The sequence below is a fragment of the Hydrogenophaga sp. genome (assembly GCF_050182545.1).
In the GTDB taxonomy this organism is placed as follows: Bacteria; Pseudomonadota; Gammaproteobacteria; order Burkholderiales; family Burkholderiaceae_C; genus Hydrogenophaga.
In genome coordinates this window covers 1-56,091 of the sequence record NZ_JBFXCD010000006.1, presented here as the reverse complement: position 1 = coordinate 56,091, position 56,091 = coordinate 1, and the positions used below count along the sequence as shown (strand labels likewise).

At 70.0% G+C, this 56,091-nt stretch carries 51 protein-coding genes and 1 pseudogene; 26 read left to right on the top strand and 26 right to left on the bottom strand.

Annotated elements, in window-relative coordinates; translation table 11 throughout:
• Positions 1-5: 5 nt before the first annotated feature.
• The 3 genes from AB7P10_RS08385 to AB7P10_RS08375 are packed head-to-tail and all read right to left on the bottom strand — an operon-like array spanning position 6 to position 4,598.
• A complete protein-coding gene (locus AB7P10_RS08385; RefSeq protein ID WP_428293391.1) occupies positions 6-2,525 on the bottom strand; it encodes an ATP-binding cassette domain-containing protein in 2,520 nt (839 codons plus the stop codon).
• Positions 2,522-3,400: a branched-chain amino acid ABC transporter permease gene (locus AB7P10_RS08380; protein ID WP_428293390.1), complete on the bottom strand. Its 879-nt coding sequence runs from the start codon at positions 3,398-3,400 to the stop codon at positions 2,522-2,524. The genes AB7P10_RS08385 and AB7P10_RS08380 overlap by 4 nt, the downstream gene beginning before the upstream one ends.
• A gap of 10 nt (positions 3,401-3,410) precedes the next feature.
• Positions 3,411-4,598 (bottom strand): ABC transporter substrate-binding protein, encoded by a 1,188-nt coding sequence (locus tag AB7P10_RS08375; RefSeq protein WP_428293389.1) that lies wholly within the window; start codon positions 4,596-4,598, stop codon positions 3,411-3,413.
• Between the two features lie 300 nt (positions 4,599-4,898).
• Here AB7P10_RS08375 and AB7P10_RS08370 point away from each other — a divergent pair, with 300 nt between their 5' ends.
• The 13 genes and pseudogenes from AB7P10_RS08370 (at position 4,899) to AB7P10_RS08310 (ending at position 15,328) form a co-directional block, all read left to right on the top strand.
• Positions 4,899-5,252, top strand: a complete 354-nt coding sequence (locus AB7P10_RS08370; protein WP_428293559.1) for a nuclear transport factor 2 family protein — start codon at positions 4,899-4,901, stop codon at positions 5,250-5,252.
• Between the two features lie 7 nt (positions 5,253-5,259).
• Positions 5,260-6,183: a polysaccharide deacetylase family protein gene (locus tag AB7P10_RS08365; protein ID WP_428293388.1), complete on the top strand. Its 924-nt coding sequence runs from the start codon at positions 5,260-5,262 to the stop codon at positions 6,181-6,183.
• Positions 6,180-7,394, top strand: a complete 1,215-nt coding sequence (locus AB7P10_RS08360) for an amidase (protein WP_428293387.1) — start codon at positions 6,180-6,182, stop codon at positions 7,392-7,394. The genes AB7P10_RS08365 and AB7P10_RS08360 overlap by 4 nt, the downstream gene beginning before the upstream one ends.
• Before the next feature lie 20 nt (positions 7,395-7,414).
• Entirely contained in the window at positions 7,415-8,209 is a 795-nt protein-coding gene (locus tag AB7P10_RS08355; protein ID WP_428293386.1) for a GntR family transcriptional regulator, read from the top strand.
• Positions 8,210-8,338: 129 nt separating this feature from the next.
• A complete protein-coding gene (locus AB7P10_RS08350; RefSeq protein ID WP_428293385.1) occupies positions 8,339-9,676 on the top strand; it encodes an NAD(P)/FAD-dependent oxidoreductase in 1,338 nt (445 codons plus the stop codon).
• Positions 9,673-10,689 carry a hypothetical protein gene (locus AB7P10_RS08345; RefSeq protein WP_428293384.1) on the top strand — a complete coding sequence of 339 codons (1,017 nt, stop codon included), beginning with the start codon at positions 9,673-9,675 and terminating at the stop codon, positions 10,687-10,689. The genes AB7P10_RS08350 and AB7P10_RS08345 overlap by 4 nt, the downstream gene beginning before the upstream one ends.
• Positions 10,686-11,483: a lysophospholipid acyltransferase family protein gene (locus tag AB7P10_RS08340; protein ID WP_428293383.1), complete on the top strand. Its 798-nt coding sequence runs from the start codon at positions 10,686-10,688 to the stop codon at positions 11,481-11,483. The genes AB7P10_RS08345 and AB7P10_RS08340 overlap by 4 nt, the downstream gene beginning before the upstream one ends.
• Before the next feature lie 14 nt (positions 11,484-11,497).
• Positions 11,498-12,274: a glycosyltransferase family 2 protein gene (locus AB7P10_RS08335; RefSeq protein WP_428293382.1), complete on the top strand. Its 777-nt coding sequence runs from the start codon at positions 11,498-11,500 to the stop codon at positions 12,272-12,274.
• 183 nt (positions 12,275-12,457) lie between these two features.
• Complete coding sequence (locus AB7P10_RS08330) at positions 12,458-13,264, top strand: helix-turn-helix domain-containing protein (RefSeq protein ID WP_428293381.1); 807 nt, start codon at positions 12,458-12,460, stop codon at positions 13,262-13,264.
• Positions 13,265-13,300: 36 nt separating this feature from the next.
• Positions 13,301-14,185, top strand: a complete 885-nt coding sequence (locus AB7P10_RS08325) for an SDR family oxidoreductase (protein WP_428293380.1) — start codon at positions 13,301-13,303, stop codon at positions 14,183-14,185.
• A gap of 32 nt (positions 14,186-14,217) precedes the next feature.
• Positions 14,218-14,496, top strand: a pseudogene (locus AB7P10_RS08320) (hypothetical protein); the annotation flags it as partial.
• 20 nt (positions 14,497-14,516) lie between these two features.
• On the top strand, positions 14,517-14,888 hold the full coding sequence (locus tag AB7P10_RS08315) for an ArsR/SmtB family transcription factor (RefSeq protein WP_428293379.1): 372 nt from the start codon (positions 14,517-14,519) through the stop codon (positions 14,886-14,888).
• Positions 14,885-15,328: an SRPBCC family protein gene (locus AB7P10_RS08310; protein WP_428293378.1), complete on the top strand. Its 444-nt coding sequence runs from the start codon at positions 14,885-14,887 to the stop codon at positions 15,326-15,328. The genes AB7P10_RS08315 and AB7P10_RS08310 overlap by 4 nt, the downstream gene beginning before the upstream one ends.
• A 99-nt stretch (positions 15,329-15,427) precedes the next feature.
• Here AB7P10_RS08310 and AB7P10_RS08305 read toward each other — a convergent pair whose 3' ends face one another.
• The 17 genes from AB7P10_RS08305 to AB7P10_RS08225 form a co-directional block, all read right to left on the bottom strand.
• Positions 15,428-16,534: a phospholipase A gene (locus AB7P10_RS08305; protein ID WP_428293377.1), complete on the bottom strand. Its 1,107-nt coding sequence runs from the start codon at positions 16,532-16,534 to the stop codon at positions 15,428-15,430.
• A gap of 11 nt (positions 16,535-16,545) precedes the next feature.
• Positions 16,546-17,277: a 3-oxoacyl-ACP reductase FabG gene (fabG, locus tag AB7P10_RS08300; protein ID WP_428293376.1), complete on the bottom strand. Its 732-nt coding sequence runs from the start codon at positions 17,275-17,277 to the stop codon at positions 16,546-16,548.
• 42 nt (positions 17,278-17,319) lie between these two features.
• On the bottom strand, positions 17,320-17,772 hold the full coding sequence (locus tag AB7P10_RS08295; RefSeq protein ID WP_428293375.1) for a 3-hydroxylacyl-ACP dehydratase: 453 nt from the start codon (positions 17,770-17,772) through the stop codon (positions 17,320-17,322).
• A gap of 5 nt (positions 17,773-17,777) precedes the next feature.
• Positions 17,778-18,575, bottom strand: coding sequence for a beta-ketoacyl synthase chain length factor (locus AB7P10_RS08290; RefSeq protein ID WP_428293374.1), 798 nt, complete (start codon positions 18,573-18,575; stop codon positions 17,778-17,780).
• Positions 18,572-19,765 (bottom strand): beta-ketoacyl-[acyl-carrier-protein] synthase family protein, encoded by a 1,194-nt coding sequence (locus AB7P10_RS08285; protein WP_428293373.1) that lies wholly within the window; start codon positions 19,763-19,765, stop codon positions 18,572-18,574. The genes AB7P10_RS08290 and AB7P10_RS08285 overlap by 4 nt, the downstream gene beginning before the upstream one ends.
• A gap of 70 nt (positions 19,766-19,835) precedes the next feature.
• Positions 19,836-20,558 (bottom strand): SAM-dependent methyltransferase, encoded by a 723-nt coding sequence (locus AB7P10_RS08280; protein ID WP_428293372.1) that lies wholly within the window; start codon positions 20,556-20,558, stop codon positions 19,836-19,838.
• Position 20,559: 1 nt separating this feature from the next.
• Positions 20,560-21,360 (bottom strand): polysaccharide deacetylase family protein, encoded by an 801-nt coding sequence (locus tag AB7P10_RS08275; RefSeq protein WP_428293371.1) that lies wholly within the window; start codon positions 21,358-21,360, stop codon positions 20,560-20,562.
• Positions 21,357-22,001 (bottom strand): alpha/beta hydrolase-fold protein, encoded by a 645-nt coding sequence (locus tag AB7P10_RS08270; protein ID WP_428293370.1) that lies wholly within the window; start codon positions 21,999-22,001, stop codon positions 21,357-21,359. Before AB7P10_RS08270 ends, AB7P10_RS08275 begins: the two co-directional genes overlap by 4 nt.
• Positions 21,998-24,340, bottom strand: a complete 2,343-nt coding sequence (locus tag AB7P10_RS08265; protein ID WP_428293369.1) for an MMPL family transporter — start codon at positions 24,338-24,340, stop codon at positions 21,998-22,000. The genes AB7P10_RS08270 and AB7P10_RS08265 overlap by 4 nt, the downstream gene beginning before the upstream one ends.
• The gene (locus AB7P10_RS08260) at positions 24,337-24,909 is read right to left on the bottom strand and encodes a LolA family protein (RefSeq protein ID WP_428293368.1); all 573 of its coding nucleotides are present in this window, start codon (positions 24,907-24,909) and stop codon (positions 24,337-24,339) included. The genes AB7P10_RS08265 and AB7P10_RS08260 overlap by 4 nt, the downstream gene beginning before the upstream one ends.
• Positions 24,906-25,811: an acyl-CoA synthetase gene (locus AB7P10_RS08255; RefSeq protein WP_428293367.1), complete on the bottom strand. Its 906-nt coding sequence runs from the start codon at positions 25,809-25,811 to the stop codon at positions 24,906-24,908. Before AB7P10_RS08255 ends, AB7P10_RS08260 begins: the two co-directional genes overlap by 4 nt.
• Positions 25,808-26,119, bottom strand: a complete 312-nt coding sequence (locus AB7P10_RS08250; RefSeq protein WP_428293366.1) for a hypothetical protein — start codon at positions 26,117-26,119, stop codon at positions 25,808-25,810. Before AB7P10_RS08250 ends, AB7P10_RS08255 begins: the two co-directional genes overlap by 4 nt.
• On the bottom strand, positions 26,106-27,455 hold the full coding sequence (locus AB7P10_RS08245; protein WP_428293365.1) for an AMP-binding protein: 1,350 nt from the start codon (positions 27,453-27,455) through the stop codon (positions 26,106-26,108). Before AB7P10_RS08245 ends, AB7P10_RS08250 begins: the two co-directional genes overlap by 14 nt.
• Positions 27,452-28,120 carry a hypothetical protein gene (locus AB7P10_RS08240; RefSeq protein WP_428293364.1) on the bottom strand — a complete coding sequence of 223 codons (669 nt, stop codon included), beginning with the start codon at positions 28,118-28,120 and terminating at the stop codon, positions 27,452-27,454. Before AB7P10_RS08240 ends, AB7P10_RS08245 begins: the two co-directional genes overlap by 4 nt.
• Positions 28,121-28,124: 4 nt before the next feature.
• A complete protein-coding gene (locus tag AB7P10_RS08235) occupies positions 28,125-28,409 on the bottom strand; it encodes a phosphopantetheine-binding protein (protein WP_297657221.1) in 285 nt (94 codons plus the stop codon).
• A gap of 38 nt (positions 28,410-28,447) precedes the next feature.
• On the bottom strand, positions 28,448-29,710 hold the full coding sequence (locus tag AB7P10_RS08230) for a beta-ketoacyl-[acyl-carrier-protein] synthase family protein (protein ID WP_428293363.1): 1,263 nt from the start codon (positions 29,708-29,710) through the stop codon (positions 28,448-28,450).
• Between the two features lie 3 nt (positions 29,711-29,713).
• Positions 29,714-29,953 (bottom strand): acyl carrier protein, encoded by a 240-nt coding sequence (locus AB7P10_RS08225; RefSeq protein WP_428293362.1) that lies wholly within the window; start codon positions 29,951-29,953, stop codon positions 29,714-29,716.
• Positions 29,954-30,220: 267 nt separating this feature from the next.
• Between AB7P10_RS08225 and AB7P10_RS08220 the strand changes: the two genes are divergently transcribed.
• Together AB7P10_RS08220 and AB7P10_RS08215 are read left to right on the top strand one after the other, a co-directional pair.
• Positions 30,221-30,895, top strand: coding sequence for a phosphatase PAP2 family protein (locus AB7P10_RS08220; RefSeq protein WP_428293361.1), 675 nt, complete (start codon positions 30,221-30,223; stop codon positions 30,893-30,895).
• Positions 30,896-31,201: 306 nt separating this feature from the next.
• Complete coding sequence (locus AB7P10_RS08215; RefSeq protein WP_428293360.1) at positions 31,202-31,609, top strand: GreA/GreB family elongation factor; 408 nt, start codon at positions 31,202-31,204, stop codon at positions 31,607-31,609.
• A gap of 27 nt (positions 31,610-31,636) precedes the next feature.
• Here the strand turns inward: AB7P10_RS08215 and AB7P10_RS08210 are convergent, their stop codons facing one another.
• The 4 genes from AB7P10_RS08210 to AB7P10_RS08195 form a co-directional block, all read right to left on the bottom strand.
• Positions 31,637-33,181, bottom strand: coding sequence for a methyl-accepting chemotaxis protein (locus AB7P10_RS08210; RefSeq protein WP_428293359.1), 1,545 nt, complete (start codon positions 33,179-33,181; stop codon positions 31,637-31,639).
• 161 nt (positions 33,182-33,342) lie between these two features.
• The gene (locus tag AB7P10_RS08205; protein ID WP_428293358.1) at positions 33,343-34,266 is read right to left on the bottom strand and encodes a LysR family transcriptional regulator; all 924 of its coding nucleotides are present in this window, start codon (positions 34,264-34,266) and stop codon (positions 33,343-33,345) included.
• A gap of 63 nt (positions 34,267-34,329) precedes the next feature.
• Positions 34,330-35,520, bottom strand: a complete 1,191-nt coding sequence (locus AB7P10_RS08200) for a CaiB/BaiF CoA transferase family protein (RefSeq protein ID WP_428293357.1) — start codon at positions 35,518-35,520, stop codon at positions 34,330-34,332.
• A 53-nt stretch (positions 35,521-35,573) separates the two neighbouring features.
• The gene (locus AB7P10_RS08195) at positions 35,574-36,518 is read right to left on the bottom strand and encodes a hydroxymethylglutaryl-CoA lyase (protein ID WP_428293356.1); all 945 of its coding nucleotides are present in this window, start codon (positions 36,516-36,518) and stop codon (positions 35,574-35,576) included.
• 112 nt (positions 36,519-36,630) lie between these two features.
• Here AB7P10_RS08195 and AB7P10_RS08190 point away from each other — a divergent pair, with 112 nt between their 5' ends.
• The 10 genes from AB7P10_RS08190 (at position 36,631) to AB7P10_RS08145 (ending at position 54,125) form a co-directional block, all read left to right on the top strand.
• Complete coding sequence (locus AB7P10_RS08190) at positions 36,631-37,377, top strand: IclR family transcriptional regulator (RefSeq protein WP_428293355.1); 747 nt, start codon at positions 36,631-36,633, stop codon at positions 37,375-37,377.
• Between the two features lie 151 nt (positions 37,378-37,528).
• Positions 37,529-39,271 (top strand): ShlB/FhaC/HecB family hemolysin secretion/activation protein, encoded by a 1,743-nt coding sequence (locus AB7P10_RS08185; RefSeq protein ID WP_428293354.1) that lies wholly within the window; start codon positions 37,529-37,531, stop codon positions 39,269-39,271.
• A gap of 41 nt (positions 39,272-39,312) precedes the next feature.
• A complete protein-coding gene (locus AB7P10_RS08180; RefSeq protein WP_428293353.1) occupies positions 39,313-40,014 on the top strand; it encodes a hypothetical protein in 702 nt (233 codons plus the stop codon).
• Positions 40,011-47,711, top strand: coding sequence for a hemagglutinin repeat-containing protein (locus AB7P10_RS08175; RefSeq protein ID WP_428293352.1), 7,701 nt, complete (start codon positions 40,011-40,013; stop codon positions 47,709-47,711). The genes AB7P10_RS08180 and AB7P10_RS08175 overlap by 4 nt, the downstream gene beginning before the upstream one ends.
• A gap of 581 nt (positions 47,712-48,292) precedes the next feature.
• Positions 48,293-48,892, top strand: coding sequence for a hypothetical protein (locus AB7P10_RS08170; RefSeq protein WP_428293351.1), 600 nt, complete (start codon positions 48,293-48,295; stop codon positions 48,890-48,892).
• A 35-nt stretch (positions 48,893-48,927) separates the two neighbouring features.
• Positions 48,928-49,491, top strand: a complete 564-nt coding sequence (locus AB7P10_RS08165) for a hypothetical protein (protein ID WP_428293350.1) — start codon at positions 48,928-48,930, stop codon at positions 49,489-49,491.
• A gap of 155 nt (positions 49,492-49,646) precedes the next feature.
• Positions 49,647-50,351 (top strand): haloacid dehalogenase type II, encoded by a 705-nt coding sequence (locus tag AB7P10_RS08160; protein ID WP_428293349.1) that lies wholly within the window; start codon positions 49,647-49,649, stop codon positions 50,349-50,351.
• 52 nt (positions 50,352-50,403) lie between these two features.
• On the top strand, positions 50,404-52,614 hold the full coding sequence (locus AB7P10_RS08155) for a malate synthase G (protein ID WP_428293348.1): 2,211 nt from the start codon (positions 50,404-50,406) through the stop codon (positions 52,612-52,614).
• A complete protein-coding gene (locus AB7P10_RS08150; RefSeq protein WP_428293347.1) occupies positions 52,587-52,916 on the top strand; it encodes a hypothetical protein in 330 nt (109 codons plus the stop codon). The genes AB7P10_RS08155 and AB7P10_RS08150 overlap by 28 nt, the downstream gene beginning before the upstream one ends.
• 48 nt (positions 52,917-52,964) lie before the next feature.
• Positions 52,965-54,125 (top strand): ATP-binding protein, encoded by a 1,161-nt coding sequence (locus AB7P10_RS08145; protein WP_428293346.1) that lies wholly within the window; start codon positions 52,965-52,967, stop codon positions 54,123-54,125.
• A gap of 68 nt (positions 54,126-54,193) precedes the next feature.
• On the opposite strand, the gene AB7P10_RS08140 is transcribed toward AB7P10_RS08145, so the two are convergent.
• Entirely contained in the window at positions 54,194-54,940 is a 747-nt protein-coding gene (locus AB7P10_RS08140; protein WP_428293345.1) for an SGNH/GDSL hydrolase family protein, read from the bottom strand.
• A gap of 50 nt (positions 54,941-54,990) precedes the next feature.
• Positions 54,991-55,761 carry a M48 family metalloprotease gene (locus tag AB7P10_RS08135; protein WP_428293344.1) on the bottom strand — a complete coding sequence of 257 codons (771 nt, stop codon included), beginning with the start codon at positions 55,759-55,761 and terminating at the stop codon, positions 54,991-54,993.
• 36 nt (positions 55,762-55,797) lie between these two features.
• Here AB7P10_RS08135 and AB7P10_RS08130 point away from each other — a divergent pair.
• Positions 55,798-56,091 (top strand): Lrp/AsnC family transcriptional regulator (locus tag AB7P10_RS08130; protein WP_428293343.1); only part of this gene is annotated, 294 nt, incomplete at its 3' end.

The window sequence follows — 56,091 nt, the reverse complement described above, 5'->3', positions numbered from 1 at the left end:
CGCGCTCAGTGTGCGCCGAGGTATGCGCGGGCCAGGGCCGGGTCGGCGGCGATCTGCGACGAGCTGCCCTGGGCCACGATGCGCCCGCTCTCCATCACGTAGGCGCGGTCGGCCAGCGCCAGGGCCAGGCCCGCCATCTGGTCCACCAGCAGCAGCGTCATGCCCTCCTGGCGCAGGCGGTCGAGTGAGGCGAAGAGCTCGGCAATCACCTGCGGGGCAAGGCCCAGCGAGGGTTCGTCGAGCAGCAGGATGCGCGGGCGCGACATGAGCGCGCGCGCGATCGCCAGCATCTGCTGCTCGCCGCCCGAGAGCAGGCCCGCGCGCTGGTGCAGTCGCTCACGCAGGCGCGGGAATCGCTGCAGCATCTCCTCCACGCGCGCCTCGCGGCCCTCGGGCTGCAGGAAGGCCCCCAGGCGGATGTTGTCGAGCACGCTGAGTTCGGGGAACACCTGGCGCCCCTCGGGCACCAGTACCATGCCGCGCGCCACGATGGCCTCCGTTCCGGCCTGCGTGAGTTCCACGCCGTCCAGGTGGATGCCGCCCCCGTGCACGGGGCGGTGCAGGCCGCTGAGCGCGCGCATCAGCGTGGACTTGCCCGCGCCGTTCGCCCCCAGCAACGCCACCGCCTCACCCCGCCGCACCTGCAGCGCGATGCCGTGCAGCACCGGCTCGGCGCCGTAGCCCGCCACCAGCGCGCCCACGCCCAGCATTTCGGGGCCGGGCGCGGCGCGCGGCGCGGGCGCGGCACTGGTTTCCACCGCCGCGCCCAGGTAGGCCTGCTGCACGGCGGCGTTCGCCTGCACCTCGGCCGGTGTTCCCGCGGCCAGCCACTGGCCGGCATCGAGCACCACCACGTGATCGGAGATGCCCATCACCAGCGCCATGTCGTGCTCGACCAGCAGCACGCCGATGCCGGCGTCGGCGATGCGGCGCAAAAGCGCCGCGAGCGCGGCCTTGTCCTCGCGCGAGAGGCCGGCGGCCGGCTCGTCCAGCAGCAGCACCTCGGGGTCGAGCGCGAGCGCGCGCGCGATCTCCACCAGGCGGCGGTCCACGTGCGGCAGGTCGGCCGCGCGCGCCTCGGGCAATCCCGCGTAGCCGCACCAGGCCAGCAGCGCGCGCGCCCGGCCCCGGGCCGACGGAGCGCACAGCCGCGCCGCGCCGAACAGCGGGCCCAGCCGGCCGCGGTAGAGCGCCAGCGCCACGTTGTCCTGAACGCTCAGGCCACCGAACAACTGCGAGGTCTGGTAGCTGCGCGCAATGCCCCGGCGCGCCAGCCGCATCGCGGCGCGGCCGGTGAGCGCTTCGCCGCCCAGCGTGAAGCCGCCCGCCGTGGGCTGGTAGTAGCCGCTGAGCACGTTGAGCGCGGTCGACTTGCCCGCCCCGTTGGGTCCAATCAGGCTGGTGACGGCGCCGCTGCACGCCTGCAGGCTCAGGTCGCTCACGGCGCGCACACCGCCGAACTGCATGGTCAGGCCGTCGGCGCCAAGGGCCTGGCGCGTGCGCGCCGGCAGGGCAAAGCCATCGGGCACGGTCGCGGCCGGCAGCGCCGCCGCGGTGTGCCCGCGCAGGCGCTGCAGCACGCGCTGCGCGAGCCCGGCCACGCCATCGGGCGCGGCCCACAGCACCAGCAGCAGCAGGCCACCGAAGAACAGCAGGCGGTATTCCTCCAGGCTGGAGAGCAGCTCGGGCAGCAGGCCCACGATGAGCGCGCCCACCAGCGGGCCGGCCACCGAGCCCGCGCCGCCGAGCATCACCACCAGCACGAACAGGATGGACTGCACGAAGCCGAAGGTGTGCGGCGTGACAAAGCCCGAGAGCGGCGCGAACAGGCCGCCGGCCAGGCCCGCGCAGGCTGCGGAGAGCGCGAACGCCACCACCTTGATGGCCAGCGGGTTCAGGCCGATGGATTCGGCCGCGGTCTCGCTGTCGCGCACCGCGCGCAAGGCCGCGCCCCAGGTGCCGCGCGAGAGCCAGGCATAGCCCGCCAGCAGCACCAGCGCGCCGAGCAGCGCCAGCAGGGCCACCGCGCGTTCGCCCTGTGCCAGCGCACCGAGCCCGGGCGAGGCAATGCCCATGATGCCGTTCTGTCCGCCGGTGAGGTCGCGCATCTCCACGATCGCGTGTTCCACGATGAAGCCGAAGGCGATGGTGATCATCGCCAGGTACGGCCCCTTCACGCGCAGCGCCGGCAAGGCCAGCAGCGCGCCCATGGCGCCGGCGAGCGCCACGGCGATCGGCCAGGCGAGCCAGAAACTCAAGCCCGCCTGGCTGGTGAGGATGGCCACGGTGTACGCACCGATGGCGTAGAAGCCGACATGGCCGAACGAGACCTGCCCGCTCAAACCCATGAGCAGGTTCAGCCCGATGCCGACGATGGCCAGCAGCGCCACGTTGGCGAGCACGAAGGCGTAGTAGGGGTTGACGGTGAGCGCGAGCACGGCGCCAGCGCCAAACAGCAGGGCCAGCGTGGCGAGCTGCGCCGGCGTGCCCAGGCCCAGCCAGGGCTTCGAAGCGGGCGGGTTCATACCTTCTTCACCTGCGCGCGGCCGAACAGGCCGTTGGGCCGCGCCGCGAGCGCGACGATCACCAGGCCGAAGGTGATGATTTGCGTGTAGCCCGATCCCAGCGTGCTGGTCACCAGCGCTTCAATCACACCGAACAGCAGGCCGGCGATCATCACGCCCCAGGCGCTGGTGATGCCGCCCAGGATGGCGACCGCGAAGGCCTTGAGACCGAACAGCGTGCCCATGTCGGACTGCACGTTGAACAGCGGCGCGATCAGCACGCCCGCAATGCCGGCGAACAGCGCCGAAAGCGCGAACGCCAGCGCGATCGCGCGCTGGATCGGAATGCCCATGAGCCGCGCGGCCGACGGGTTCTGCACCACGGCGAGCATGCCCGTGCCCCAGCGCGTGCGGCGCGAGAGCGTGTGCAGCAGTGCCGCCAGCGCCAGCCCCACCACCGGAATGAGCAGCTGCAACGGGTACAGGCCCAGGCCCACATCGCCCAGGCTGATCGGCGTCTGCGCCAGCGGCGAGGGCAGGCTGCGCGGCTCCTTGCCAAAGGTGAACAGCACCAGGTTGTCCAGCACGATGCCCAGCGCCACGGTGGCCATGAGCCAGGCGTCCGAGCCGCGGCGCGCGAACGGGCGCACCGCCACGAACTCGACCACCAGGCCGTACAGCGCGCACAGCACCAGCGCGAGCCCGATGGCCGGCCACAGGGGCCAGCCCAGGGTCTGCGCGAAGGTGTAGGTGAGCACGGCCCCCAGCATCATCGAGCTGCCCTGGGCAAAGTTGACCGTGCCCGAGACGGCATAGGTCACGTAGAAGCCCAGGGCCATGAGCCCGTACATGCTTCCCAGACCCAGCCCGCTGATCAATGCGGAGAGCAACAACATGCGGCGCCGATCAGTGCTTCACCGGCAGGATTCGGTTGTCGATGAACTGCGCCCACACGTAGTCGCTGCTCTGCACCGCGTCGTGCACGCCGGGCTTGAACGGCATTTCGTAGGTCTTGATCAGGCCTTCGTAGCGCGGGATCTTGTAGAAGCCCTGGCGGATCGCGTCGCCGTCGGTGGAGCCGGCGGCGGTGATCGCCAGCGCGGTCAGCATCATGCCGTCGTAGGCATTGGCCACGCCCACGGCGGGCGTGATGTCGTCCGGGCCCTTGATGCCGGGGTACTTCGCCTTGAGCGCGGCAATCACCTTCTCGCCCACCGGCCCCTGCTTGCCGAAGAAGCTGTAGGTCTGCACGAAATGCACGTTCTTGCCGTTGGGGCCGGCCAGCTCGGTGAAGCGGCCACCCGCGGGGCCCCAGTGCGAGACGATGGGCACCTGCCAGCCCATGCGGTCCAGCGACTTGACCACCTGCGCCGAGGGGCCGACGTTGCCGACCATGAACAGCGTGTCGGCGCCGGCGGCCTTCAGGCGCGTGAGCTGGGGCACCACGTCGACGTCGTTGCCCTCGAACTTCTCCACCCCGGCGGCCTTCATGCCCTTGGCCGCCAGCGCGGCCTGCAGGCCCTTTTCGTTGGACTCGCCCCAGGGGTTGTTGATCAGGATCATGCCGGGCTTGGCGGCCTTGAAGTGCTTGATCGCGTAGTCGAGCATGCCCGCGTCGACGATCTCATCCACCGCCGAGACGCGGAACGCGAAGTTGGGGTTGGCGCCGTTCTTGGTGATCGGCGTGCCGGCGGCCCACGGGCCCATGAACGGCACCTTCTCCTGGTTCATCAGCGGCACGATGGCCATGGACACAGGCGTGTCCAGGCCGCCAAAGACCACGGCCACCTTCTCCTTGTAGATCAGCTCGCGCGCGGCCAGCACGCCCTTGGCGGGGTTGGCCTCGTCGTCGCGGCGCACCAGCTCGACCTTGCGGCCACCCAGCAGGCCGCCCTTGGCGTTGATTTCGTCGATGGCCACGCTCATGCCGCGCGTGATGGCTTCACCGGCCAGCGCCGACTGGCCCGAGAGCGCGGTGATCAGGCCGATCTTGATCGGCTCGGCCGCGGTGGCGGGCAGGGTCCAGAACGCACAGGCGACGGCGGCGGTGGCAGCGAGCAGGCGGCGGCGGGACGGGCGGGCGGTGTGTGTCATCGCGGATCTCCAGAAAGGGGTTGAACGCATGGCCGGCCAGGGCGCCGCCATGGCGGACCACGGATGCAAGCACCGTGCCAGCGTTGACAAACCGGTTTTCAGATTGTCAACATACTATTAGCCAGTTTGTTGATCATGTGGCACACGGTTTGCTCACAAACTCGACATGCACCGCACAGGGCCACCCCGCGCCCCGAAGCGGTGCCCCACAGGAGAGAACCCTTGAGCGAATCGCCAGAACAGTGCGCCGACCACGGCCTGGAGCCGGCCGCCGTCGTTGACGAATACCTGCGCATCCTGATGATCCCGGACCCGGCGGGCGCGATACGTTTCGTCGCGCCCGGCCTGCGCATCCGCTTCACCGGTGGCCGCGCCATGAGCGCACCGGCCGAGTGCGCGGCCTTCAACGCCAGCCGCTACGCCTGGGTGAAGAAGCGCATCGAGCGCACGGAAGTGGTGGCCGGCGGCACGCCGGAAGAAACCGTGGTCTACAGCCTGGGCACGCTGTATGGCGCCTGGCCCGACGGCACGCCCTTCGAAGGCAACCGCTATGTGGACCGCTATGTCGTGAACCACGGCCTGATCACGCAGATGGACGTGTGGAACGACAGCGCCGAATGGCTGATGGCACGCGCCGGCCTGGCCACACTGTGACGCACCGATGAACACCGCATTGATCTACGACGGTGCCCTGCCGCACCATGGCCGCTTCGCCTACCAGCCGATCACGCGCCGGGCCGACCACGTCTGGCCCAACGGCGCGCGGCTGGCGGTCTACCTCGGCTTCAACCTCGAACACTTCGCCTTCGGCGAAGGCATGGGCGCGAACATCGGCCCGGTCTCGCCGCAGCCCGACGTGCTCAACGCGAGCTGGCGCGAGTACGGCAACCGCGTCGGCGCCTGGCGCTGCATCGAGCTGTTCGACCAGCTCGGCCTGCCCTGCGCCACGTTGCTCAACACCGCGCTGTACGACCACTGCCCGGAACTCATCGCCGCCTGCGCCGCGCGCGGCGACGAGCTGGTGGGCCATGGCCACACCAACGCCGAGCGCCAGGGCGGCCTGAGCGAAGCGGACGAAGCCCGCCTGCTCACGCTGTGCCGCGAGCGCATCGCGCGGCACAGCGGCACCACCCCCACCGGCTGGCTCTCGCCCTGGATCTCCGAGAGCGCGCTCACGCCCGACCTGCTGGCCGAGACCGGCTACCGCTACACCCTCAACTGGTGCCACGACGACCAGCCCGTGCCGATGCACACGCGCAGCGGGCAGCGCCTGTGGAGCGTGCCCTACCCGCAAGAGCTCAACGACATCCCCATGATCGTGGCGCGCCAGATGGACGCAAAGGATTTCGCGCAGATGATCGTGGACAACTTCGACGAGATGCAGATGCAGGCGGCACGCCAGCCCCTGGTGATGGGCCTGGCGCTGCACCCCTACATCGTGGGCCAGCCCTACCGCCTGCGCCACCTGCGGCGCGCGCTCGAACACCTGGCGCGCGCGCGCGATGCGGGCGCGATCTGGTTCACCACGCCCGGCGCCATCTGCGAAGCCGCCGAACAACAACAGCTTGCCCGGGAGGCACCATGACGAACACCCCCACCGACCTGCCCCTGCCCATCACCGACACCGTCGGCGCCTGGGTGCCGCACGGGCGCTTTCTGCGGCCCGGGCGCGCACAGGGCCCGCTGGCCGACCTGCACTTCGCCGCCAAGGACGTGTTCGATGTCGCGGGCCAGCCCACCGGTGCCGGCAACCCGGCCTGGCTGGCCAGCCACCCCGTGCCCACGGCCAGCAGCCCGCTGGTGGACGCCCTGCTCGACGCCGGTGCCACGCTGGCCGGCAAGGTGCTCACGGACGAGCTCGCCTACAGCATCCACGGCGACAACATCCACTACGGCACGCCGCTCAACAGCGCTGCGCCCGATCGCGTGACGGGGGGCTCCTCCAGCGGCTCTGCCGCCGTGGTGGCCGCGCGGCTGGTGGACTTCGCGCTCGGCACCGACACCGGTGGCTCCACCCGCGTGCCCGCGAGCTACTGCGGCCTGTGGGGCCTGCGCAGCACGCACGGCTTGCTGTCGCAGCAGGGCCTGGTGCCGCTGCACCCGCTGTTCGACACGCCCACCTGGCTCGCGCACGAGGCCCGCACCTTCGAGCGCGTCGCTGCCGTGCTGCTGCCCCCGTCCAACTTCGCGCCCACGCGCGTGATCGAGGCCAGCGACGCCTGGGCCGAAGCCGACCCGGCGTTCCAGCCCCTGCTGGCGCGCGCGCGCGACACCCTGGCTCAGTTGCTGGGCGCACCGGTGCAGGCGCTGCAGGCCGCCGCGCCCGACGGCCTGGACGCCTGGCGCCAGACCTACGTGACCGCCTCGGCCTTCGATGGCTGGCAGACGCACGGCGCCTGGATCGACAGCCACACGCCCGAGTTCGCCACCCCCATCGCCGCGCGCTGGCGCTTTGCCAGCACCGTCAAGGCCGAAGACGCGGCCGCCGCGCGCGAACGCGCCGCCGGCATCCGCGAGCGGGTGCGCGGCTGGCTCGGTGAAGACGGCGTGGCCGTTCTGCCATCCGCCGCCAGCCTGGCGCCGCTGCGCGAGGCCGACCCGCTGGAGGTGGACGGGGTGCGCGTGCGCACGCTGCGCATCACCTGCATTGCCGGGCTGGCGGGCCTGCCGCAGGTCAGCCTGCCGCTGCGCAGTGCCAGCGGCGTGCCGCTGGGCATCTCGCTGCTGGGCCCGGCCGGCAGCGACCGCGCCCTGATCAGCCTGGCGGTGCGGCTGTGGCAAGCTATGCCGCACTGAATTCGACCCCGCCCCGCCCCATGCCGCGCCCACCCAAAAAGCCCGCCGCCCCCGCGCACCGCGCCACCCCCGCCCGGGCCCGTCCGGCCAGTGGCTCTGCCAGTGCCGGCGTGCCCCTGCCGGGCGGCGCGCTCTCGCCCGGCGCGCGCGGCGACAGCGCCGAAGACCGCATCTACCAGGCGGTGTTCGACAGCGTGATGGGCCAGCGCCTGGCTCCCGGCACCAAGCTGCCCGAGGCCGCCCTGTGCGAGCTGTTCGACGCCAGCCGCTCCACCGTGCGCCAGGCCCTGCAGCGCCTCGCGCACGACCACATCGTTCAGCTGCGGCCCAACCGCGGCGCCATCGTGGCCGTGCCCACGCCGGAGGAAACGCGCCAGATCTTCGAGGCGCGGCGGGGCCTGGAGGCCGCGCTGGTGCGGCTGGCCGTGGCCCACGTGACCCGCGCCGACCTCAAGGCCCTGCGCGCGCAGCTCAAGGCCGAGCAGGAGGCCATGCACCGCTTCGACCAGCCCGCCTGGGCGCGCCTGGCCAGCAGCTTCCACCTGAAGCTCGGCGAGCTCGGGCGCAACCCCATCCTGCAGCGCTACCTGGTGGAGATGGTCTCGCGCTGCTCGCTCATCGTGGCGCTGTACGAGCCGCCGGGCAACGCCTGCTGCGAGCACGACGAGCACGAGGCGATCGTGCGGTGCATCGAACGCGGCGACGTCGACGGCGCGGTGCGGCTCATGGACGAACACCTGCAGGTGCTTGAACGCAACGTCTGCCTGCAGAGCGAGGCACGCGCGCCCGGCCTCAAGGAACTGCTGGGTCTGTAGGACGCGTCCGACACGCGCGCTGGCGGCACGTCTGCTTACAGGCGGCGGTGTACGCTCGGTACAATTTTTCGACCGTCCACACACCGACGCTGCGGGCCCGCGCACTCCGGCGGCCCCGGGCGCGATCACATGCAACAACACTCCCAGGGAACCGAACGCCATCACTGTGACGTTCTCGTGATCGGCGGCGGCCCCGCCGGCTCCACCGTGGCGCCCCTGCTCGCGCAGAAGGGGCACCACGTCGTGCTGCTGGAGAAGGCGCACCACCCCCGCTTTCACATCGGCGAATCGCTGCTGCCGGCCAATCTGCCCCTGCTCGAACGCCTGGGCGTGGCCGAGGAGGTGCGCGCCATCGGCCAGTACAAGCCGGGCGCCGAATTCGTCTCGCCGCACCACGACCACACCCAGACCTTCGAGTTCGCCGACGCCTGGGACAAGTCCATGCCCTACGCCTACCAGGTGCGGCGCGCCGAGTTCGACGAGATCCTGATCCGCAATGCGCAGCGCCAGGGCGCCGAAGTGCACGAAGGCTGCCAGGCCCGTTCGGTGGAATTCCTGCCCGACCAGACCGTGCGCGTGCACGCCCGGCACGACGACGGTCGCGAAGCCGTGTGGGACGCGAAGTTTCTCGTGGACGCCTCCGGGCGCGACACCTTCCTCGCCTCGCGCTTCAAGATCAAGGAACGCAACCCACGCCACAACAGCGCGGCGGTGTACGGCCACTTCGCCAACGCCCGGCGCAACACCGGCGAGGCCGAAGGCAACATCACCATCTTCTGGTTCGATCACGGCTGGTTCTGGTTCATCCCGCTCACCGGCGGCACCACCAGCGTGGGCATGGTCACCTGGCCGTACCACATGAAGACCCGCCAGGGCCGCAGCGTGCAGCAGTTCCTGATGGACAACGTGGCCACCTGCGCCGGCCTGGCCGAACGCCTGCGCGAGGCCACGCTGACCACGCCGGTGGAGGCCACCGGCAACTTCTCTTACGCCGCGCAGCGCAACCATGGCGAGAACTACCTGATGCTGGGCGACGCCTACACCTTCATCGACCCGGTGTTTTCCTCGGGTGTGTGGCTGGCCATGAGCGGGGGCGAACTGGGCGCGCAGACCATCGACACCTGCCTGCGCCAGCCCCACAAGGCGCGCGCCGCGCTGCGGCACTTCGACCGCCAGAGCCGCCACGGCCCGCGCGCGTTCTCGTGGTTCATCTACCGCGTGACCAACCCCATCATGCGGGACTTCTTCATGGGCCCGCGCAACATCTTCCGCGTGAAGGAGGCCCTGCTCTCCACGCTGGCCGGCGACGTGTACGGCGGCGCGCCCATCGGGCGTTCGCTGCTGGCCTTCAAGCTGCTGTACTACGCCGCCAACCTCGCGCAGCCACGCCGCGCCTTCGCCGCCTGGCGCCGGCGCCGCCACAACGTCCGCCCGGCCGACGAGGCCGCGCTGGCCCATCCATCGTGAGCCTGCGGCACGACACCCGGACCTCCACGGACGACAGCGCCCGCGGCGACACGCTGGGTGGCACCCTCATCGGCAACATCCGGCCGGCCCCACCCACGGTGGCCTGGCCCTGCCAGCCGCTGCGCGCGCGCCTGCTCGGCGGCGAGGGCGCGGCGCCGCTGCAGGAATGCTGGCGGGCCGACGGCGCCGTGCAGGAGGGTCGCAGCCAGGGCATCCACTGGCGGCGCACCGCGCACCTGCTGTTCGGCGTGATCGAGCTCGACGAAGGCAGCGCTGCACCCGCGCGCGCGGACGAAACGCCGCTGCAGGCCACCAGCCGCGTGCTGTACGAACGCCTGTTCGACCTGCTGCGCGCGCAGCGCCTGCCGCAGCTGTGGCGGGTCTGGAACTACCTCGCGCGCATCAACGACGAGAGCCACGGCCTGGAGCGCTACCGCCAGTTCAACCTCGGCCGCCACGCCGCCTTCGTGCAGGCGCAGCGCGAGACTGGCGGCCAGGTGCCGGCGGCCTGCGCCATCGGCGTGGAAAGCGGCCCGCTGTCGGTGGCCTTCCTGGCCGGCGGCACGCCCCTGGTGCCGCTGGAGAACCCGCGCCAGGTCAGCGCCTGGCGCTACCCCGCGCAGTACGGTCCGCGCGCACCCACCTTCTCGCGCGCGGCACTGGCCCACCCACCGGGGCAGGAGGCGCTGTTCATCTCCGGCACGGCCAGCATCGTCGGCCACGAAACGCTGCACGCGGGCGACGTGGCCGCGCAATGCCGCGAGACCGTGCGCAACCTCGACGCCATGGTCGAGCAGGCCAACCGCGCCGCGCGCTCGGCGCGGCCGTTCGCACTGGCCGGCCTGAGCCACCGCGCCTATGTGCGCCACGCGGCCGATGCCGACACCGTGCGGCGCACGCTGCAGCCGCTGCTGGGGGGTGCGCCGCTGGTCTGCGTGCAGGCCGACATCTGCCGCGCCGACCTGCTGGTGGAAGTCGAATCGCAGGGCATCCAGCCGCTGCCCCCGGCATGAACGCCCGCGCCCGCCCCGGGACGTCCCTGTTGTGGGGCCTGTACGAGCACGTCGCCATGGTGGTGGGCCTGAGCGCGCTGGCCGTGGTCTGCCTGAGCTGGTCGCCGCTGGCGCTGCTGCTGTACCCGGTGCTGCCCCAGCGCGTCGGCCGCCGGCTCGGGCGGCAGGCCATCATGCGCGGCTTCCGCTTGTATGTGGGCATCCTGCGCACGGTCTGCGCCTGCCGCTTCGACCTCTCGGCACTGGACGCGCTGCGCGACCAGGGCCCCATGGTGATTGCCGCCAACCACCCCAGCCTGCTCGACGCCGTGCTCATCACCTCGCGCCTGCCCAACGCCGTGTGCGTGATGAAGGCCGAGCTGATGGACAACCCGCTGTTCGGCGCCGGCGCGCGCATGGCGCGCTACGTGCGCAACGACAACCTGGTGAGCGTGGTGCTGCGCTGCCGCGCCGAACTGCGCCAGGGCGCGCAGGTGGTGATCTTTCCAGAAGGCACGCGCACGCGGGACTACCCGGCCAACCGGCTCAACCCGCTGCTGCGATCCACCGCGATGATCGCCGCGCGCTCGCGCGTGCCGGTGCAGACGCTGATCGTCGAATTCTCCAGCCCCTACCTGGGCAAGGGCTGGCCCCTGTGGCGCCGCCCGCACCTGCCCCTGACCTGTACCATCCGCCTCGGCCGCCGCTTCGAAGCACCGCGCAACGCGCGCGACTTCACCACCGAACTGGAAAACTACTTCCGCCACGAGCTCGTCGGCCCCGCCACCCCACCCGCCACGGCCGCCGCGGCCTGACGACACGCCCGCCCATGCCCCAGCAGCCTGCAGCCGCCGCCGCCAGCACCACGCACCTGGTGCTCATCCCCAGCTACAACCCGGGCCGCAAGGTGCTGGAGACGGTGCGCGCCGCGCGCGCCCAATGGACGCCGGTGTGGGTGGTGGTCGACGGCAGCACCGACGGCAGCGCCGAGTGGCTGCAGGCCGAAGCCGCCACCGACCCCGGCCTGCGCGTCATCGTGCAGCCCATCAACCGCGGCAAGGGCGCGGCCGTGCTCGAAGGCATCACCCAGGCCGCGCAGGCCGGCTTCAGCCACGCGCTGACCATGGACTCCGACGGCCAGCATCCCGAGACCCTGATCCCCACGTTCATGGCCGCCTCACAGGCCGCGCCCGACGCCATGGTGCTGGGCAAACCCGTGTTCGGCCCCGAAGCGCCCGCGCTGCGCGTGAACGGGCGCAAGGTCTCCAACGGCTGGGCCAACCTGGAAACCCTGGGCATGGGCATTGGCGACTCGCTCTATGGCTTCCGCGTCTACCCCATCGCCGCGCTGATGCGCGTGATGCACGGCACCCGCTTCATGCGCCGCTTCGACTTCGACCCCGAAGCTGTCGTGCGCCTGTGCTGGGCCGGCGTGCGCCCGATCAATATCGACGCCCCGGTGCGCTACTTCTCCCCCGAAGAAGGCGGCGTGTCGCACTTCAAATACCTGCGCGACAACGCCCTGCTGACGTGGATGCACACGCGGCTGCTCGTGGGGTTTGTGTTGCGGCTGCCGGTGCTGGTGTGGCGGCGGGTGAGGGGGTGAATTTCCGCGTGGGGGCGGCGGAATCGGGGTGACTGCTGCAGGCTGGTCAGCGCCACTCGAGGTCGAGGGCACGAAGGACCGCTTCAGCCGGCCGCCCGATCCGCCATACTTTGTGCAGTGACCGAGCCGCGGATGCCTGAACGCCTATTCATTCGACTGCCAGACGACCCATCGTGCGCTCCAGTGACCACGGTCCCGGCGAGCACGCTGACGGAGTTCGCCGTACCGGCCTCCCTGCGTTCGGCGGTGGCCCATGTCACGGCCTACGAGGAGCGGTTCGCGCCCGGTCACGAGATCGTCGAGCGCGTGCTGCCCGACGGAGCGGCCCGTCTCCTCATCGTTCTGCATCGCGGCGTGGCATCCCTGCACGTCGCTGGCGCGAGAGCCGATCCCGTCCTGCTCAGGATGGGTGGGCACATGCACGGGCTCTCGATCACGCTGCACGCCGGGGCGACACTGGGGCTGTTTGGCGTTCCAGCCAGCGCGCTGACGGGGCTCGCGGTGCAATGGGAGGACATCGTCCCCAAGGCGCATCGCGACCTGCCCGAGCAAATGGCCGCGCAGGCCAACGACCTTGCGCGCGTTCGGCACATCCTGCAGTCGCTGCAGGCATTGCAGCGCCCCTCGGACCCTTCCCGCCACCTGGTGGAGCACGTGGCGCGGCGCCTGAGCGCCAGGATGGGCCGCACCTCCGTGCGGGAACTGGCCGCCGAGCTGAACCTCAGCGAACGGCGCGTGCAGCAGCTGTTCGCCTCGCACGTCGGCCTGGCACCCAGCGTCTGGCGCCGCCTGCAACGCCTTCACGGAACGCTTCGCCTGTTGCGGGCCGCCCAGACGCCCCAATGGGCGGAAATCGCGCTGTGCGCCGGGTACTACGACCAGTCGCACCTGATCAACGAATTTCGCGCCCTGTGCGGCCTGACGCCGCAGCAGCTCCTGCAGCGTGTCGTTTCGGATTCTTCCAATACAACCCACGGCAGCACCGGCTAAGGTCTCGGGCCAACCAAATCCCTTTCCAAGGTGCCCATGAAGACCCTCACCAATTGCATCGCCGTTGTAACGGGTGCCAGCCGGGGCGCAGGTCGCGGATGCGCGACAGAACTGGGCGCTGCCGGCGCCACCGTGTACGTGACCGGACGCAGTCGGCGCGAACAGCCTGCACCGGGGTATGCGCAGATCACGGCGTTGTCGAACCTGGACCGGGTGCCGGGCAGCATCGACGAGACGGCCGAAGAAGTGACGCGCGCCGGTGGACAGGGCATTGCCGTCGCCTGCGACCATGCGGATGAAGATCAGGTCAAGGCGCTCTTTGAGCGCGTCCAGGGCGAACACGGTCGCCTGGATCTCCTCGTCAACAACGCCTGGGGCGGGCACGAGACCTTCGATGGCGTGTTCCAGGCGCCGTTCTGGGAGCGTCCGATGGTGCACTGGGATGCGATGTTCGATCGCGGCGTCCGCAATCACCTCCTCTCCAGCCGGCTGGCCGCGCCGATGCTGGTGCGCCAGGGTCGGGGACTGATCGTGACCACGACGTTCTGGGACCGCGACCGTTTCATGCAGGGCAACCTGTTCTACGACCTCGCCAAAGCCGCAATGACGCGGCTGGCCTTCGGCATGGCGCAGGAACTGAGGCCACATGGGGTGGCCTCGGTGGCCGTATCCCCGGGGTGGATGCGCACCGAATTCGTCCTGGCGGGCCACCAGACCAACGAGGCACGCTGGCGCGAGCGGCCAGCGCTCGCCCGCACGGAGTCACCCCGCTACCTCGGTCGTGCGATCGTGGCCCTGGCCAGCGATCCCGAGGTGCTGGAGCGCAGCGGTCAGGTGCTGCGCGTGGGCGACCTGGCGCAGATCTATGGTTTCACCGACATCGATGGCCGTGTGGTGCCGCCCTTTGAACTGGAGCCTTGAATGAAATCAACGAACCAACCGGCGATGAACGAGACGCGGAACCCATCGGCTACGCGCAGTCCTGTACAGCCATGGGCAGCGGGGATGGTTGGTGGGAAGAAGAGACCGATCCATCACCGGACAACCCTCGCGCCATCCGCTGCTACGAGAAGGCAGGCTTCGTTCAGCAAGACGTCATCGCCACACCGGATGGCCCCGCCGTGTACATGGTTCAGACCCGTGAAGCCTACGAACTTGCACGCCACGCCGCCTGTCGAGCATCTTTGGACAGCCGCTCTCCGTTGAGTCGCATGGGGTTGACGCAGACCTAAACATTCACCACAATGGGTTAATGAATAGAGCGCTGTCCCCCAACCAACTCGATGACGTCTTCGTGGCCCTTGCCGACGAAACCCGGCGTGCGATCCTGGCACGGCTGTCCGCAGGCGAAGCCCGCGTGACCGAGGTGGCGGCGCCTTTCGACATCTCGCTGAACTCTGTCTCCAAGCACATCCGCATGCTGGAGCGTGCCGGCCTCGTCGCGCGCAGGCGTTCGGGTCGCGACCACTACCTGAGCCTGGATCCCCGGCCATTGACCGAAGCCTCGGACTGGTTGCAGTCGCGCCAGCGGTTCTGGGCAGGCCGGGTGCAGCGGCTTCAGGCGCTGCTCGACGAAGAGGATGCGAGTCCGCGCAAACCACCTTCAGGAGTCCGACGATCATGAAGAAGAGCGAAGAAATGCTCGAGGTCAAAGTCCATCACCGGTTTCGGCAACCGGCCGAGCGCGTGTTCGACGCCTGGCTCGACGTGCGTCTGGCGCGCCAGTTCCTGTTTTCGACGGACACCGGCGAAATGGTCCGATGCGACATCGACCCGCGCGTGGGAGGCCGGTTTGTGCTGACGGACAGGCGACCCGACGGCGATGTCGAGCACACCGGGGAATACCTGGTGGTCGACCGCCCGAGCAGGCTGGTCTTCACGTTCGGCATACCGGCGGCATCACCGAGCTTCGACATCGTGACCATCGAGATCACGCCCGAGATCGATGGTGGCTGCACGCTGCAGCTGACAGCCGAGATGAAGCCCGAGTGGAAAGACTACGCCGATCGCGCACGCGAGGGGTGGGGGAAGATCCTGGCGAGCCTCGAACAGGCACTCGCCTGAGGAGGTGCCGGCCGGTTGGGCTGGCTGTGGCGCCCCCTCGTGCACGCGGTCGAACCCGCTCACACGATCCGTCTTGCAAGCGCTCCCCCAGCAGCCCCATCAGAACTGCAGAAAACTCACCCCCGCGCCCAGGCTGGTCTGGCGAAAGTTGTAGTCCAGCAGCGTCTCGCCGTAGCCGCTGAAGACTTGCACGTACCAGCGCAAGCCGTTGGGCTGGTCGCGGGACACAGGGTAGGTCCATTCAAGCGAACTGCCGCCGCGGCCGCCGCTGCGCAGCGTGCTGCGGTGGCGCAGCATGGCGGTGTGCCGCCCGCTGGACCAGCCGAGGGCGAACTCGGCCTTGCCGCGGTAGGCCAGCAGGTCGGGGTTGTTGTCGCTCTCTGGCCGCTCGCGCAGGCGGTGGTTCAACCGGGTGGTGAAGGTCCAGTTGCCGCGCTCGAAGCCCGCGCCCAGGTACACGCGGTTCCAGCTGCGGGACAGGGGATCGGACTGCCCGTTGGACTGGTGCGCCAGCCCGAGTTCGGTAAAGCGCCATTGCCATCCGAAAGGCAGGGTGGCGCGCAGGCCCGGTGCGGTGGGCACCACGTAGATCAGCTCGGGCTGGTAGTTGCTGTTGCGAAAGGGCCGTGAGTCGGCGTGGTTGTAGACCTGCCACATGGTCTGCATGGTGAAGGCGCCCCACAGGTCGGCACCGGGGAAGCCGACACCCTGAAGGAGCTTGGTGCGCACCGAGAGCTGGAACTTCGCCTCTTCGCGGCGGTTGTCGGGCATGGCCACCGCGCCCTGGGTAGGCGACTGCGGTGCGCGGTTGACGCGAGAAACAACATGCAGGGGCAGCACGTAGTTGGGCTGGTAGCCCACGAAATTGAACACGCCGCGCTTGTCGGCGGGGTCGAGCTCCCAGAAGCGGGAGAGAAAGGTGCTGGCCTTGGCCGGTGACGACGCAGCGGGCTCCGGGGGCAGGCGCCCGCCCGACTGCGTGAGCAGCGAGGGCGCTTCGGCGTCTGTGCCCGGCAGCGGCTGCGTGGCCGCTGGCTCGGTGGGGGCCGGCGCCCGGCCGGCCAGCCTGTCGTAGCAGCTGAGGCGGTCGGCAGCGGCGCCAATGAGCGCGCATTGCTCCAGCGACAGGGGCCCGCCGGTGACGCCCTGCGCGAAGGCACCTGAGGCGAGGCCGCACAGCGCGAAAAGTGTCGTACAGCGTTTCATGGCGTGGGGCATCAGCACATGCCGCCGTTGATCGACATGACCTGCCCGCTGATGTAGGCCGCCTTGTCGGATGCGAGGAAGCCCACCAGCTCGGCCACTTCGTCCGCGCGCCCGGCGCGCTGCATGGGCACCAGGCGCTTGATGGCGTCGGCGTCGAAGCTGCCGGCGCTCATGTCGGTGTCGATGATGCCAGGGGCCACGGCGTTGACGGTGATGCCGCGCGAGGCGAGTTCGAGCGCGAGGGACTTGGTGGCCGCGTGCAGCGCGCCCTTGGCGGCGGCGTAGTTCACCTGGCCCTTGTTGCCCATGACGCCGGCGATGGAGGTGATGCTGATGATGCGGCCCCAGCGCGTGCGCAGCATGGGCAGCGAGAGCGGCTGCGTGACGTTGTAGAAGCCGTTGAGGGACACGTCCATCACGCGGTCCCACTGTTCGCCGCTCATGCCGGGGAAGACGGCGTCGTCGTGGATGCCGGCGTTGTTCACCACGATCTGCACCGGGCCGGCTTCAAGCAGCGCGGCCAGCGCGGCGGCGCAGCGCTCGCGGTCGGTCACGTCGAAGGCCACGGCCTGGGCGCTGCCGCCGGCGTCGCGGATCTCGCGCGCGAGCAGGCTGGCCTTGTCCAGCGCGCGGTGGGCGTGCACGATGACGTGGTGCCCGTCGGCGGCCAGGCGGCGGCAGATCGCCGCGCCGATGCCGCCGCTGCCGCCGGTGACGAGTGCCCGCCTGATCTGGTTCTCCATGGGGTGGTCCCTGTTCGCTGGTTGGTTCGTTCGTTCGATGTGTCAGAGCGCGTCCGCGTCCAGCACGACAGCCGCGCGCCCTTCGAGCAGGCAGCGCTCGCCGTGGTGCAGTGCGAACTGGTACAGCACGTGGTTCGCATCGCCCGAGACGCGTTCGGCGCGCACGGCGAGCGCGCCGGGCAGGTCGTCGAGCCGGTCCACATGCAGGGTGACGCCGCGCACGCTGGTGAGGTAGCCCTGGCGCGGCGCGGCGTCGGCAGCGGCCACGAGCGCGCCGTGCACCGCCATGGCCTGGGCCGCGTACTCGATGCCGCAGGCCGCGCCCAGGCGGCCGGCCTCGCGCAGCGGGTGGGCCGGGTCGGTGTGGCCCAGGGCGCGGCACACGATGTGCTCGCCGGACCAGTCCGTCACCGCGTCGAGCAGGCACATGCTGCCCTGGTGAGGGATGCGCGCGGCGATCCAGGCGTGGTCCAGGGCGTGCGGGTTCGTGCTCATGCGGTTTAGCCGGCGTCCAGCCGCACCGCCAGTTGCCGGCCGGGCAGGTGGTCCAGGCAGAGCGTGCCGTGGCGGCCCTGCGCCAGCGCTTCCAGCAAGGGCAGTGCGCGCAGTGCGGGGATGGCCCCGCGCAGGGGTTCGAGCGCCGCGTGGCCCCAGGGCGGCGCGGGGGCGTCGGTGGTCCAGGCGGTGATGCGCGCCAGCGCCTGAGGCGAGGCCTGGGGTTCCAGCCGCAGCGCCACGCCCGCGCATTCCGGCACGGGCCGCGTGGCGTGCAGGGGTTCGGGGTATTCGCTGTCGTAGGCCAGCAGCAGCGTGGGTTGCTGGTCCAGTGCCACCTGGGCCAGCGCGTCGATCAGGCCGGCGCCAAAGCTGCCGTCGAACGCGCACAGCACCTGGCAGGGCGCCATGGATTTCGTGGCAATGCCCCAGTAGCCGGCGGGCGCGTTGTGCACCGAGTTGTGAAACCGCGTGGGCGAGATGTGGCGGTCGTCGGTGGCGAGCTGTTCGCACAGTGCATGGCAGTTGTGCCCGTCGGCGCCCGAGGATGTGAACACCGTGGCCAGCTGCGCCACATCGGCGCCGGCCGCGGCCTCCAGGCCGATGCCCAGCGCGAGCTTGATGACGCGGCTGGCGCGGCGGCGCTCGGCCGGCGGCAGGATGGCCGGGGCCGGCAGCACCGACGGCGCGGGCACCCAGGGTTGCTCGCCGCGCAGCACGGCGCGCGCGGTGGGCCAGTCGGGCAGGCCGGGGGCGATGACGCCCACGCCGGTGATCCAGGCCGTCAACGGTGCATGGCTCATGACCGCAACCCCAACACCAGGCTGCAATTGCTGCCACCGAAGCCGAAGGAGTTGCTGAGCACGTGGCGCAGCGGTGCCGCCGTGCCGCGCAGCTGGTAGTTCAGCGCGCCGAGCGCGGGGTCGAGCGCGCGCGTGCCGGGGCTGCCGGGCACGAAGCCGTCGGCCAGTGCGATGGCGCACAGCGCGGCCTCCAGCGCGCCGGCCGCGCCCAGGGTGTGGCCGGTGGCGCCCTTGGTGGACGAACACGGCACGCGCTGGCCGAACACGGCGGTGACGGCCTTTCCCTCGGCGCTGTCGTTGGCGGGCGTGGCGGTGCCGTGCAGGTTGATGTAGTCGATGGCGTCGGCGCCCAGCCCGGCCGAGCGCAGCGCGGCCTGCATGGCCATCTGCGCGCCCAGGCCGTCGGGGTGGGGTGCGGACATGTGGTACGCGTCGCTGGACTCGCCCGCGCCCAGCAGCCACACCGCGTGCTCACTGTCCGCGCCATCGCGTTCAAGCAGCGCGTAGGCCGCGGCCTCGCCGATGGAGATGCCGTTGCGCCCGGCGTCGCCGGGGCGGCAGGGCTCGGGCGACGTGAGTTCGAGCGAGGCGAAGCCGTACAGCGTGGTCAGGCAGAGCGAATCGACACCCCCGACCAGGGCCGCGTCGATCGTGCCGAGCTCGATCTGGCGCGCGGCGGCGGCGAACACCTTGGCGCTGGACGAACAGGCGGTGGAAATGGTGGCGCCCATGCCGGTGATGCCCAGGTGCTCGCGCAGCAGCTCGGTGAGCGAATAGGGGTTGTGCGTGGCGGCGTAGTGGAAGCTGGCGGGCAGCGCGCCGGTGGCCGGGTCGCGCTCGCGGTAGGCCAGTTCGGTCTGCAGGATGCCCGAGGTGCTGGTGCCCATGAACACGCCGACCCGGTCGGCGCCATGGCGCGCCACGGCCGCGCGCACGCGGGACTCGAAGCCGTCGGCCCGCAGCGCCAGCAGGGCCAGGCGGTGGTTGCGGCATTCGTAGGCCGACAGCGCGGCGGGCAGCGCCTGTGCGCCCACGCCCTCGACCTCGCCCACCCAGGTGGGCAGCCGCACGGTCTCGAAGGTGCAAGGCTGCAGGCCGCTGCGACCTTCGCGCAGCGCAGCGCGGTGGGCGTCAAGCCCCACACCCAGGCAGGATGTGGCGGTGGTGGCGGACAGCAGCAGGGGCTTCACGGCAGCGCTCGAAAAACGGGACCGGGCATTGTCTCAGAAGGGGTTCGACGCACAGGGGCAGGGGGTATCGTCAATGCGGCACGCGGCAGACCAGCATGACGTTGGCGAAGGGCTTGTGCCCGCTCATGGGTTCGCTCTCCACCACGAAGCCCAGGCGCTGCAGCTCGGCCACCCAGTCGGCCAGCGTGCGGCAGTACAGCCGCGGCAGGCGGTGACCGCGCGTGTAGGTGACGAGACGGTCCACGCCGTTGCAGATGCGGTAGCGCAGGCCGGCGCCCGCATCGCCGATGCGGGTGAGGAACACGCCCCCGGGCGGCAGCGCCTCGCGGATGCGCGCGAGCACGTCGCGCTGCTGCTCGTGGCTGAAGTAGTGCAGCGCGTCCAGGATCAGGATGGCGTCAGGCCGGCCGAAGTTCACCGTGTTCATGTCGCCCTGCTCCACCCGCACCACCGGGTGCTGCGGGCCAAAGGCGCGCGCGGCGCGCTCCACGTCCTTGTGCATCAGCTCCACGCCTCGCAGTTCGCGCGGCAGCGGCGGCGCTGCCCAGCCTGCGGGCCAGTGCCCCTGTTCGTGCAGCCGGCGCGCGGCCAGCAGCCAGGCGAACAAGCTGCCCTGGCCGCAGCCGAGGTCGAGGTAGCGCCCACCTTCGGGCAGCAGGCCGCGGCGCAACACCTCGTGAAAGATGGTGTCGTAGCCCAGCTTGCCGCGCGCGTAGTGGTAGGCGAACCGCCCGCTGGGCCGGAAGGTGGCGCTGGCCTCGTTCACCAGCGTGTGGATCAGTTGTCGGGTCATGTCAGGTCATGGCATGCGTCAGGGTCACGGGATGCAGCTGGCGTTCGGCCAGGGTCTGCAGCAGGCGCGGCAACACGGCCAGGATCACGGGCTCGCCCTTTGATGTGCGCGCGGCGTGGCCGTCGTGCAGCAGCACGATGTCGCCCGGGCCGAGGCGGTCGGTCAGGCGGTGGAACACGCGTTCGGGGTCGCCGGTGCGGGTGTCGTAGGCGCGGCGCGTCCAGGTGGCCAGTTCCAGGCCCAGGCCGTGCAGCACCGGGTCGAGGAAGGGGTTGCGCAGGCCGGCGGTGGCGCGGAAGAAGCGCGGCGCCTGGCCGGTGATGTCGCCCAGCGCCGCCTGCGCGCGCGCGATGTCGCGCCGCATGCGCCCCGGGCCGAAGAGCGAGAACGCGTTGCTGTGCGCAAAGCCGTGGTTCTCCACGCGGTGGCCACGCTGCACGATCTCGCGGCACAGCGCGGGGTGCTGCTCGGCGATGCGGCCGATGCAGAAGAAGCTGGCGCGCGCGTTCGCGGCGTCGAGCAGGTCGAGCACGCGCGGCGTGACCGCCGGGTCCGGCCCGTCGTCGATGGTCAGCGCGATCTCGCGCCGGCGCGCCGCCGCCTCGGGCAGGCGCGTGAGGTTGGGCCCGAGCAGGTGCGAGCTGGGCCACAGGCCCGCAGCCACCAGCACCGCGTGGTTGGCCAGCAGCGCGCCCGCGGCCCAGGGCCAGGCGGCAGGCACGGCCAACGTGCCCAGCAGCGCCGCGCCGTGCACGGCGGCCGATGCGCGCAGGGTGGGTGACGGGGTCCAGCGGCGTGTCATGGGCTGAAGTGTCCCGCATCGAGGAAGCGTTCCCACAGGGCACGCCAGGCCCGCCAGTCATGGCCACCGGCCACGGTGTGGCGCGCGGCGGGCGCGAAGCGTTCGGCCACGCGCTGGATGCGCGCGGCGAAGCGGTCTTCGGTGCCGTGGCCGACAAACACCGGCAGGCCGGGCGGCGGGCGTTGCAGCCACTGCCAGACGCGCAGTTCGGGGTCGCGCAGGTCGTCCGGCGTGGGTTGCCAGCGGTCAGGGCCACCGGCGCGGTCCATCACGTTCACGCTCGGCCGACTGCCCGGGTAGGGGGCGAGCAGGCACAGGCCGTCGACCGCGCCCGGGTGCGCGGCCGCGTGCGCCATGGCGATCATGCCGCCGAGCGAGATGCCGCCGAGCCAGACGCTGGTGCGCGCCGCGCGCGCGGGGGCCAGTATCTGGTGCTGCAGCGCGTCCCAGGTGTCGGCCGCGCCCAGGCTGATGCCGCTGACGTCGAGCGCGAGCAGGCCCAGCGGCAGGCCGCGCCGGGCGATGGCGTCGGCAAAGCCGGCCTCGAACAGTTCCTCGGGCCGCATGGCCATGCCCGGCAGCATCACCAGCAGGTGCGCCGCGCTGCCCGTTGTGCCGACGGTGCGCAGCGGGGCCGTCATGCGCCGGCCTTTCGCGGCGCGGCGAAGGCCGCCGAGAGCAGCAGCGCCAGCAGCGCCCCGGGGCCGACCGTGACGCCAATGGCGTGCAGCACCGGCACCGACGACCAAGCCAGCACGCCGAAGCCGATGGCGGTGGTGGTGCTGGCCACGCCGATGGACAGCAGGGTCTCGTCGTCCAGTGTTTCACCGCGCCCGACGCGGTCGAAGAACAGCGCGTAGTTGGAGCCCACCGCCACCGTGAGCAGCATGCCCACCAGATGCAGCAGGTGCAGGCGCTCGCCGCTGGCGTGCAGGCCGGCCACCACCACCAGCACCGCCATCAGCAGCGGCAGCACCACGCCCACGAGGCGGCGCGCGCTGCGCAGCGCCACGGCCAGCGCAACGACGATGGCCACGAAACCCGCGGCCGAGAGCTGGATCGCTTCCTGGATGTATTCGCCGTAGAGCGCGTCGAATTCGCCCTTGAGGTCGATGAAGATGGCGCCGCTGCCGGCCAGCGCGGCGCGCACCGCGTCGACCGGGATGTCGGCGCCCACCGCGTCGGGCGCGGGGCGCAGCGGCAGCAGCACGCTCCAGCCGGCGGGGCGCTGCTGCAGCAGGGCGTCCACCACCAGGTCGAGGCCGGTGCCGTCGAGGTCGGCGCGCGTGAGGTTGGCCGAGGCGCGCGCGGCGCGCACGTCGTCCAGGAAGGGCTGCAGGCGCTCGGCGGAAATGGGCGCGTCGACGAGGGCCTCGCGCAGGCGGACGGCGAGCTCATCCGGCGGCGGCAGGCTGGCGCGGCGCGCGTTCTGCGCCGCTTCGCTGGGCAGGAAGCGCGCCGGGCTGTCAAAGCCACCGATGAGGCCTTCATCCACCAGACGGCGCAGCGCGGCGCCGGCGCGTTCGGCGGCCTGCAGCGCGGCTTCGCGCCCGGGGGCGGTCACCACCGCCATGTAGCGCGCATCGGGCGCGCCCAGGTCGGCGCGCAGCCGCGCGTCGCGCTCGCCCTCGGCCTGGCTGACCGTGGAGAGCGCCGAGAGGTTGGGGTAGAGCAGGTCGTGGCGCTGCTGGAACAGGTAGACCGCCGCCACCAGCACCAGCGCCACCAGTGGCCAGCGCAGCAGGCCGGCGCGCGCCACCAGCGGACGCAGCACGCGGCCCTGGCGCGCGCCGTCGGCCAGGTGCACGCCCGGGCCGGCCAGCGCCGGCAGCAAGTAGCGCGTGACCAGCGCGGCAATGAATACGCCGGTGAGCGCGTACAGCCCGAGCTGCGCCAGGCCGGGAAAGCCCGAGAACAGCAGCGCGCCGAAGCCGAACAGCGAGGTCAGCACGCCCAGGCGCACGGTGGGCCAGTAGCGTTCGCGCCAGGACGACACGCCCAGGCGGCCGGACTGCACGAAGTAGTAGATGGCGTAGTCCACCGCCTCGCCGATGAGCGCAGCGCCAAAGCCCACGGTGATGCCGAACACCGTGCCGTGCACCAGCCCGACGACGACGATGGCGGCCAGCGTGCCGCTGAGCACCGGCACCAGCGTAAGCAGCAGCAGGCGCGCGCGGCGGTAGACGAAGCCCAGCAGCAGCGCAATGCCCACCGCGCTCAGCAGCGACAGGCGCATGACCTCCTCCTGGATGGTGGCGCGCGCCTGCACCGCGAACATGCCCGGGCCGGACAGCTCCAGCGTGAGCCCCTGCGCGCCGACCTGCTGCGTGGCCTGCGCGAAGCGCTCGCGCACCAGCGCAATGGCCGCGGCCTGCGCGTCGGTGTCGGAGCCGAGCGCGCGCGTCTGCACCAGCAGCAGGGCGCGCTCGCCGTCGCGCGAGGCCCAGACGCCGTCGAGCTCGTTGGGCTGCACGCCCGCGTTCAGGCCCGAGAGGAGTTCCACCAGCTCGCCCGTGGGGTCGCGCGCCAGGTAGGGCTTGAACAACAGACCGGCAGAGGAACTGAGCAGGTCCACGCTGTTGTTCACCGCGCTGCGCAGGCCTTCGACGCTGAAGCGCTCGGGCGTGACGGCGCCGCTGAGCAGGTAGCGGTGCGCCAGCAGGAAGTCTCGCGCGGTCTCCAGCGCACCGGCCTCGCCGTTCTGCACGGAAGCCAGGCTGTCGTCGCTGGCCAGCGCGGCGCGCAGTGCGCGCGAGGCGTCGGCGCGCTGGCCGGCGTCGCCGCCGGCGATGGCGATCATCAGCAGGCGCGAGACCGCGCCCTCGCGCAGCTGGTCCACCATGACCTGCTGCTCCGCCGTGGGCCGCGAGGGCAGGAAGAAGGAGACGTCGGCAGAAAAGCGGGTGTTGAACAGCAGCACCAGGCCCAGCGCCATGGCCGCCAGCCAGACCAGCAGGGCCCGCAGGGCGCCGCGCGTCATGGGGTCTTCACCGGCTCGATGCGCATTTCGATGCGGTCGCCATCGGCCTGCAGGTAGTCGATGCCCAGCACCTGTTCGCGCACCCCGCTGACCGTGATGCGCTTGAGCAGTTGCGCAATGCGTTCATCGCTCGGCACCAGGGTCAGCACCCAGTTGTCGACTTGCCCGCTGAGCGCGAGCTGGTAGTTCTGCTCGAGCGAGGCGCGGTTGCCCGCCAGCGTGCTGCGGATGCTGTCGACGAAGGCGGCCACCTCCGGGCGCGCGATGAGCCGGATGCTCATCTTGCGCTTGTCGCGCTCCAGGGTCAGCGTGTCCTTGTCGAGCACCACCGTTTCAGGCCTGGGCGTGAGCGTGCGCTTCTCCAGCCGGTCGGGCGCGGTGTAGCGCATCTCGCCGGTGGCGACCACGGGCTTGTCGAGCACGGCGAGGTAGCGCTTCTCGACGAAGCGGGCCTCGCCGCCGCGGTTGCGCGCGAGCTCGGCCATGAGCTGGTCGATGTCGAAGCCGGCATGCGCCAGGGCGCTGGCGCCGCAGAGCAGCAGGCCGGTGAGGAATTGTCGAAGCGTCATGAACGTTGCCAGAAATCGTAGAAGTTGAACCAGTTGTAGGGCGCGCGGCGGCAGAAGTCGCCAAGCCGGTCGGCATAGGCCTGCATGGCGCGGGCGATGGCGGCATCGCGCTCGCCGCGTTCGACATGGGTGAAGTCGGCCAGCGGCTCGAAGTGCAGTTCGTAGCGGTTGCCGCCCAGGTACAGGCCGGCCATGAAGAACACCGGCCGGCGCAGCATGGCCGCCATGCGCCAGGGCCCGAGCGGAAAGCGCGCCGGCGCGCCCAGGAACCGGCATTCTGCCGTGCTGTCGTGGGCCAGCGAACGGTCGGCCAGCAAGCCCACCAGGCAGCCGGCGTCGAGCCGGTCGCGCGCGCGCAGCATCGAGTCCGGATGGCCCAGTGGCACCACGTCCTGCTGCGCCTGCGGGTTGATGGCGTGCAGGATGGCGTTGATCTTGCGCGCGTTCTCCTCGTACATGAGCATGGCCAGCGGCACGTGGGCGTGCGCGTGGGCCATGGCACGCAGCACCTCGAAGCTGCCCAGGTGGGCGCCGAACAGCAGCGCGCCGGTCTGGCGCTGCAGCGCGGCCTGCACCGCCTCCTGCCCGACGAACCGGATGTCGAACAGGTCGAAGCGGTCGTTGAGCAGGTAGACACGGTCGTGCACCGTGCTGGCGAAGGCCATCACGTGGCGGTGGTCGTCGGCCCAGGTGGCGGGACGGCCGAGCACGCGCTCCAGGTAGGCGCGACCGGTGCGCCGTGCGCCGCGCGAGAACAGCACGAAGTACAGCGCGATGAAGCGCAGCACCAGCCGCCCGACCGGCCGCCCCAGGCGCAGCGAGATCCACACCATCACGCGCAGCGCGCCCAGGTGGCTGCGTTCCTGCTGGCGCATCCAGTCGGGCGGCTGCGGGTTGCTCATGGTGCGGGCGGGGGCAACAGGCTGCCGCTGGCCACTTCGCGGCCGTCGCGGCGCACGCTGAATGCCACGGCGCCGCGCGGCGTGGTGCGCAGCGTGAAGCGCAGCGCCTGCGAGGGCCCGACCGGCTCGAAGAACTTGGCCTGCGCGACCTGCCAGCCCACCGCGTGCGGCGCGCCGCGCATGCGCGCGGCCAGCAGCAGGGCGTGATCGAGCAGCACCACGCCCGGCACGATGGGCCGCGACGGAAAGTGGCCGGCGAACGCGGGGTGGTCGCCCGGCACGGCCCAGGTGGCTTCAGTCGTGTCCATGTGGCCCCACCTTCTCGGCATGCAGCGCCTGCAGCGCGGTGCGCGGCAGCTTGCCGGTGCTGTTGCGCGGCAGGGCGTCGAGCAGCACCAGCGGGCGCGGCAGGAAGATCGCGTCCAGCCGCTGGCGCAGCGCGGCCATGAGCGTGCGCGCATCCAGCGTGGGCGCGACCACGAAGGCGCACAGGCGCGTCACACCGTCGTGACCGGCCTCGTCGGGCAGGAAGAAAGCCGCGTCCACCACGCCGGGCACAGCACCGATCTGGTGGTTGAGGTAGGCCAGCGAGGTGCGCTTGCCAGCAATGTTGATCAGGTCGGCGTGGCGGCCGTGCAGCAGAAAGCTGCCGTCGGCGCGGGACTCGATCACATCGGCCAGCGGCACGCGCCCCTCCACATGGCCGCCGCTGGCGTAGGTGGTGTCGCCCTCATGGTCGAGCCGCGCCTCCCCCATCAGCTGCCAGGCCGCGCCGTCGAGCGTGCGGCGGCTGGCCAGCGCGGACGATTCGGTGGAGCCGTAGATTTCGTGCACCGGCGCGCCGCAGTGCGCCTCGGCGCGGTGCGCGAGCTCGGGGCCGAGTGGCGCGGTGGCCGAGAGGATCAGGTCCATCGGAGGCACCGCCAGTCCCGAGGCGAGCAGCGTCGAGAGGTGGAAGGGCGTGGTGACCAGCATGCGCGGGCGCGGCACGGCCTGCAGCGCGGCCACGATGTCCTGCGGATAGAACGGCTTGCCGGCGGCGAAACTGCAGCCGCCGTGCAGCGCCAGCAGGAAGGTGGACTCGAAACCGTAGCTGTGCTGCGCGGGCACGGTGCCGACGATGGCCATCGGCCGCTCCAGCAGGCCCAGCGCACGCGATTCGGCGCGCCCGTTGCGCACCAGCCTGCCCCAGGTCTTGCGGTGCGGCTGCGGCAGGCCGGTGGAGCCCGAGGTGAAGAGGATCGCCACCACGCGCGCGTCGTCGACCTGCGGCATGCCGACCGCGGCCGGGCGCGGCAGCGAGGCGAGGTCGGGGAACACGGTGCCGGGCAGGCCGGGCACGGTGTCGGCGCGTTCGCCCAGCCAGCACACGCCGGGGTGGTCGGCCGCAAGGCGCTGCAGGGTTTCGGGCGACTGCGACGAGGGTTGCAGGCTGACCTTGCCCGCGATCAGGCCGGCAGCGAATCCGACCGCGAAGAGGTAGCGGTCCTCGCACATGTTGAGCAGCCAGCCGCCGGGCGGCAGCCGCGCGGCGAGCGCGTGCGCGTCGCCCAGGAAACCGCGCACCGTCACCGGGCCTTGCGCGCGCCAGGCGAACACGTCGTCGAGCGCGCGCGCGCTGATCAGGGGCGAGGTGGCGCTCATGGCCGCGACGGACCCGCGCCGCGACCAGATTGCGCCGATTCGCGCTTGTACGCCCGCACCACGTCCGCAATGCCCGGGCGCTCGTGCGGCGGCAGCAGGAACAGGCGGCAGATGTGCTCGATGACGAACATCAGGCCGATCAGCGGGCCGGTCAGCAGGTTGGCGTGCACCGACCAGATGGCGGGCGGTGCCCAGATGAAGAGCAGGGTGGACACCAGCGCGTTGGTGAAGAAGAACAGCGTCCAGGCCAGGGTGACGCCGCGCGTGTAGCGCAGCTTGCGTTCCGACAACTCGTGGGAAAAGATGCGCCGCGCCATCCGGGTGATGAGCGGCTCGCCCGGGCCGAGCAGCGACTTGCCGAAGTACACGCCCAGGGCCACGTGGATGCCCAGGTGCTGCAGGTAATACATCAGCGCCACGTTGAGCCGCAACCGCGGCCACAGCCAGGCCAGCGCGGTGGCGAGCGCGAGCACACCGACCACGCGCCACACCCATTGCGGCAGCCGCCACAGCGCCATGAGCACGGCGGCCATGATCGGCAGCACGGCGACGGCGGCGTTGAAATCGGCGTTGCCCCACCCGGTGCTGCCCACGTGCGCGGCAACCACCCAGGCCAGCATGAGGAGCAGCACGCCGAGGTCCCGCAGCACCGAGGGAAGGTTCATCAGGTTACTGCGTGCGCTGGCTGGCAATGTAGGCCGTCAGGGCGCGCGGGGAGGCGAAGATTTTCTCGTTGTCCTCGTTGTCCGAGCGCATCTGGAAGCCGTAGCGCTTGGAGATGACGAGCGAGATTTCGAGCATGTCGATCGAGTCCAGCCCCATGCCCTCGCCATACAGGGGGCCGTCTGGGTCCACCTCGCCGGGTTCGAGTTCCATGTTGAGGGCTTCGATGATCAGCGCGACCACTTCAGGGACGAGGGCGTCGACGGTGGCGGGGGAAACGGGTTCGGTCATGGCATTCATTCAGGAGGAAAACGGGAGGCCCGGGGCCTTCAGCGGGCCGGTGGCGCGCGCAGCGCCAGCACGGCGTTGCTGCCACCAAAGGCAAACGAATTGGACAACGCGGCGCGCAGCGGCACGCCGCGCCGGCCCTGCAGCACATGGTCCACGCCTTCGCAGGCGGGATCGATGCGGCCGGCCAGGTGGGCCGTGGGCGGCACGGCCTGCTCGCGCAGCGCCAGCGCGGTCACCACCGCCTCGACGGCACCGCAGGCACCGAGCAGGTGGCCGTGCATGGACTTGGTGGCGCTCACGGCCAGCCCCGGCGCGCCGTCGCCGAACACCTCGCGCAGGGCGGATATCTCCACCGGGTCGCCCTCGGTGGTGGCGGTTCCATGGGCGTTGACGTAATCGATGTCGGCGGGCGCAAGGCCCGCGTCGGCCAGCGCGGCGCGCAGGGCGCGCACCTGGCCTTCGCGGTGCGGCCGGACCAGGTGGCTGTGATCGCAACTGGTGCCAAAGCCGACGACTTCACCCTGGATGGTCGCGCCGCGCGCGACGGCGTGGTCCCAGGCCTCCAGCACCAGGGCCGCGCCGCCTTCGCCCAGCACCAGGCCGGCCCGGTCGGCGGCAAAGGGCCGGCAGGCTGAGGGGGCGGTCTGCGCGTCGCCGGGGGCCATCACGCGCATGGCCTCCCAGGCGCGCACCACGCCGTACGACTGGCAGACGTCCGAACCGCCGGTGACCATGACCGCCGCCTCTCCACTGCGCACGCGCCGGAAGGCTTCGCCGATGGCGATGCCCGAGGAGGCGCAGGCCGCCGTGTGGCTGGTGCTCACGCCACCCAGGCCCAGCTGTATCGAAATGTGTGCGTTCACCGCGTTGTTCATGCCCTGTACGACCGACAAGGGCGACAGTCGTTCACGGCCCTTGAGCCACATGTCGCGGTGGCCGCGCTCGTGCACCGCCACGCCGCCCAGCGCCGTGCCCCAGATGCAGCCCCAGTCCTCGCGGGTTTCGTCGCCCGCCTCGGGCTGGCGCGGCAGGCCCGCCTGCGCCCAGGCCAGGAAGGCCGCGGCCGTACCCAGTTGTGCGAAGCGCTCCATCATCAGCGCCAGGGGTTTGCCGAGCAGGGCCTCCGGGTCGAAGCCGGTGCAGCCCACGGCGGGCACCGACAGCGGGCGCGGCACGTCGTCGGTGAGCAGGTGGCGCACCGCCGATTCGCCGGCCAGCAGGCGTTCGAAGAAGTCTGTGTCGTTGCCACCGTAGGGGCTGATCACCCCGAGACCGGTGATCGCGACGCGGTGAGCGCGCATGGCTCAGCCGGTCTTGAGGGCCGCCAGCGAGTCGATCACCGCCTGCATGTCGGCGACGGTTTTCGGGGGCGCCATGTCGGACGGGATTTCGATGCCCATGCGGTCCTCGGCCTCGAACATCAGTTCGGCCAGCATCAACGAGTCCACCCCGAGATCGGCCAGCAGCGCGCCGGGCTCCACCTGTTCGGGCGCGACGCCCAGGCGGTCGGAGAGAAAAGTGCGGATCAGGTCGGTGGAGCTCATGAGGCACGCCCAAGGGTGAGGCCGGCGCCGCGCGGCCTGGACGCGAACCGGGGCAGAACAACGAACATGGGGAAACTCCTCCGAAGCAAAGACCGTCTTTCGTATGTCGGATGCGGCCTTGGACGGGCACACGCCGCCCACTCTTCGCAGGGCGACAGATTATACAAAGCGCCCCATCCCCGCATGCCCCGGGGGGGCTCGTGGCACCCATGCCGTACATTAATCCCGGCCACCGTTTCCGACGGTCGATGCCATACCCCCCACACCATGCCATCCCCCTCCGATCGCCCCTGGCACCGGCTGCTCCTGACGCGCTTCGTCACGCTGTGGTACCTGAAAGCCTTCGGCACGATGGCCTTCATGGTGCTGTTCTTCATGGGCTACTTCTGGGTGCTGCACAACCCGCAGAAGCCGCCGCTGATGGTGCCAACGGTCTGGGTGGACGACCTCGTCGCGTTCGTGCCGGCGGCCTTCTACGCCTATGTGTCGCTCTGGGTGTACGTGTCGCTGCCGTCGGCGCTGCTGCTGCAACTGCGCGAGCTGGTGCGCTACGGCCTGTGGACGGCGGCCATGTGCGTGCTCTGCCTGGCGCTGTTCTGGGTGTTTCCGACCCAGACCCCGGTGCCCGACATCGACTGGGCGAACCACCCGCAACTGGCGTTCATGAAGGGCCTGGACGCCTCGGGCAACGCCCTTCCCTCGCTGCACGTGGCGTCGGCGGTGTACTCGGCGATGTGGCTGCGGCACATCCTGCGGCAGGTTCGCGCGCCGGCCTGGGTGCCCTGGCTGAGTGCGCTGCAATGCCTGGTGATCGTCTGGTCCACGATGGCGGTGCGCCAGCACGTGTTCCTGGACGTGCTGGCCGGGGCGGTGGTGGGCGCCGTGTTCGGCTGGCTGTCGCTGCGCGGCGCGCCCGCCGGTGACCCGCGCGAACGCACCTGAAGACCGAAGGGCATTGCGCGGCACGCCGTCCCGCTATTCAGGGGCCTCCTACAATCGCGCCATGGCCTCCCGCCCCACCCTCCACCGCCGCCAGACCGCGCTCCTGCCCTTCGTGGCCGGCGGCGTGGCGCCCGTTCGCGCGCGAATGACGGGCCCGGCGGGACTGCGCCAGCCGGCCGCACTTTCCTGAGCCCGGCGATACCCCTCCCCCCCTTTTTGCGCAACTCCACCATCGCCGGGCCCCAAGCCCTGCGCTGCCGTGGCCGTCGCTCCTTCGCGCGGCCGCCACACTTTCTGGAGTGCCCCATGCACCACATTGCTTCCGATGCCGAGCGCCTGCTCACCGAACTCGATTTCTCCCGCCTGAACAAGCTCCGCGAGGGGCAAGCCCTGCCGCCCGAACTGGCCGACGCGCTCGACACCCTGGACCTGGTCCCGCCGCGCGAGGTGCCACCCGACGTGGTCACGATGTACTCGCAGGTTCTGGTCGAGGACGCCGCCTCCGGGCAGCGCCGAAAGCTCACGCTGTGCTACCCCGGCGATGCCGAGCCACACCTGGGTTTCATCTCCGTGCTCTCACCGGTGGGCGCGAGCCTGCTGGGCCGGCGGGTTGGCGCCACGGCGCGCTGGCGCACGCCCAATGGCGATGCCTGCACGGCGGAAATTGCCTCCCTGCTGTTCCAGCCGGAGGCCAGCGGCGACTACACGCTGTAGCCGCCGCGGTGATCACGCCGGGGCGATTCAGCCCCGGGCGAGCTTGAACACGGCCACGGCCTGCACCAGCTCGGCGGCCTGCGTCTTCAGGCTCGCGGCGGCGGCGGAGCTTTCTTCCACCAGCGCCGCGTTCTGCTGCGTGGCCTGGTCCATCTGCGTGACCGCCTCGCCCACCTGCGCCACGCCCGAGCTCTGCTCCACGCTGGCCGCGCTGATCTCGCCCATGATGTCCGTCACCCGACGGATCGAACTCACCACCTCGGTCATCGTCACACCGGCCTGATCGACCAGGGTCGTGCCTTCGGCCACGCGCTCCACGCTGGCGGTGATGAGTTCCTTGATCTCCTTGGCCGCCTGCGCGCTGCGCTGCGCCAGGTTGCGCACCTCGCCGGCCACCACCGCGAAGCCTCGGCCCTGTTCGCCCGCGCGCGCGGCTTCCACCGCCGCGTTCAGCGCCAGGATGTTGGTCTGGAAGGCGATGCCGTCGATCACGCTGATGATGTCGGCGATCTTCTTGGAGCTGTCGTTGATGCCCTTCATGGTGTCCACCACGCGAGCAACCACCTCACCGCCCTGCGAGGCCACGGTGGAGGCGCTCATGGCGAGCTGGTTGGCCTGCTGGGCGTTGTCCGCGTTCTGCCGCACGGTGGAGCTGAGCTCTTCCATGCTGGCGGCGGTTTCCTCCAGCGCGCTGGCCTGCTGTTCGGTGCGCGCGGACAGGTCGTTGTTGCCCTGGGCGATCTGTGTGCTGGCCGAGGCCACGCCTTCGGCGTTGCCGCGCACGCCGGCCACCACGCGGACCAGGCTGGCCTGCATGCCCTGGAGGGCCTGCAGCAGCTCGGCGGCTTCGTCGCGCCCTTCGCTGTGGATGGGTTGCGTGAGGTCGCCGTCGGCGATGAAGCGTGCGCCTTCGGCAGCCTGGCGCAGCGGCACCGTGATGGAGCGCGCCAGCACGAAGGCCGCGCCCGCGCCCAGCAGCAGGGCCAGCACGCCGCCGGCAATCAGGATCGTGCGGCCTTGCGCTGCCTTGTCTTCGGCGTCTTTCAGCGACAGGTCGTACAGGTCTTTCTGGCGCTTCTCCAGGTCGTGCACGGCCTTGAGGTAGGCCTCGGACAGCGGCTTGAGGTCGCGCTCCAGCGCGGCGCTCACATCGTCGCCAGCCAGGCGCGCCTTGAGCAGGTTGGCGCGTGGCGTGCGGTAGGCCTCGCGCGCCGCGTCGATCACGCCGATCATGCGCTTGCCTTCATCGCTCTGCACGAGCTCGATCAGGCGCGTGCGCGAGGCCAGCGTGAGCTGGGACGTCTTGTCCATGTCGGCCTGCCACATCGGCATGCGGCTGGTGTCGGAGTCGAGCACCGCGGCGCGTGTGCGGATCCAGTTGAGGTCGATGGTCTGGCGCCACTGCACCGCCAGCTGCAGCTTCTCGTTGTCGATCGTGGCCAGCTGGCGCGTGGTGTGGGCCAGCTCCTGCAGGCGCCAGACGCCGATGCCCGCCATCAGGGCGGTGATGATCAGGATGAGTCCGAACGCCACGCCCAGGCGGCTGCCGACCTTGATGTCATTGAGTTTCATGAAAATGCTTTCCGGATTGAAGACGGGAACGGTGACCTCGATCACGCTAGATCGACGGCTGCGCAACGATCTTGAATGAAGGGCGTTTTCGCAATGCGGGGAATAAACGGGCTTCCGGGGCCCAGATCGGGCGCGGCGGCGGCCCCCCGCGCCGTCCGGGCTCAGGTTTTCCAGAAATCCGGCCGGGCGTACTCGTGCTTGAGGAAATCGATCCACAGGCGCACCCGCAGGGCCAGGTGCTTGCGCTGCGGGAACAGCGCGTAGACGCCGTTGGGCGGCGCGGCGTAGTCGTCGAGCACGCTCTCGAGCTTGCCGGCGGCGATGTCGGCCTCCACCTCCCAGGTGCTGCGCCAGGCGATGCCGTAGCCGGCCAGGCACCACTCACGCAATACCTGGCCGTCGGTGCAGTCCAGCGGGCCGCCGGGGCGCATGTGCACGATCTCCGGCTCGCCGCCGTCGGCGGTGGGCATGGAGAAGGCCCAGCCGCGGGTCTGGGACGCGTCGCTGGACAGCGCCAGGCAGTCGAAGCGGGTCAGGTCGGCGGGCACCTGCGGGCGACCGTGCTGCTGCAGGTACTTCGGCGTGGCCACACACAGGCGGCGGTTGTCGGCCAGGCGCACGCTCACCAGGGACGAGTCGGGCAGGTCGCCCACGCGCACCGCGCAGTCGTAGGCCTCGCCGGCCACGTCGACCACGCGGTCGCTCAGGTTGAGCGAGATCGTCACCTCCGGGTGCAGCTCGCGAAAGCGCGGCACCAGCGGCGCCACGTGGCGGCGCCCGAAGCCGGCCGGCGCGGTGATGCGCAAGTGACCACTGGCTTTCACGCCGCCCGCGCTCACGCTGGCTTCGGCGTTGGCCATGTCCACCAGCAGGCGCTGGCAGTCCTCCAGGAAGGCGCTGCCTTCGTGCGTGAGGGTGATGCGCCGCGTGGTGCGCACCATGAGCTTGACGCCCAGGCGGGCTTCAAGGGCGTCGAGCCGGCGCCCGATGATGGCCGGGGCCACGCCCTCGGCCCGGGCGGCGGCCGTCAGGCTGCCGCGCGTGGCCACGGCCACAAAGGTTTCCAGCTGCTTGAGTTTGTCCACCGGGGCAGATTACCCCACGAACCGTGGTGGATCAATGTCAGATTTGCCAGGATTGATGACTTTTCAGGCTGCTTTCGCCACGGTTTTCGCCAGACGCAGCGCGTCTTCGGGGCCGTAGCCCAGCTCGGCGAGCAACGGCGCGCTGTGTTCGCCCAGCCGGGGCGGACTGCGCCGCACGCCCAGGCGCTGGCCGTCCAGCGCCAGCGGCAGCAGCACGGTCTGCGCGGTCTGGCCGGCGGTGTCGCCGTCCGGCAGGGTGATGGGCGCCAGCCCGCCGGTGGCGCGCAGGTGCGGGTCGTCCAGCAGCTCGTGCGGCTTGGTGATGGGTGCGAACGGCAGGCCGTGGCGCTCGAACAGCCCCGCCAGATCGGCCGCCGTCTGCAGCGCCAGGCGTTCACGCAGCAGCGGGATGAGCCAGTCGCGGCAACGCACGCGGTTGTTGTTGCCCAGCAGGCGCGGGTCGTCGCGCAGGTCCTGGTAACCGAAGGCGTCGCAGAAGATGGCCCACTGCGTGTCGCTCACCACGGCCAGAAAGATCTGCTCGCCCCCCGCCACCTGGAACACGTCGTAGATGCCCCAGGACGAGATGCGCTCGGGCATGGGCGCGGCGGGTTTTCCGGTGACGGCGAACTGCATCATGTGCTGCGCCACCAGGAACACGTTGTTCTCGAACAGCGAGCTCTGCACTTCGCAGCCTTCGCCGGTCTGTTCGCGCGCGCGGAGCGCGGCCATCACGCCGATGGCGCCGAACAGGCCGCCCATGATGTCGTTCACCGACGAACCGGCGCGCAGCGGGTCGCCCGGGCGCCCGGTCATGTAGGCCAGGCCGCCCATCATCTGCACGACCTCGTCCAGCGCGGTGCGGTGGTCGTACGGCCCGGGCAGAAAGCCCTTGTGGCTGACGTAGATCAGGCGCGGGTTGATCTGCTTCAGGCTGGCGTAGTCCAGGCCCTGCTTGCGCATGGTTTCGGGCTTGAAGTTCTCGCTCACGACGTCGGCGGTGGCGATGAGCTTGAGCACCGCTTCCCGGCCTTCGGGCGTCTGCAGGTCCAGCACCAGGCTTTTCTTGTTGCGGTTGAACAGCGGGTAGAAGCCCGCGCCCGAGCCGAGCAGGCGGCGCGTGTTGTCGCCCGCGGGCGGTTCGACCTTGATGACCTCGGCCCCCAGGTCGGCCAGCACCATGCCGCAGGTGGGGCCCATGACCATGTGGGTGAATTCGACGACGCGGATGCCTTCGTAGGGAAGTTTTTTCATGGATGCAGGTTGGAAGAACTTCGGTCCTGCGGCGCGCGCAGGACACACAGGATTCAGGGCAGGCGGTAGGAGTGGGGCTGCCAGCCCTTGGGCAGGCCGGCTTCGGGCGTCATGCCGTACACCGGTTCGCCCGGCAGGCCGGCTTTCAGCGGTTCGCGCGCGGCGATGAGTTGTTCGATGTCCACGCCGGTGCGCACGCCCATGGCCTCGAACATGAAGACCAGGTCTTCGGTGACCACGTTGCCCGAGGCACCGGGCGCGTACGGGCAACCACCCAGGCCGCCGAGCGAGGCGTCGAAGGTGCGCACGCCCACGTCAAAGGCGGCCAGGCAGTTGGCCAAGCCCAGGCCGCGCGTGTTGTGCAGGTGGGCCGCCCCGGCGCGCTCGTCGCCCATCTCGGCGCGCAGCCGCGTGAACAGGCGGCGCACCTGCGCCGGGTGGGCCATGCCGGTGGTGTCGGACAGGCCCACCTCGTCCACGCCCGCCTCGGCGCAGGCCAGCGCGAGGCGGATCACATCGTCCTCATCCACCGCGCCCTGCAGCGTGCAGCCAAAGGCGGTGGACAGGCCCACCTCCACCCGCACCTGCGGCGCGGTGTCGCGGCGCAGCGCGAGCACGGCGCGCAGCTCGTCCAGCATCTGCATGGGCGTCTTGCGCACGTTGGCCAGCGAATGGGCTTCGCTCACCGAAACCGGCAGGGTGATCTTGTGCACGCCGCTGGCGAACGCGGCCTCGGCGCCGCGGCGGTTGGGCACCAACGCCATCACGGTCAGGCCCGGGTGTTGCAGTGCGTGCTGCACCACGGCCGGCGCGTCCGCCATCTGCGGCAGCAGCTTGGGCGGCACGAAGGAACCGACCTCGATCTCGCGCAGGCCGGCGGCCACGAGCGCGTCGATCCAGCGCAGCTTGTGGGCCGTGGGCATGGTGGCCTGGACGGACTGCAGGCCGTCGCGCGGACCGACTTCGCTGATGAGGACTTCGGAAGAGGTGTCTTGCATGAAAAAACCGGAGTTGCTTGCGTTTCACAAGTTAGAACGATATTCTTTCTGCTGAAAGAATGGCAGACGACCCCCCACCTGTCAACCCACAGCGCAGCACAGCACCGCACCCATGCCCCGCAAAGCCCAGACACCCTCGTTCGCCGACACCCACGCCGCCAGCGGCGGCACCGCGGCCGTGGACCGCGCGCTCTCGCTGCTGGCCGCGTTCCGCGCGGGCGATGCCGCCCTGTCGCTGGCCGAACTGGCCGCGCGCACGCAGCTGCACAAAAGCACCGCGCTGCGCCTGCTCGCCTCGCTGGAACACGCGCGCCTGCTGCAGCGCCTGGACGACGGGCGCTACGGCCTGGGCGGCGAGGTGGCGCGGCTGCACGGCGTCTACGCCGCCTCGTTCTCGCTCGACCGCATCGTCATGCCCGTGCTGCGCCAGCTGGTGGCCGCCACCGGCGAGAGCGCGGCCTACCACGTGCGCCAGGGCCAGCCGCCGAACCAGACGCGCCTGTGCCTCTACCGCGTGGACTCACCGCACCCCGTGCGCGACCACATCCGCGCCGGCGACGTGCTGCCGCTGCACCTGGGCACGGGCGGGCGCGTGCTCACCGCCTTCGGCGCGGGCGACGACAGCCGCACACCCAGCGCGCCGGAGCGGCGCGTGCTCGCCCGCATCCGCGCCGACGGCTACATGACCGCCGTGGGCGACCGCCTGGCCGAAGTGGCCGGCATCTCGGCCCCCGTGTTCCACGCCGACGGCAGCATCGCCGCCGCCCTCACGCTGACCATGCCGGCACACCGGTTTGATGAGCGACACGTGGGCAAGGTGCTGGCGGCGGCGCGGGGGTTGGGGGGGCGGGTGGGGTGAACCTGCCCGCGGCCGGCAACCCGCGAACTATTTCACGAATCCGACTGCAGTCGCCCCGCGCTGCGAAATAAATAACAACACTTAAGTACTGTTTTTGTTTGTTTCAAAGAGAATATGCAGCTCTTTAGAACTAACAACAGGGTGGAAGCAGGTGAGGGGAGCGAAACGCAGGAGGGCCGGCCTGGCCCGGCGCGGCGGCGCCATCGGGGCGCTGCTGCTGGTCGCGGCCTGTGGCGCACCGGCCCTGGCGCAGACGGCGGTCGACGCCGGTCGCAGCGCGGCAGCTGAACAGCGCCGCGCCCTGGAGCGCGATGCCCTCCAGCGCGAACAGGCCTTGCCGGGGCGGCAGGTATCGGCCTCGCCAGCCGAGGCCCTGCCCGCGCAGCAACTGCCGACGGACGAATCCCCCTGCTTCACCCTCCACCAGGTCGCCTTGCGCGGCGAGCGCGCCGGGTCGTTCGGCTGGTTGCTCGACGCACTGGGCGGCCCGGACGGTCTGGACGGCCCCCTGCGGCGCTGCCTCGGCGCACGGGGCGTCGGCCTGCTGGTGCAGCGAGCGCAGGCCGCCTTGCTCGCGCGTGGCTTCATCACCAGCCGGGTGCTGCTCGAACCCCAGGATCTGAGCGACGGGCAACTGGCCCTCACCCTGGTGCCCGGACGCATCCGGCGCATCCACTTTGCCGGGCCGCAAACACACCCGGTACTGGCGCGCAGCGCGGTGCCGGCCCGGCAGGGCGATGTGCTCAACCTGCGCGACATCGAGCAGGCGCTGGAGAACTTCAAGCGCGTGCCCGGCGTGGAGGCCGACATCGACATCGTGCCCGCCGACGATCCCGGCTGGAGCGACCTGCGGATCCGGTGGCGCCAGGACCGCGCGGTGCGCCTGAACCTGAGCGTGGACGACAGCGGCTCGCGCAGCACCGGCCGCTACCAGGGCAGCGCGACCCTCAGCATCGACAACCCGCTGGGGCTCAACGACCTGTTCTACGTGGGCCTGCAGGGCGACCTCGGCGGTGGCGACCCGGGGCGGCGGGGCACAGGCGGCAACAGCTGGCACTACTCGCTGCCCTGGGGTTACGCCCTGCTGTCGTTCGACGCCGGCCGCCACCGCTACCAGCAGACCGTGGCCGGCGCCGCGCAGGACTACACCTACCGCGGGCGCAGCGCCTCGCAGGCGGCCACGCTGTCCTGGCTGGTGCGGCGCGACGCGGGCAGCAAGACCACGCTGCACGCCAAGGCTTTTGCGCGCCAGTCGCGCAACTTCATCGACGACACCGAGATCGAGGTGCAGCGCCGCGCGGTGGGGGGTTGGCAGCTCGGCGCCGATCACCGCGCCTTCGTGGGCGAAGGCACGCTCGACCTGGGCCTGAACCACCGGCGCGGTACCGGCGCCTTCGGTGCGCTGCGCGCGCCCGAAGAGGCCTTTGGCGAGGGCAGCTCGCGCTTCGAGCTGCTGCAGGCAGACGTGCGCTGGCAATCGCCGCTGCGCCTGGGCACGCAGGCCTGGACGTACAGCGGGCAGGTGCGCGCGCAGGTCAACCTCACACCACTCGGCCCGCAGGAGCGCTTCGCCATCGGCGGGCGCTACACGGTGCGCGGCTTCGACGGCGAATCCAGCCTGAGCGCCGAGCGCGGCTGGATCTGGCGCAACGAGCTCGCCACGCCACTGGGCGCAAGCGGCCAGTCCTTCTTCGCCGCACTGGACCACGGGCAGGTCAGCGGTCCGTCGAGCCAGCGCCTGGTGGGCAAACGCCTCACCGGACTGGCGCTGGGCCTGCGCGGTGGCGCTGGCGCGCTGCGCTACGAGCTGTTCGCGGGCTGGCCGCTGCGCCACCCCGAGGGCTTCAGAACCGCCCACACCACGGCGGGCTTCTGGATCGGCACCGGTTTCTGAGCTGCAACGACCCATCACACCCACCAAGGAGGATTTGACCCATGACTGACACGTTCCAGCGAGCAGACGCCGTTGCAGAAGGCGCGGCGTTTCTTGAGACCGTGGTGCGCTACCACGTGCAGGATGACGCGGGCATTCCAGCCGAGACCTGTATCACCTGCGCGGCCTGGATGGCTGGCACCTTGCTGTTCCGGCTGGAGGAGCAGCACGCCCGGCACCTGCCTCGAGGATGCGTGGTCCTCAGCGATCGCGTGAACCAGCGGCTGCCAGCGCTGATGGGGTTGGTCGGTGCCATGGCCGCCGACGGAGAGCCCGCCGCGCCCGAGATCGACCAGACCGCGCCGCCCCAGACCATGCCACCGCTGCGGCTGACGCTCGCGCAGGCACAGGACCTGCTCGATCCGGTGTACCTGAGCTACGCACGGCGTCATGCCCTCACGCCTGAGCAGGCTCTGATGGCAGCCACTCGCGCCACCGGCCAGCTCGCGGCCCGGATGCGTCACGTGCTGGGTCTGCCCATCTCGACACACCTTGCCCAGTACGGGCTTCTCGAAGCAAGCAAGACCGCACCGCGTTGGCCGCAAAGGCACGATTTCGCCGCGACTCACCTGAAACGCTTCGCGTCGATTCTTCCGCGCCGATCAGTCTGGCAGCAGGTGCGTACGGTCCTGAATGGATGGGCAATGCCGCATGGCCAGGACCCGGACCAGCGGGGCGTGAACACAGCAGGGGGTCTGCGATGAACCGCAACACCCATCGCGTCGTCTTCAACCCCACGCGCGGCCTGCTCATGGCCGTGAGCGAAGTCGCCCCAGCCCATGGCAGCGGCTCGCACGCTGGAGGCCGGACAACGACCACGTCCCCCGGGCGGCGTCCGTCGCGCTGGCGCCTGTCCAGCCTGGCGCTGGCGCTGGCCCTGGGCTGGGTGAGCGCGGCGATGGCCCAGATCGTGGCCGATCCCACCGCGCCCGGCGCGCAACGCCCCACGGTGCTGGCGGCCCCCAACGGGGTGCCCACGATCAACATCACCACGCCGAGCGCAGCCGGCGTCTCGCGCAACACCTACAGCCAATTCGACGTGCAGGGCCATGGAGCGATCCTCAACAACAGCCGCACCGACACGCCCACCCAGTTGGGCGGCTGGGTGCAGGGCAATCCCTGGCTGGCTGCCGGCGGCGCGCGCGTGATCCTCAACGAGGTCAACAGCAGCCACCCCAGTCACCTCAACGGGCACGTCGAGGTGGCCGGTCAGCGCGCCGAAGTGGTCATCGCCAACCCGGCGGGCATCGAGGTCAACGGTGGCGGGTTCATCAACGCGAGCGGCGTGACGCTGACCACCGGTGCACCGGTGATGAGCAACGGACATCTCGACGCCTTCCGGGTGCGCGGCGGCCAGGTGCGCATCGACGGCCTGGGCCTGGACACCCGCGACGCCGACCATACCCGCATCCTCGCCCGCGCCATGCAGGTCAACGCGGGGCTGTGGGCGCGCGAGCTCTCGGTAGCGCTCGGCGCCAACGACGTGCCGGCACTCGCCTCGGGCGCCGACCTGCAGGCCACGCCAGCCGCTGGCACAGGCATCGCGCCCGGGTACTTGCTGGATGTGGCCGCGCTGGGCGGCATGTACGCCGGCAAGATCGGCCTGGTGGGCACCGCTGCCGGCCTGGGTGTCAACAACCGCGGCACGCTCGCCGCCGACGACGGGGACTGGGTGCTGCGCACCGACGGCTGGCTCACCAACACCGGCACCATCGTCGCCAGTGGCAATGCCACCGCCCAGGTTGGCGGCGACATCCACAACGCCGGCAGCGGCCTGATCGCCTCAGGGCAGAACACCACGCTCGATGCCGCCGCGCTGCGCAGCGACGCCAACGCCGTGCTCGCGGCGGGTCTGGGGGCGGACGGTCAGCTCAGCGGCACAGGCACGCTCGCCCTGAACGCCGCGCAGCAGATCATCCTGCAAGGCCAGGCGCTGGCGGCCGGCAGCCTCTCGGCGCACACGGCCGGCGCGCTGGTCACCGACGGGGCACGGCTGCGCGCAGCGCAGATCGCGCTGAACGCGGCATCGCTGTCCAACGTGGGCGGCGAGATCGCGCAGAACGGCAGCGGCACGCTGGTCCTCACCATCGGTGGCCCGATCGACAACACCGACGGCGCCCTGCTCGGCAACGGTGGCCTCGAGGTCGCCAGCGCGGGCACGTTCACCAACCGGCGTGGCACTGTGCAGGCCGTGGGTGACGCCCGCATCGACACCGCGGTCGCGGCGCTCGACAACACAGGCGGGCTTATCACGGCGCAGGGCGCGCTGCGTCTCGACGTCGGCGACCTCGCCAACCATGCCGAAGGTCCCCGCGCGGGCCAGATCGGCAGCAACGGTGACCTCACGCTCACGGCCGCCCTGCTGAGCAACGGCATCGACGGCGCCACCCGCTCCACGCTCTGGTCAGGCCAGACCCTGAGCGTGCAGGCGCAGCAGCTGACCAACGACGCCGAGATCGCGGGCGACACCGTGCTGCTACAGATCCAGGGTGGCGCGACGAACACGGCCATCGGCACCGTCTCGGCCGTCCAGGCCATCGACATCGGCGCTGACGCCTTCAGCAACCGCGGCCTCGTGCACGCCAACGAAGCCGGCGGCACCAGTCGGGTGCGCATCCAGGCCGCCACCGTGGACAACCTCGGTGGCGCCGCGATCTATGGCGATCGCGTGGCCATTGCGGCGCACACCCTGAACAACCGGCCCGACGCCAGCGAGCCGGTCGCGCCCGTCATTGCGGCGCGCGAGCAGCTCGATATCGGCGCTCACACCCTGCACAACGAAGACGGCGCGCTCATCTACAGCGGCGGCGATCTGCGCATGGGTGGCGCCCTTGATGCCGCGGGCGCCGCCACCGGCCTGGCGCAATCGGTGAACAACCTGAGCGCCACCATCGAAGCTGCGGCCAATCTGACCATTGCCAGCGACGCGCTCACCAACGAGCGCCGCAACGCTTCCGTGCACCAGGCCACGCTGCTCAGCCAGACGGCCCACCTGAACATGCCCTCGTGGTGGGTCAACGGCCAGAACGAGCACGGCGCCGCCATCGAAGGCACGTCCAACTACACACCCCACCTGTTCTATCTGCTCGACCCCGCGTCCATCCTGAACGATGAGGCGCTGGTCACGCCCGATGGCAACGTGATCCACCGCATCGAGGTGGCTCTGGACCCGACCGATTCGATCCATTTCGCCGCCTCCGGCGCCTACGCTGGCGGGTACGGCGTGCGCGAACGGGTCACGGTGGGCGCGCCCACCACCGCGGTGCTGTACGTGCAGCAGCGCACCGACAACGTGACCAACCCCGACCAGGTGCCGGGCAGCGCGCACGTGTTCGCGGCCAGCACCGCCAGCGTCACCTCCTGGCAGCACAACACCCTCAACTACAACACCGCCTATGGCCGCTGCAGCACGGATTGCACGCTGCTCGTCGTGCAACCGGGCTACAACGCCCCGCAAAGCCTGATCGTGCGCGACACGCAGCGGGCTCTCACTTCCACGCACGCAGGGCTGGAGGTCTCGCGCACGGCGCGCCATACCGTGGTCGAGGACCGGCTCAACGCCGATGCGGGCGCACCGGCGGCCATTCGCGCCGGTGGCGACATGGTGCTGAACGTCGGCACAGCCCTGGTCAACCGCTACGCCGACATCCAGGCCGGCACCGAGCTGGACGTGCAGGCGGGCGGCGCGAGCGTGACCAACGAAGGCCAGACGCTCATGCGAACGCACCGGTTCCGCATCACCTCCCACACCGCCGGCCAGGGCGACTTCGACTGGACCGCGCCCGACATCAGCGAGGTCATCGGTCACGCCGGCGGCACGCTCTCCGGCGCGCAGCAGGTCAGCATCGCGGCCCAGAGTCTGAGCAACACCGACCTGGCACGCAGCACCGGCCTGCCCGCCAGCGGACTGGGTTTCCTGGGTGTATCGACGCCGGGCCCGAACGATGCACTCAGCGTGCCGCCCAGCGCGCTGCTGCGGCCTGCCGCCCCCGACAGCGCCTACCTGGTCGAGACCGACCCGCGCTTTACCGACCACCGCCAGTGGCTGGGCAGCGACCACCTGCTGGGCGCACTCGCCAGCGATCCCACCGCGCTGCAGAAGCGCTTGGGCGACGGCTTCTTCGAACAGAAGCTCGTGCGCGAACAGGTGGCCCAGCTCACGGGGCGGCGCTTTCTGCCGGGTCACACCAGCGACGAGGCCCAGTTCCTCGCGCTGATGGAAGCGGGCGTGGCCCACGCACAGGCCTGGAACCTGGTGCCCGGCGTGGCGCTGAGCGCCGAGCAGATGGCCCAGCTCACCAGCGATCTGGTCTGGCTGGTCGAGCGCGAGGTGGTGCTGCCCGACGGCACGAAAACCACCGCCCTCGTGCCGCAGGTCTACGTGCGCCAGGTCAGGGACGGCGAGATCACCCCCGCCGGCGCACTCATCGCCGGTGAGAACGTGCGCCTGGACATCGCGCAGGACATCATCAACACCGGCGGCACGCTGGTCGGCAACAGCGTGGTGCTGCAGGCCGGGCGCGACATCGCGAACATCGGCGGCCTGCTGCAGGGCGGCAGCACCCTGGTGGCCAGTGCCGGGCGCGACGTCAGCGTGCTCAGCACCACCCACAGCAGCGCCTTCGCAGGCCGCTACGTCGAGCAAAGCCGGACCGAGCTCGCCAGCGTGGGCGCGCTGCGCGTGGGCAATGCCGACGGCGCCACCCTGATCGTGAACGCGGGGCGCGACGTGACCCTGCAGGGCGCCAGCGTGGGCAACGCGTCGGCCACCGGCAGCACCGCCGTCCAGGCCGGGCGCGACGTGCGGCTGCAGACCGTGACCGTGGGCCGCACGGACAACACGGAATACAACGCGAAGAACTACCAGCGCCACAGCCAGCGCCAGGAGGTGGGCACGAGCGTGGCGGCGCTGGGCGACATCGCCATCGGCGCGGGCCACGACATGGTGGCGCGCGCGGCCAGCGTGGAGGCGCTGGGCGCCCTGAGCGTGCAGGCGGGTAACACCATCGCGCTGCAGGCCGGCAGAGCGGCGAGCGAGAGCGCGTCGAGCGTGTACACCCAACGCAGCGGCATGCTGAGCAAGAAGAGCACCGAAGAGGTGAAGCGCTCGGCCAGCGACGTGGCGCTGGGTTCGAGCTTCTCGGGCGCCAACGTGGTGCTGGAGGCCGGCCAGGACATCCAGATCCAGGGCAGCAGCGTCAACGCGCAGGATCTCCTGCTGCTCGACGCGGGCCGCGATGTCGCCATCACCTCCGAGCAGAACACCGAATCGGGGTCCTACTTCTCGGAGGTCAAGAAGTCCGGCTTCAACGCCGACCTGATGGACGGTGTGTCCTACGGCAAGGGCCGCCAGAACATCACCCAGACCTACACCGCCAAGACCCAGGCCGGCAGCAGCGTCACTGGCGGCGATGTCACCGTGCAGGCTGGGCGAGACGCTGTCGTGCGCTCCAGTGTGGTCATCGCCGATGCGGACCTCACTGTCATCGCCGGGCGCGACGTCCGCGTGGAGGCGGCCAGCGACACCCTGACCAGCAACAACGAGTCCCACGCCAAGTCCACCACCATCGGCATCGAAGCCGGTGCCAGCGGCCGCTTCACCGGTTTCGGCCAGACCCGATCTGCCCAGGACGGCGCGAGCACGAGTGAGACGGCGGTGCAAAGCCTGCTCAGCGCCAACGCCGGCAACCTTACCCTGATCGCCGGCACCGACAGCCAATACCAAGGCACGGGCGCCGGCAACGTGAACACGCAGGGCGGCACGCTGCTGGCGCAAGACACCGTGGCCCTCTCGGGCAACAGCGTCACCCTGGGCACGGCCAACAGCCAGAACAACAGCGAGTTCCACGCCCAGAGCAAGAACTTCACCATCGGCAGCCAGCTCAGCGGTGTGGTCGGCGGCCTCATTACCCAGTTGGGCGACGCGGTGCAGACAGCCCGCCACGCCGACAACGAGCGCCTGCAGGCCGCTGCCGCCCTCAAGGCCGGCTACGACGCCTACAAGCTCGCGGGCGCGCAGGGGGTGGGCTTCACCGCATCTGCGGGCACTGCTGAGAAACCCGGCGATCCCGGGGCTGCGGGCATCGGCATCAGCGCCTCCATTGGCAGCAGCAAGTCCCGCCAGGACGAACGCCAGACCACCACCCAGCAAGCCGGCACAGTCATCCAGGCCAGCCAGATCAGCATCCAGGCCCATGAAGCAGACCTCAACGCCGTCGGCGCCCAGCTGCAGGCACAGGACATCGCCCTGCAGGCCGCTGGCGACATCGATCTGCAAGCCGCCAAGAACACCGCCTCCCTGCACAACACCAACAGCGGCAGCAGCGCGGGTCTGGGCGTGACCTTCGGGTTTGGCGAGCAGAACGGCATCAGCTTCCAGGCCAGCGCCAGCCGGGCCAAGGGCAGCGGTGAGGGCAGCGAGACCACGCACGACAACACGGTCGTCACTGCCACCAATACCCTCACCGTGCGCAGCGGGGCCGACACGAACCTGCGTGGCGCGCAGCTGGCCGGCGACACGGTCATCTCCGACATCGGCGGCGACCTGAACATTCAGACCCTGCAGGACACGAGCCAGTACGCCTCCGACCAGAAGAGTTCAGGCTTCAGCGTGAGCGTGTGCGTGCCACCCATCTGCTACGGCAACATGGTGACAGGCTCGGTAAGTACGGCCGAAGAACAGATCGATCACGACTTCACAAGCGTGAACCAGCAAAGCGGCATTGCCGCCGGCGCCGGCGGCTTCGACATCACCGTCGCCGGCAACACCGACCTGCAGGGTGCTGCCATCACCAGCAGCGCCACGCGGGACAAGAGCCGGCTCACCACCGGCAGCCTCACCTACAGCGACCTCACCAACACCCAGACCACGTACGCCGAAAGCGAATCGATGAGCCTGGGTTATGGCGGGGCCGGGGTCGTGGCGACGGTGGCGACCAACGTGGTCGGGAACGTGCTGGTCAACGAGGTGGGTGGGCGTGGGCTGCCCGAGGAACGCAGTGAGGTCACCACAACGCAGAGCGTGATCAGCCCGGGCACCATCACGGTCATAGGCGGCGATGCCGACAGCGCCGAGAACGTGGCCGCCCTGACGAACCGGGACGCGAGCACGGCCAACCAGACACTGACCAATGCGCTGACGCTGCAGCAGGCGCAGGAACTGAAAGCGCAGCAGCAGGCAGCGCGCGAGAACCAGATCGCAGCCAACACCATCGGCGCAGCGGTGACCAACGCCATCGGCGATGTGGCGCAAGCCCAAGGCTGGCCCGATGGCAGTTGGCAGAAAACGGCGCTGCACGGCATGGCCGGGGTGATTCAGGCCCAGGTGGGGGACACCGATATGGGTAAGGCGGTGACGGCGGCGATGCTCAACGAGCAGCTCACCCCGATGCTGGAGACATACCTGCTCGGCCAGGGCCTCACCAAGAGCAGCCCGGAGTTCAAAACCCTGATAACGGCGGCGTCAACGCTGCTGGGCTCGGCGTTCGATGCGGCCAGCGTGACGTATGCGGCCACGGTCAACAACTACCTGAAGCACCACGAGCGCCAGGCGCTGAGCAAGGCCGACAGAGCTTGCAAGACATCTGGACAGCAATGCGAGACGGCCGCCGCACTTAAGTACAAGGACGAACTCAGTGATCGATTGTTGGCCAACGCCGTAGCCACCTGCCAAGGCAGCGACTGCAACGACGCGGTCAACTTCATCAACCAGCAGCTGGCTGACGTTGGCTGCACCAGCCCCCAAGCGTGCCCCGATCAGACGACGCTGTTGAGCTACTGGGCCGTGGCGCAGCAGAAGGCCCAGGGGCTCGATGGGGTCTATCCCGAGACCTGGCTGCTCGATGCCAAGGCGGTGCTGGACTTGGGCAAGCTGGGCATTCGGGTGGCCACCAGCGGGGCGCGCAGCAACCTCGATGCGCTGGGGCAACTGAGCAAGACGTCGGCCGATGATCTGGCGACAATCGAAAACAATCTCCTGCGCGACGACTGGCAGCAGTTCGATCAGTACCGTCTTCCCAATTCAACACGGCCTGGCGGCGAGTGGGACTGGCAGCGGCAAGCACCTAACAACGGAGCAGTCCCGGGTACCGCGAAAACATCGACCGTCGATGTTGGCAGTACCCTGGATCGGTACGGTTCAAGAAGAGGTGAGTACCTCTCGCCAATCAACACGCCCTTCGAGCAGCGGGCACTTCCTCCAGGGAAGCAGGCAGATCCGTACGAGCAGTACCCGGTCCTCAAGCCGTTCACCGTCGTGGAGGAGAAAGTCGCACCGGCTTTCAACCAACCAGGAGGCGGAGTGCAGTTGCGCGCGATCATTCCGGAGGTCAAGGAAGGCTACGCTCGCATCGATGAACTCATTCGTTATGGGTATCTAAAGGATCCAAAGGCCAAGCCATGAACATTCAATGGGATGATCGATACGAGTTTCCACCGCCATTTCCAGATCCTGATCCTGGGTGGCCGTTGAGAGAACTCGCCACTGAACTTCTGCGACTGAAGGTCGATGTGGATGTACGGCTGCTGGGCGTGGCAGATGCCTTTCCGGATGGAGGTTGGTGCATTCACGAAGAGGGCAACGTGTGGCTGGTCTATCACTCAGAACGAGGTCGACGTTCTCGACCGTCCTTGTTCACAAGCTCGTTCGATGCCGCCAACTTTTATTTGTGGGTTCACGTATGCGACCCGAGAGCTGACAGCACCTCTGTGGGTCGCTTACCGAGGATTCGGTGACGGAAGCCCAATGGGCTTGACTCGATCCGGATCCAGTCGACACCCCGATCCCGGACTCACCCCCTGAGCCTCCACCAGGCCCTGTTGCTCGACGCTCCACCGAACAAGGGTTCGACGCGTCCAAGGAGGATTGTTGCGCTTGCGGTGCCAACTACTTCGGGTCGTTCGCCACCTCCGTACAAGTATCCCGCTGGTGCCTGGCGTCACAGGCACACCACCAACCAACCACTCACACCAGGAGGACGTCCAATGAATTCCAACCCCAACCGCATGCTTCTGTGTGCCGCCATGGCAACGGCACCAGCCCTTCTCGCCGGCTGCGCACTGGGCAAAACATATGCCGAAATTGATCCCGAAGGGGCCAGGGAGGAGGTGCGCCGTCACACGGGCTACTACGCCTTGCAGGAAGTGACGCCCGGCAAGGCCAAACTGGTTCTGCGCACCACGGGGCCCGGCGTCTCCGTGCAATACGCCACCAGCACAGCCGACACGCCATGCGAGGGTATGGAGAAGCAAGGCACCGTGCGTGACGTGGGTCGTGGTGTGCTGCTGCCGTCGATCGCCAAACTCTCATTCGGCAGCAAGGAGTTTGTCGAGAAGGAGTTGGAGGCGCCCGCGAACGTCCAGGTGCAAGGCCTCGGAAACTTCTCGCATTCGAACCCCTTCATGTTTGGATGGAGCCAATGTGGTCCAGTAACGGCCCGCTTCCAAGCCCTGCCGAACCACGCCTATTTGGTGAACTTCCAGTCCACAGACCGCCAATGCAGGCTGGAGGTCTTCAACGCGACCGACCCGGACGCCCCTGTACCGGTAGCGTTCGAGAACTTTGCCCACTGCACGGAGCCATGACCCGCGGTCGACCCGAACGCCTTCAAGAGAACCACATGAACGCACCCAAAAAACTCCTCGTCATTGCCACACTGTCCACCGCATTGCTCCTCACCGCCTGCGGCTCCCGCGGCCCCACCGCCGCCGAACCGGAACCGCCCGCGCCCTCTGCTTCAGCGCACAACACCGTCATCCTGCCCGCCGTCACCTACGGACAGACAGCGAGCGGCCTGCAACTGGGCAAGAGCGATGACACATGTGATGTGCCCGCGTCGTTGGTGCAAGCGATCCGGGAGCAGTTGGAAGCGCCGTACGAATTTGCCGTGTCGGCGCCTTCGGCCAGCGTGGCCGGTGCCCCGACCCTGCGCGTTCAGGTCACCGACATCCTGGCCAACGCTGGCGGCATGTATGGCGGCCCGAAGATCGTGCAGTTGCGCGGCGTGCTGGAACGCCCGGGCGCGGCGCCCTCGCACTTCGACGCGAAGCGCCAGATGTTTCTGCATTTCGGCCTGCCTCGCAGCACCTGCAACATGGTCGGGCGGGTGACGTATTCGCTGGGCGGCGATATCGCGGCCTGGCTGCAGGAGCCAGTGGACGGCGCCCAACTGGGCGAACTGTAAAGGCGACACCTACCGTCTCCGCCAATGACGCGCTGCGCCCCCTCCAGGAGGCGCACGCCCAACAGCCGCGTCCGAGGAATTACACGCTTTCAAGTCACAAATAACCCACAAAAAACAGATTCAATGCGCGCCCAAGTGTGGAATACAGTCCCCCCATGGACCACAAGCCACTCCGCGCCGTTCTGTTTGATGCCTATGGCACGCTGTTTGACGTCTACAGCGTCGGGCTGCTGGCCGAGCAGCTCTTTCCCGGGCAGGGTGCGCGGCTGGCCACGCTGTGGCGGGACAAGCAGATTGAATACACCCGGCTGGTGACCACCAGCAACCACGGTGCGCACTACCGGCCGTTCTGGACGCTGACGCAGAACGCGCTGGCGTATGCGATCAAGACGATTGCGCCCGAGGCGCGTGGTGACGGGTGGCCGGCGTTCGAGGAGCGCGCGGGCCGCCTGATGAACCAGTACCGGCACCTCTCGGCCTTTCCGGAAAACCGCGAGGTGCTGCAGGCGCTGCGCGAGCGCGGCATCGTCACCGGCATCCTCTCCAACGGCGACCCGGACATGCTGGGCATTTCGGTGCGCAGCGCCGGGCTGGAAGGCCTGCTGGACCACGTGATCAGCGTGGACGGCATCCGCAAGTACAAGACCCACCCCGAGGCCTATGCGCTGGGCGAGCAGGCCACCGGCCTGCCTTGCGCGCAAATTGCTTTCGTCAGCAGCAACGCCTGGGACGCGCTGGCCGCCACCTGGTACGGCTACCGCACGCTGTGGGTGAACCGGCTGAACCTGCCGTTCGAGGAACTGGGCACGCCGCCGCACCGCACGGGTTCGAACCTGCGCGACGTGCTGGAGATGCTGTGACCTCTTTCCTGCGCCGCCCACACCTGTTTTCTTTTCCCTACTGGAGCTTTCCATGACGCAACGCACCCCCATCCACGGCCTGAAGGTGGCCACCGAGCTGTACGACTTCATCAACCAGCAGGTGCTGCCCGGCACTGGTGTGAGCGAAGCGGCGTTCTGGAAGGGTTTTGACGCCATCGTGGCGGACCTGGCGCCCAAGAACGCCGCCCTGCTGGGCGAACGCGACCGCCTGCAGAGCGAGCTGGACACCTGGCACAGCGCCAACCCCGGCCCGATCCGCGACATGGTGGCCTACCGCAAGTTCCTGGAGACGATTGGCTACCTGGTGCCCGAGCCGAAGAAGGTGAAGGCGACCACGAAGAACGTGGACGACGAACTGGCCGTGCAGGCCGGCCCGCAGCTGGTGGTGCCGATCCTGAATGCGCGCTATGCGCTCAACGCGGCGAACGCGCGCTGGGGCTCGCTGTACGACGCGCTGTACGGCACGGACGTGATCTCTGAAGACAAGGGCTGCGGCAAGGCCGGCCCCAAGGGCGGCTACAACCCCAAGCGCGGCGCGAAAGTGATTGAGTACGCGCGCTACGTGCTGGACCGCTGCGCACCGCTGAAGAAGGGTTCGCACGTCGGCTCGACCAGCTACAAGGTCAACAAGGACGGCGAGCTGGTGGTGGGCCTGGCCGAAGGCGGCACCAGCAAGCTGGCGGACAAGGCGCAGTTCGTGGGCTACCAGGGCGATGTCAAGGCCCCCAGCGCCGTGCTGCTGGCACACAACGGCCTGCACCTGGAGATCCAGATCGACCGCAGCACGCCCATCGGCAAGGGCGACGCCGCCGGCGTGAGCGACCTGGTGGTGGAGGCCGCGCTGTCCACCATCCTGGACCTGGAAGACTCGATCGCCGCCGTGGACGCCGAAGACAAGGTGCTGGCGTACCGCAACTGGCTCGGCATCCTGCAGGGCACGCTGACGGAGTCCGTCACCAAGGGCGGCAAGACCTTCACACGCGGCCTCAACGCCGACCGCGAATACACCACGCCCCAGGGCAAGAAGGGCGGCGTTCGCCTGCACGGCCGCTCGCTCATGTTCCTGCGCAACGTGGGCCACCTGATGACCAACCCCGCCATCCTCTGGGGCGCGGACGACAAGGAAATCCCCGAGGGCATCATGGACGCGATGGTCACCACCACCATCGCCCTGCACGACCTCAAGCGCTCGAAGAAGGACGCCATCCGCAACTCGCGCAAGGGCTCGGTCTACATCGTCAAGCCCAAGATGCACGGCCCGCGCGAGGTGGCGTTTGCCGCCGAGCTGTTCGGCCGCGTGGAGCAGGTGCTGGGCCTCAAGGACAGCACGGTCAAGCTCGGCATCATGGACGAGGAGCGCCGCACCTCCGTCAACCTCAAGGCCTGCATTGCCGCGGCCGCCAGCCGCGTGGCCTTCATCAACACCGGCTTCCTGGACCGCACCGGCGACGAGATGCACACCGCCATGCTGGCCGGCCCCATGGTGCGCAAGGGCGACATGAAGGCCAGCGCCTGGATCCAGAGCTACGAGAAGAACAACGTGATCGTGGGCCTGGCCTGCGGCCTGCGCGGCAAGGCGCAGATCGGCAAGGGCATGTGGGCCATGCCCGACCTGATGAAGGCCATGCTGGAACAGAAGATCGGCCACCCAAAGGCCGGCGCCAACACCGCCTGGGTGCCCAGCCCCACCGGCGCCACGCTGCACGCGCTGCACTACCACCAGGTGCTGGTGTCGGACGTGCAGAAGGGCCTGGAGAAGATCGACGCCACCGCCGAGCGCGACAACCTCCTCACCGGCCTGCTGACCATTCCCGTGAGCAGCAACCCGAACTGGAGCGCCGCCGAGAAGCAGCAGGAGCTGGACAACAACGTGCAGGGCATCCTGGGCTATGTGGTGCGCTGGGTCGACCAGGGCGTGGGCTGCTCCAAGGTGCCCGACATCCACAACGTCGGCCTGATGGAAGACCGCGCCACGCTGCGCATCAGCAGCCAGCACATCGCCAACTGGCTGCACCACGGCATCGTGACCGAAGCCCAAGTGACGAAGACCTTCGAGCGCATGGCCGCCGTGGTGGACGGCCAGAACGCCGGCGACCCGCTGTACAAAAAGATGGCCGGCAACTTCAAGACCAGCAAAGCCTACCTGGCCGCGCTGGACCTCGTGTTCAAGGGCAAGGAACAGCCGAGTGGGTACACCGAGCCGCTGCTGCACGCGTGGCGTTTGAAGGTGAAGGCGGGCTGAACCTGCACTACCTGATCTTCGACGCCAGCGACGACGGCGAGGGCACCGGCACCTGGGAGGCCATGGCCAGCGTGCGCGCCGCGCAGCTGCCTGCGGTGCTGGCCGAGGTGAAGGCCTTGCTGGCCTGGGCCGAGGCCCACGCGCCCGGGCCGCGCGGGCCGCTGGACGAGGGTGGCGCCTGGGACGCGGACGAGCAGGTGCAGACCGAAGCGGGCGACTGGACCACGGTGACGCTGACGCTCACCGGGCCGTGGGACTGGGGAGAGGCGCTGGTGGCGCACTTCGCCGGGCCGGGAGATTGACCCGAATTAACCTTGCAAATCATGGAATTAATATCCATAATTGCAAGGATGTTTGACCGACAAACCACCCCTCGGCTGCTGGACGAACTGGCCCATATGCCTGCGGTGGCGCTGCTCGGGCCGCGGCAGGTGGGCAAGACCACGCTCGCACTGGACGTCGCGCAACAGCGCCCCAGCCTGTATCTGGACCTGGAGTCGGAACGGGATCGCGCGCGCCTGGCCGAGCCCGAGCTGTACCTGTCGCAGCACCAGGACAAGCTGGTCATCATCGACGAGGTGCACCGGGCGCCGGCGCTGTTCCCGGTGCTGCGCGGCCTGATCGACCAGGCGCGCCGGGATGGCCGGCGCCAGGGGCTTTATCTGCTGCTGGGTTCGGCCTCGCTGGACCTCCTCCAGCAATCGGGCGAGACGCTCGCCGGGCGCATCGCCTACCTGGAGCTGGGCCCGCTGAACGTCACCGAAACCGGCGCGGACAGCCTGAACGCGCTGTGGCTGCGCGGCGGCTTTCCAGACAGTTTCACCGCGCCCGATGCCGCGCGCAGCCTGCGCTGGCGCCAGAATTTCATTCGCACCTACCTCGAACGCGACATTCCCCAACTGGGGCCACGCATCGCCGCCGAGACCCTGCGGCGCTTCTGGACCATGCTGGCCCACCAGCAGGCCGGCCTGCTCAACGTCGCCCAGCTGGCGCGCAACCTGGGCGTGGACGCCAAGACCGCCCACGGCTACATCGATCTGCTGTGCGACCTGCTGCTGGTGCGCCGCCTGCAACCCTGGCACGCCAACGTGGGCAAGCGGCTGGTCAAGTCGCCCAAGGTCTATGTGCGCGACAGCGGACTGGTCCACGCCCTGCTGGACATCGGAACGCTCGAGGGCCTGCTGTCGCACCCGGTGGTGGGCGCGAGCTGGGAGGGCATGGTGGTGGAAAACCTGCTTTCAGCAGCCCCCGGGGTGCAGGGCCACTTCTACCGCACCAGCGGCGGCGCGGAGATCGACCTGCTGCTCAGCCAGCCGGACGGCGCCCTCTGGGCGGTGGAGATCAAGCGCAGCCTGAGCCCGAAGGTTGAGCGCGGCTTCCACTCGGCGTGCGAAGACCTGCAGCCGCAACACAAGGTGGTGGTGTACCCGGGCAGCGAGGTGTATCCGCTGGGGCATGGCATCGAAGCGATGCCGCTGCACGAACTCTGCCGGCATCTGGCCGGGGGTTGAGAAACGCCAGCGACTGGATTTGCAGCGGCCGATGACCGAGTGGGGTGGACGTGCGCTGCCGGCCCACCTCAGCGTGCAGGCGCCAGCACCGGCGCCAACTGCGCCTGCGCCATCAGCTCGTCGAACCACACGCGGTAGCCCGCATCGCTCGGGTGCAGGCCGTCGGCGGCGTTGAGTTCCTTCGGCCGCTGCGCGAACGGGTCGTTCGCCTTGTCCTTGAACAGGCTCACGTACGCCGCGCTTTGCTGCGTGGCCACGTCGCGCACGATGCCGTGCAGTTCGCGAGCACGCGCCGTCATGAGCCACGACACCGGCGGGAAGAAGAACGGCGCATTGCCCACATTGCCGGCCGGCATGAGGATGACGCGGTCGCTGCGCGCGCGGGCCAGCGTGATCGCGCGCTCGATGTCGGCGCGCACGGCGTCCATGCCGCGCAGGCGGATCACGTCGTTGCCGCCCGCGTTCACCAGCACCAGGTCGTAGCGCGCGGTGGCGCCTTCGAGTTGGGCGGCCACGTTGGCAAAGGTGGCGCCGTCGCGGGCGCGGTTGTCGATGCGCAGCCGGGGGTAGGCCTGGGCGAGCAGGCCGGCCAGGCTGGTCTGCGGGCTGCTCGCGCCCGTGCCCACCGCGGTGCTGTCGCCCACGATGAGCAGTCGCAGCGCGGCGTCCACCGGGGTGTGCTGCAGGGGTTCGCTGAGGCGGGCGAGCTCACCGGCCTTGCCGATGCGCCAGACCGCGCAGCCGGTCGTGGCCAGCGCCAGGACCAGAACAACCGCCAGAAGCACGGGCACGGGCCAGGAAGAGGAGGAGGTCATCGCCCCAGTCTATGCGCAGACCGGCTGCCGGTCGGAAAGGGAGCGGCCGTTCAGCGCTGTGGGGCGCCGCGCGCCACGGCATCGGCCGCCGCCTCGCGCGCGCGTTCCAGCCGTTCGCGCACATCCGGGTGGGTGCCGGCCCGCATGAGCTGGGCACCGGCTCCGCTGTCGCTGTTGCTGTGCACGCCGTGGATCTTGGCCAGCGCGCTGGCCATGGCGGCGGGGTTGCGGCCCACCTGCTGCAGCAGTTCGATGCCGCGCAGGTCGGCGGCGTGTTCCTGGGCGTGCTGCAGTTCGCGCGCCTCGCGCGCCAGGGGCGAGCGCGGGTTGAACATGTGCACGCCCATCTGCTCGCGCGCTGCTTCGATGCTCAGCCGGGGCTGGCCCAGGCGCTGCAGCAGGCCACAGGCTTCCACGAGCGCGTCGTGGCTTTCGATGTGCGCGAGTTCGTGCGCGATGACGGCGGCCAGTTCATCGTCGTCCAGCGGCGTGGCGCCGCGCCACAGCGCACTGGTGAGAATGACCAGGCCGTGGTTGGCCGCGTAGGCGTTGTGTTCGCGGTCGTCCTCGAAGGCCAGCAGGTGGATGGCCGGGCCCGCGCGCAGGCGCGGCGAGGCGGCCACCAGGCTGCGCAGCATGCGATGCAGGCGAGGCGGTGCGGCCAGCACGGGCTGCTGGTCCATCATGTCGATGAGCTGGCTCTCGTCGAGCACACGCAGCTCGTGGGCGCGCTCGGGGTCGCGCAGGCAGCTCGCGTCTTGCGCGAGCGCTGGTACACCGCCCAGCCACACGGCAAGCGCCGCACCGCGCAAGACCTGCATGAAAAAACGTGATATACCGTTCATACCGTTTCCCCGATGCCTTCTTTCTACGCCGATTCATCGGCGCGGGCCAGTCGGGTTAGCGCCCCTCGGCACACTGGCGCGACGAACGGTGCCCCCGCGCCCGCATGGGCTGGCGCGCCAGTTGCTTCGTGCCCGGGCATGACACGCAACCCACCCCAACCCTCCCTCGACAATGCGCTGAGCAAGCTCGACAAGGCCTTGCTCAACATCCTGGTGAAGGACGGCCGCGCCTCGTTCGGCGACATCGCGCGCCAGCTCGGCATTTCGCGCGCGCACGCCCGGTCGCGCGTGCAGGGGCTGCAGGCC

What these genes read in the sequence shown, in the direction of transcription:
- AB7P10_RS08385 (WP_428293391.1), bottom strand. Translation starts at nt 2,525, where the DNA reads ATGAACCCGCCCGCTTCGAAGCCCTGGCTGGGCCTGGGCACGCCGGCG.
- AB7P10_RS08380 (WP_428293390.1), bottom strand. Translation starts at nt 3,400, where the DNA reads ATGTTGTTGCTCTCCGCATTGATCAGCGGGCTGGGTCTGGGAAGCATG.
- AB7P10_RS08375 (WP_428293389.1), bottom strand. Translation starts at nt 4,598, where the DNA reads ATGACACACACCGCCCGCCCGTCCCGCCGCCGCCTGCTCGCTGCCACC.
- AB7P10_RS08370 (WP_428293559.1), top strand. Translation starts at nt 4,899, where the DNA reads ATGATCCCGGACCCGGCGGGCGCGATACGTTTCGTCGCGCCCGGCCTG.
- AB7P10_RS08365 (WP_428293388.1), top strand. Translation starts at nt 5,260, where the DNA reads ATGAACACCGCATTGATCTACGACGGTGCCCTGCCGCACCATGGCCGC.
- AB7P10_RS08360 (WP_428293387.1), top strand. Translation starts at nt 6,180, where the DNA reads ATGACGAACACCCCCACCGACCTGCCCCTGCCCATCACCGACACCGTC.
- AB7P10_RS08355 (WP_428293386.1), top strand. Translation starts at nt 7,415, where the DNA reads ATGCCGCGCCCACCCAAAAAGCCCGCCGCCCCCGCGCACCGCGCCACC.
- AB7P10_RS08350 (WP_428293385.1), top strand. Translation starts at nt 8,339, where the DNA reads ATGCAACAACACTCCCAGGGAACCGAACGCCATCACTGTGACGTTCTC.
- AB7P10_RS08340 (WP_428293383.1), top strand. Translation starts at nt 10,686, where the DNA reads ATGAACGCCCGCGCCCGCCCCGGGACGTCCCTGTTGTGGGGCCTGTAC.
- AB7P10_RS08335 (WP_428293382.1), top strand. Translation starts at nt 11,498, where the DNA reads ATGCCCCAGCAGCCTGCAGCCGCCGCCGCCAGCACCACGCACCTGGTG.
- AB7P10_RS08325 (WP_428293380.1), top strand. Translation starts at nt 13,301, where the DNA reads ATGAAGACCCTCACCAATTGCATCGCCGTTGTAACGGGTGCCAGCCGG.
- AB7P10_RS08315 (WP_428293379.1), top strand. Translation starts at nt 14,517, where the DNA reads ATGAATAGAGCGCTGTCCCCCAACCAACTCGATGACGTCTTCGTGGCC.
- AB7P10_RS08310 (WP_428293378.1), top strand. Translation starts at nt 14,885, where the DNA reads ATGAAGAAGAGCGAAGAAATGCTCGAGGTCAAAGTCCATCACCGGTTT.
- AB7P10_RS08305 (WP_428293377.1), bottom strand. Translation starts at nt 16,534, where the DNA reads ATGAAACGCTGTACGACACTTTTCGCGCTGTGCGGCCTCGCCTCAGGT.
- fabG (WP_428293376.1), bottom strand. Translation starts at nt 17,277, where the DNA reads ATGGAGAACCAGATCAGGCGGGCACTCGTCACCGGCGGCAGCGGCGGC.
- AB7P10_RS08295 (WP_428293375.1), bottom strand. Translation starts at nt 17,772, where the DNA reads ATGAGCACGAACCCGCACGCCCTGGACCACGCCTGGATCGCCGCGCGC.
- AB7P10_RS08290 (WP_428293374.1), bottom strand. Translation starts at nt 18,575, where the DNA reads ATGAGCCATGCACCGTTGACGGCCTGGATCACCGGCGTGGGCGTCATC.
- AB7P10_RS08280 (WP_428293372.1), bottom strand. Translation starts at nt 20,558, where the DNA reads ATGACCCGACAACTGATCCACACGCTGGTGAACGAGGCCAGCGCCACC.
- AB7P10_RS08275 (WP_428293371.1), bottom strand. Translation starts at nt 21,360, where the DNA reads ATGACACGCCGCTGGACCCCGTCACCCACCCTGCGCGCATCGGCCGCC.
- AB7P10_RS08270 (WP_428293370.1), bottom strand. Translation starts at nt 22,001, where the DNA reads ATGACGGCCCCGCTGCGCACCGTCGGCACAACGGGCAGCGCGGCGCAC.
- AB7P10_RS08265 (WP_428293369.1), bottom strand. Translation starts at nt 24,340, where the DNA reads ATGACGCGCGGCGCCCTGCGGGCCCTGCTGGTCTGGCTGGCGGCCATG.
- AB7P10_RS08260 (WP_428293368.1), bottom strand. Translation starts at nt 24,909, where the DNA reads ATGACGCTTCGACAATTCCTCACCGGCCTGCTGCTCTGCGGCGCCAGC.
- AB7P10_RS08255 (WP_428293367.1), bottom strand. Translation starts at nt 25,811, where the DNA reads ATGAGCAACCCGCAGCCGCCCGACTGGATGCGCCAGCAGGAACGCAGC.
- AB7P10_RS08250 (WP_428293366.1), bottom strand. Translation starts at nt 26,119, where the DNA reads ATGGACACGACTGAAGCCACCTGGGCCGTGCCGGGCGACCACCCCGCG.
- AB7P10_RS08245 (WP_428293365.1), bottom strand. Translation starts at nt 27,455, where the DNA reads ATGAGCGCCACCTCGCCCCTGATCAGCGCGCGCGCGCTCGACGACGTG.
- AB7P10_RS08240 (WP_428293364.1), bottom strand. Translation starts at nt 28,120, where the DNA reads ATGAACCTTCCCTCGGTGCTGCGGGACCTCGGCGTGCTGCTCCTCATG.
- AB7P10_RS08235 (WP_297657221.1), bottom strand. Translation starts at nt 28,409, where the DNA reads ATGACCGAACCCGTTTCCCCCGCCACCGTCGACGCCCTCGTCCCTGAA.
- AB7P10_RS08230 (WP_428293363.1), bottom strand. Translation starts at nt 29,710, where the DNA reads ATGCGCGCTCACCGCGTCGCGATCACCGGTCTCGGGGTGATCAGCCCC.
- AB7P10_RS08225 (WP_428293362.1), bottom strand. Translation starts at nt 29,953, where the DNA reads ATGAGCTCCACCGACCTGATCCGCACTTTTCTCTCCGACCGCCTGGGC.
- AB7P10_RS08220 (WP_428293361.1), top strand. Translation starts at nt 30,221, where the DNA reads ATGCCATCCCCCTCCGATCGCCCCTGGCACCGGCTGCTCCTGACGCGC.
- AB7P10_RS08215 (WP_428293360.1), top strand. Translation starts at nt 31,202, where the DNA reads ATGCACCACATTGCTTCCGATGCCGAGCGCCTGCTCACCGAACTCGAT.
- AB7P10_RS08210 (WP_428293359.1), bottom strand. Translation starts at nt 33,181, where the DNA reads ATGAAACTCAATGACATCAAGGTCGGCAGCCGCCTGGGCGTGGCGTTC.
- AB7P10_RS08200 (WP_428293357.1), bottom strand. Translation starts at nt 35,520, where the DNA reads ATGAAAAAACTTCCCTACGAAGGCATCCGCGTCGTCGAATTCACCCAC.
- AB7P10_RS08195 (WP_428293356.1), bottom strand. Translation starts at nt 36,518, where the DNA reads ATGCAAGACACCTCTTCCGAAGTCCTCATCAGCGAAGTCGGTCCGCGC.
- AB7P10_RS08190 (WP_428293355.1), top strand. Translation starts at nt 36,631, where the DNA reads ATGCCCCGCAAAGCCCAGACACCCTCGTTCGCCGACACCCACGCCGCC.
- AB7P10_RS08180 (WP_428293353.1), top strand. Translation starts at nt 39,313, where the DNA reads ATGACTGACACGTTCCAGCGAGCAGACGCCGTTGCAGAAGGCGCGGCG.
- AB7P10_RS08175 (WP_428293352.1), top strand. Translation starts at nt 40,011, where the DNA reads ATGAACCGCAACACCCATCGCGTCGTCTTCAACCCCACGCGCGGCCTG.
- AB7P10_RS08170 (WP_428293351.1), top strand. Translation starts at nt 48,293, where the DNA reads ATGAATTCCAACCCCAACCGCATGCTTCTGTGTGCCGCCATGGCAACG.
- AB7P10_RS08165 (WP_428293350.1), top strand. Translation starts at nt 48,928, where the DNA reads ATGAACGCACCCAAAAAACTCCTCGTCATTGCCACACTGTCCACCGCA.
- AB7P10_RS08160 (WP_428293349.1), top strand. Translation starts at nt 49,647, where the DNA reads ATGGACCACAAGCCACTCCGCGCCGTTCTGTTTGATGCCTATGGCACG.
- AB7P10_RS08155 (WP_428293348.1), top strand. Translation starts at nt 50,404, where the DNA reads ATGACGCAACGCACCCCCATCCACGGCCTGAAGGTGGCCACCGAGCTG.
- AB7P10_RS08145 (WP_428293346.1), top strand. Translation starts at nt 52,965, where the DNA reads ATGTTTGACCGACAAACCACCCCTCGGCTGCTGGACGAACTGGCCCAT.
- AB7P10_RS08140 (WP_428293345.1), bottom strand. Translation starts at nt 54,940, where the DNA reads ATGACCTCCTCCTCTTCCTGGCCCGTGCCCGTGCTTCTGGCGGTTGTT.
- AB7P10_RS08135 (WP_428293344.1), bottom strand. Translation starts at nt 55,761, where the DNA reads ATGCAGGTCTTGCGCGGTGCGGCGCTTGCCGTGTGGCTGGGCGGTGTA.